Raw genomic sequence first — 40,491 nt, 5'->3', positions numbered from 1 at the left:
ACTGACCGCGCGTCGCAACGACACGCTCACCGGCCAACCAGACCACGAAGCAAGGGGCGCCGCCCGGGAATGCCGGACGGCGCCTCGCCATGCCCTCTTGACAAGAAGGCACTACATATCAGTTGAGGATGAAGGGGGTGTCCTCGGCGGACTCGATGTCGCCGAGGGTGACGCTCAGGCGGTAGGTCGCCCCACCGGCGATGACCTCGGGTCGGGCGGCGGCGCAGGTGTCGGCGGCGGACCGGGTGCGATCCCAGGCGAACGGAGTCGTCGTGAGCGGCTCGTTCGGCTCGAGCTCCATTTCGAGCGACGTCGCGTTCTGCTGGCAGTCGCGGGAGTTCCAGATCGGGTCCGATCCACTCACGATGAAGTACGCCTGCTCGGCGGTGCCGACATCCAGCGTGCAGGCGACCGAGCCGGTGTTGGTGATCGACATCGAGATCTGCGGCTGCACCCCCGAGGCGTAGGTCGCGGCATCCGTGACCGGTTCGAGCTGGATGACGGCCGGGTTGCACGGGTCGCCCTCTTCGCCGGCGGCCGGGGTGCTCGACGCCGAGTTCGAGGGAGCCGGCGTCTCGCGCCCGGTGTTCTCGGCACCGGGCCGCGCGATGATCAGCACGATGATGACGACGACCGCGATCAGCCCGAGCAGCACCAGCAGGCGACGCCGCCAGTAGACCGACGGCGGCTGCGGCCCGACGGGGTTACGCACGGTCGACATGCCGCCAGAGTAAGCCCGGGTCTCACGGCAGACGGGTCGGCACGCCCCGGACCCGGGGAACCTGAGTCAGGCGGCGGCTACAGCGTGCTCTGCGAAACGCAGGTAGTCGCTCGCCGTCTCGTCGGCCACGATTGCGCGCAACACGACCTCGTCGACGGCCGCACGATAGGCCGCGACCCGCTGAAGGTCGCCGTCGACGACGGTGTCGAGCGGGTCGATCCGCTCGCGGGCGAAATGTGCTGCGTAGGCCGGGTACTGAGCGTACCGGGCCGCCTCCGCCGTGAGCTTCGGCCGCGCGTCGTCGTCGAAGGCGGCGCGCACATAGAGCACGGTCGAGGTCTCGAGTTCCCCCGCGATAGCCGCCGACCGGTCGGGGGTGAGCCAGCTCAGCAGCGGACCGTCGGCCGCCTGCGCGGCGAGGCGCCGCATCCCGGGTCCGAGGGCTCCGAGCATGACCCGCGCCGACGTGTCCGCCCGCAGCTCGGCGAGTTCGGCACGGACGGCGGCGAGCACACCGTGGCCACGCCGTGACCCCGAGCCGACCCCGAGCACCAGCCTCTCCTCGGGGAGCTCGAGCGCGGCGACGTCAGCGAGGATCTCGGCGGGTGGTCGGCGATCCATCGGGATGACTCCCACCGCGAGACGCAGCCGCTCGGTGCGTGCCGCGGCGACCGCGAGCGCGGAAAGGGCGTCGGCACCGGCAGTGTCGTTGACCCAGAGCGCGAAGAATCCGAGCTGCTCGAGCCGGGGGGCGAGGTCGGCGACGATCGCATGATCGAGGGTCGCGGCCACGCCGACCGAGAGCCGACCGGTCACAGCTGCTTCAGCATCCTCGTGTTGCCGAGGGTGTTGGGCTTCACGCGTGAGAGGTCGAGGAACTCCGCAACGCCCTCATCCGGTGAGCGCACCAGCTCGGCGTAGACGTCGGGCGACACGATGCTCTCTTCGATCTCGTCGAACCCGTTGCGGCCGAAGAACCCGGTCTCGAAGGTGAGGCAGAACAGCCGCGAGAGGCCGAGGTCGCGGGCCTCCGCCTCGAGGCTCTCGAGGATCGCATTGCCGACGCCGCGCCCGCGCCAGTGGTCGGCGACGGCGAGAGTGCGCACCTCACCGAGGTCTTCCCACATCACGTGCAAGGCACCGCACCCGATCAGGCGACCCTCGGCATCCTCGGCGACCCGGAACTCCTGCACCGCCTCGTAGAAGACGACCCGGTCCTTGCCGAGCAGCACGCGGCTCTCGACGAGCGGAGCGATGAGCGTCTCGATCTCGGGGATATCGCCGGTGCGGGCCGGGCGCACGCTGAATTCGCTCACGACGCCCGACTCTACCCGCCCGTCGTTCGACGCCGGATGTCGCGACGGACCCCCTAACGACGTAAGGGACCCCCGCGTGCGGGGATCCCTTACGTCATAGAACCCTCTATGGCGACAGCAGAGGTCAGGCTCCGAGGACGGCGGCCTTCGTGGGCTTCGGGTCGCGGCCGGCCTGGCGCCCGGTCTCGAACACGAACTCGCCGTCGACGAAGTCGACCTTCACGTGGTCGCCGGCGTCGAGTTCGGCGTGCAGGATCTTCTCGCTCAGGCGATCTTCGATCTCGTGCTGCACCGCACGCCGCAGCGGGCGGGCACCGAGCGTCGGGTCCCAGCCGAGTTCGATGAGTCGGGCCTTCGCGTCGTCCGACACCTCGATCGTCATGTCGCGGTCGAGCAGACGCTCCTTGAGGCGGTTGATGAACAGTCCGACGATCTGCAGCAGCTCGTCCTTGCTGAGCTGCGGGAACACGATCGTCTCGTCGACGCGGTTGAGGAACTCGGGCTTGAAGTGCTTCTTCAGCTCTTCGACGACCTTGCCGCGCATCGCCGAGTAGTCGGCCGCGACGTTGCCCTCGAGCGTGAAGCCGACCGGGCCGCCGGTGATGTCCTTCGTGCCGAGGTTGGTCGTCATGATGATGACCGTGTTCTTGAAGTCGACGACGCGACCCTGACCGTCGGTGAGCCGACCCTCTTCGAGGATCTGCAACAGCGAGTTGAAGATGTCGGGGTGCGCCTTCTCGATCTCGTCGAACAGCACCACGCTGAACGGCTTGCGCCGCACCTTCTCGGTGAGCTGGCCGCCCTCTTCGAAGCCGACGAACCCGGGAGGGGCACCGAACAGCCGCGAGACGGTGTGCTTCTCGCCATACTCGCTCATGTCGAGCGCGATCAGCGCGTTCTCGTCGTCGAAGAGGAACTCGGCGAGCGCCTTGGCGAGCTCGGTCTTTCCGACACCGGTCGGGCCGGCGAAGATAAACGAGCCCGACGGACGCTTCGGGTCTTTCAGCCCGGCACGCGTGCGGCGGATGGTCTTGGCGAGAACCGAGATGGCCTCCTCCTGACCGATGACCCGCTCGTGCAGCGCCTTCTCCATGAAGATGAGCCGGCTCGACTCCTCTTCGGTGAGCTTGAACACCGGGATGCCGGTCGCGTTCGCGAGCACCTCGGCGATGACGCCCTCATCCACGGTTCCGGATGCCGAGACGTCGCCCGCCCGCCACTGCTTCTCGAGGCGGAGGCGCTCACCGAGCAGCTTCTTCTCCTCGTCACGCAGGCTCGCGGCCTTCTCGAAGTCCTGCTCCTCGATGGCGGCTTCCTTCGAGCCGCGCACGGTGGCGATCTTCTCGTCGAACTCGCGCAGCTCGGGCGGGGCCGAGAGGATGCTGAGCCGCAGCCGGGCGCCCGCCTCGTCGATCAGGTCGATCGCCTTGTCGGGCAGGAAGCGGTCTTGCACGTAGCGGTCGGCGAGGTTCGCGGCCGACACGATTGCGCCATCCGTGATCGACACCTTGTGGAACGCCTCGTACTTGTCGCGGAGACCCTTGAGGATGTTGATGGTGTGCGGGATCGTCGGCTCGTGCACCTGCACCGGCTGGAAGCGCCGCTCGAGGGCGGCATCCTTCTCGAAGTGCTTGCGGTACTCGTCGAGCGTCGTCGCGCCGATCGTCTGCAGCTCGCCGCGGGCCAGCAGGGGCTTGAGAATCGACGCCGCGTCGATCGCGCCCTCGGCGGCACCCGCGCCGACGAGCGTGTGGATCTCGTCAATGAAGGTGATGATGTCGCCGCGGGTGCGGATCTCTTTGGTGACCTTCTTGAGGCGCTCTTCGAAGTCACCGCGGTAGCGGGATCCGGCGATGAGCGAGCCGAGGTCGAGCGTGTAGAGCTGCTTGTCTTTCAGCGTCTCGGGCACGTCGCCGCGCACAATCGCCTGGGCGAGGCCCTCGACGACGGCGGTCTTGCCGACGCCGGGCTCGCCGATCAGCACGGGGTTGTTCTTGGAGCGGCGGGAGAGGATCTGCATGACCCGCTCCATCTCCTTCTCGCGGCCGATGACCGGGTCGAGCTTGCCCTCGCGCGCGGCCTGAGTGAGGTTGCGACCGAACTGGTCGAGGATCTGCGAGCCCTTGTCGGGCGTCGCGTCGTTGCCGCCGACCGCGACCTGCTCCTTGCCCTGGTAGCCCGACAGCAACTGGATGACCTGCTGCCGCACCCGGTTGAGGTCGGCGCCGAGCTTCACGAGCACCTGTGCGGCGACGCCCTCACCCTCGCGGATGAGCCCGAGCAGGATGTGCTCGGTGCCGATGTAGGAGTGTCCGAGCTGCAGCGCTTCGCGCAGGGAGAGTTCGAGCACCTTCTTGGCGCGCGGCGTGAACGGGATGTGCCCGGTCGGCTGCTGCTGCCCCTGCCCGATGATGTCTTGCACCTGCTCGCGCACGGCATCCAAAGAGATGCCGAGCGACTCGAGCGCCTTCGCGGCGACTCCCTCACCCTCGTGGATGAGGCCGAGCAGGATGTGCTCGGTGCCGATGTAGTTGTGGTTGAGCATCTTCGCCTCTTCTTGGGCGAGGACGACCACCCGGCGGGCTCGGTCGGTAAAGCGCTCGAACATCACTAGCTCCTACGCAACGCCAGGGTCGGGAGGCGTCGTTACATCCGAGAGTAACGACGGGCGGCGGCGAAAAGTCCCGTGTTCGCTCACGGCTCAGCGTGGGTTGACAGCATCGGGATGCCGTGGGTTATCGTTGGTCGATAACATCGACTATCGATAAGGAAGCTTCGTGAGTACTGCCACCACCAGCCTCTCCCGATCGGACCGCATCGGGATGTACGCCACCATCGTTCTCGGCGCGATCGGAGCCGCCGTGACCGTGTGGGTGACGATCACCCGCCTCGCCGAAGTGCTGCCCGGCCGCGACATCCCGGTGCTCGTGCCGTTCATCGGCGAGACCGCGACCCTGCCGATCGGGCCCGGCGGCGCCGAGGTGCCCGTCGAGGTCGACCAGGCGATCGTCACGGTCACCGACCCCGCACCGGCCACGCTGTTCGCCCTCATCGCCCAGCCGATCGTCGTCGGTCTCGCGATCCTCGCCGGCATCCTGCTGCTCTGTCTGTTCTGCTTCAACCTCGCCCGCGGTCGCGCGTTCGCCAAGTCGACCGTGCGCATCGTTCTGACGGGAGTCGTCGTGCTCGGTGTCGGCTGGGTTCTCGGCTCGCTGTTTCAGACGATGGCCGTGAACGGCACCCTCTCGGCCGTCAGCGACTACTCCTACGACGGGGTGCTGTTTGAGACCGACTTCACCGCCGTCTTCGGGCTGCTCGCGCTCGGCGCGATCGGCGCTGCCTTCCAGATCGGGCACCGCCTGCAGCGCGAGGCCGAAGGGCTCGTCTGATGGGCACCACCACGAAGCGGATGGCGAACCTCGTCGAGAAGACGATCCTCGGGTTCGTCGCGGGAGCAGCAGGGGCGATCGGCGTGCTCGAAACGGTCTTCCTCGTGCGTCGCGTCGCCGAACTGGCGGCGTCCGACCCGACGACGATCTCGGGCGTCCGGCTTGCCGAGCCGGTTCCGGCCGATGTCGGCGGATCAGCGGCTGTCGTCTCCGCTGAATACGACACGGTCACCCTCGTCATCGAAGGCCTGTCCGACGCCGCTCGGGGCGCGCTCATCGCGGCGATCGTGCTGGGCTCGCTGCTCACGATCGGGATCTGCATGGTGCTCGTCTGGCTGTGTCTCCGGGTATTCGTGGGCAAGCCGTTCGTGCGATCGGCGACCTGGGGCGTGGCGGGTGTCGCGATCCTTGTCCTACTCGCAGGACTCGTCGCCCCCTTCCTCCGCGGCATCGCGAGCACCGAAGCCGTCGCGCAAGTCGGTGCCGACGGCGCCCTGCTCATCGCCGAGCTCAACCTCGCCCCACTCGGCTGGGCCTCCGCGCTCATCGTCATCGCCGGGGCGTTCGAGATCGGCCAACGCCTTCAGCGCGACACCGAGGCGCTCGTCTGATGGCTCCCGCCGACGATGAGGATGCCGGCCGCATCCACTGCCGCCTCGACGAACTGCTCGCCGACCGCGGGATGACGCTGACCCGGTTGTCGGAGCTGGTGGGCGTGAGCCTGGTGAACCTCTCGGTGCTGAAGAACGACCGGGCACGCGCCATCCGCTTCTCGACCCTCACCGCCATCTGCGACGCGCTCGACTGCTCGGTCGGCGACCTGCTCGTCGTGAGGTCGGGCTAGCCCTTCGGGTTCGACGCTTTGCCGTCGAGCCAGAGCTCGTCGGTGGGGTCGCTGTGCGCGGTGCCGCTCTCGACGTGCTTCGACGAGATCTTCGGACCCTTCGTGATGACGTGCACGAGCGCCATTCCGTGGCCACGACCCAGTCCGAAGTCCTCCGCGAGCCACGCGAGGATGGGGCCCGCCTTGGTGTTCGCGTCGAAGCCCTTCTGGGCGGCGAGCGCGAGGAACTGCCGTGGGGCGAGGCCGGTCTTCTCTTCGATGTTGTCGAGGTACGCCTGGAATGACATGCCGGAAGGCACTCCGCCGCCGCTCCTTCCCAGCTTGTGGGATGCGGGATTTTTTCCCCGATCGACGGGCTCCACACCGCCGCCATCGCCGCGACGCGCATGATCGCGTGCATGCAACACTCTCCGTCTCGCATGCAGGCGGGCTACCCTGAAAGCATGGGAACGACGGTGCAAATCAGAAACCTGAGCGATCAAGTCACCCAGAAACTGAAGGCGAAGGCCGCTGCAGCCGGGCTCTCGCTCTCGGAGTACCTCCGGCGCGAGCTCACCGAACTCGCCGATGAGATCGCTCTTGAGGAGCGGTGGGACGCATTCGTGGGAAACGGGATCCAGATGTCGCGCGACGAGATCATCGACGCGATCCACGCCGACCGCAAATGGGAGTAGCCGGCGCGGTCGTGGATGCCTCGATCATCGTCGAGGCAACGGTCGGTCGAGGAGGCGCGCGCTTCACCGCGCGGGCAGCCCTGCGTCAGCCCCTGGCAGCTCCCGAATTGCTCGATCTCGAAGTCGCATCCGCACTACGCCGAGCCGTTCATCAACGACGACTGGAGATCGGCGAGGCGGACGCCGCCATACGAGGCTTGACCGCGCTGCCGCGCTTGGCCCGATTCCCCCACGTCCCGCTGCTGCCGCGCGTCTGGGCCCTCCGCGACAACATCTCGACCTACGACGCGTCGTATGTCGCGCTGGCGGAGGCGCTCGGCATCCCTCTGGTGACCGCCGACCGGCGACTTGCCCGGGCCGCCGAGCCGTACTGCGCTGTCGTGTTCGTCGAGTGAGTCGCCCGCAACACACGGGACCTTTGACCCTCTGACGGCGAAGTCGCCGAGCGTAGCTTCGGGACGAGGATCGCGGCCGATCATTGGCGCGGCCATCCGCACGCGAAAGGTGACGGCAATGAAGGCACTGGTTTACAAGGGTCCCGGCGAGAAGTCGTGGGAGGACGTGCCCGACCCGGTCATCCAGCAACCGACCGACATCATCGTGAAGATCGACGCGACGACGATCTGCGGCACCGACCTGCACATCCTCAAGGGCGACGTGCCGGCGGTGACGCCGGGCCGCATCCTCGGTCACGAGGGTGTCGGCACGATCACCGAGATCGGTGCGGCGGTCACGACGCTCAAGGTCGGCGACCAGGTGATCCTGTCGTGCATCTCGGCCTGCGGCAAGTGCTCGTACTGCAAGAAGGGCGTATTCTCGCACTGCCTCGGCGACGAGGGCGCGTCGGGCATCGGCTGGATCTTCGGGCACCTCATCGACGGCACCCAGGCTGAGTACGTGCGGGTTCCCTACGCCGAGACCTCGGTCTACGTGCTGCCGAAGGAGGTCTCCCCCGAGTTGGGCTGTGTGCTCTCCGACATCCTGCCGACCGGTCACGAGATCGGCGTGCAGTACGGGGCGATCAAGGCCGGGGATGTCGTCGCCGTCGTCGGCGCGGGGCCCGTCGGTCTCGCCGCGATCGCGACCGCCGGCCTCTACGGACCGTCGCGCGTCATCTCCGTCGACCTCGACGCCAACCGCACCGCAGCCGCGAAGAAGTTCGGTGCGACGGATGCCGTCGTCTCGAGCGACGCGGACTGGAAGCAGCAGGTGTTCGCCCTCACCGACGGACTCGGCGTGGATGTCGCGATCGAAGCCGTCGGCATCCCGGCCACCTGGCAGATGTGTCTCGACATCGTGCGCCCCGCCGGACATGTCGCCAACGTCGGCGTGCACGGCAAGCCCGTCGAGCTCGCCCTTCAGGACCTCTGGATCTCGAACATCACCATGACGATGGGGCTCGTGAACACGAACACCCTCGGCACGCTGCTCAAGATGGTGGCGCAGAACAAGATCCCGGCAGCCGAGTTCATCAGCCACCGGTTCGCCCTCGGCGACATCCTCGAGGCCTACGACGTTTTCGGTCGCGCGGCCGAGACGAAGGCGCTCAAGGTCATCCTCACTGCCTGATCGCCACGGACGCCCTCAGAACGCGTCGGGGCGCGCGAACTCGAAAGCGCGGGCGCCGGGCGAGAGCAGGGTCGCCGTGCGGCTGACGGCGACGTCGATGCGCGAGCGCAGATCGGCGGATGTCACCCGGTAATCCTCGAAGTCGCTCTCGTTGGCGAAGATGCCGAGCGGCAGGGTGAGCGCCTGGAAGAACCCGAACAGCGGGCGCATCTGGTGCTCCACGAGCAGGGCGTGCCGGTCGCTGCCGCCCGTCGCGGTGAGCACGATCGGTTTGTCGACGAGGGCGTACTGCCCGACGTGGTCGAAGAACAGCTTGAACAGCCCCGTGTAGGTGGCCCGGTAGGCCGGGGAGCCGACGACGATGACATCCGCCGCCTCCACCGCCTCGAGGGCGCGCACGGCGTCGGATCCGAGGTTGCCGCGGAACGGTCCCGCCCCGAGGTCGCCGAGCAGCGGCCCCAGCTCGATCACCGTCGCGTGACCGCCCAGCCGCGACGCGAACGCCTCGGCCACCTCGGTGACGAGCGCCGTCGTGCGGGAGGGTTTCGTCGGGCTACCGCTGACGCCGACGACCGAGACCGGGCGGGTCGACCCTGCCTCCGACATCAGAAGGACGCCACGTTGCCGGCCGAGAGCCGTAGCGACTCGACCGGGTTGTCGAGGTTGGCGCCGCCGCGGTAGCGGGCCGCCGTGTGCCGCTCGGGCAGCCGGTCGCCCGCGCCGAACAGCCGTTGCCGCAGCGTCGTCGGGGCCCCGCCGGCTTCGGGCAGACGGCCGCGCTTGCGCAGCTCGGGCACGACGAGCTCGGCGAAGTCCCGGGCCGTGTCGAACGAGTGGTACTGCCGCAGGTTGATGCCGTCGAGCCCGTCTTCGTCGAGCCACTTCTCGATCGCGTCGGCCACCGTCTTCGGGGTGCCGACCGCGAGGAAGCGGTCATCCCGCGACCCGCCGATGAAGTCGAGCGCCTGCCCGACCTTCTTGTCCAGCGGCAGGAACGGCACCGCGCTGGGCAGCACCTCGGCGCGCAGCAGCGCCTCGCGCACCGTGATGTCGCGCGGGAACGCGGTGAGGTCGACCGGCAGGCTGTGGTGGGCCAGTATGCCGTCGAGGCTCGTGTGCTGCTGGTACAGACGGTGCTTGTCGGCGGCCTCCTCGTCGGTGCGGCCGACGATGACTCCCGCCATCGCGATGAACTTCACGTCGTCGGCTTCCCGTCCGTGGCGCACGGCGGCGGAGCGCATCCCGTCGGCGGCCTTGCGGAACTCCTCAGAGGTGCGGCCCCCGGTGAAGACCACCTCGGCATGCCGGCCGGCGAACTCGATGCCGGCGGGCGACCCGGTGGCCTGGAAGATCACCGGGGTGCGCTGCGGCGACGGATGCACGATGTGCGGCCCCGAGACCCGGTGGCGCTCGCCGACGTGGTTGATGTAGCGCACCTTCGCCGGATCGGTGAAGATCGCGTTCTCGCGGTCGTCGATGACCGCGCCGTCGTCCCACGAGCCCTCCCACAGCTTGTAGAGCACGTCGAGGTACTCGTCGGCGTACTCGTACCGCAGGTCGTGCGGCACCTCGCCCGCGAGCCCGAAGTTGTGCGCGGCGTTGGGCAGGTACGAGGTGACGACGTTCCAGCCGACCCGGCCCTTGGTGAGGTGGTCGAGCGTCGACATGCGCCGCGCGAACGCGAACGGCGGCTCGTAGGTGGTCGAGAACGTCACGCCGAAGTGCAGGCGCTCGGTCACCGCGGCCATCGCCGGGATGAGCAGCAGCGGGTCGAGGTTGGGGCTCTGCAGCCCTTCCCGCAGCGCGGTCTCGGGCCCGCCGCGGAACACGTCGTAGGCCCCGATAACGTCGGCGAGGAAGATGCCGTCGAAGCCCCCTTGCTCGAGAATCTGCGCGAGCTCGGTCCAGTAGCTGAGTTCGGCGAATCGGTGCCGGTTGTTCTCGGGCAGCGGCCAGAGGCCGTGGGTGATGTGACTCACGCACGCCATCTCGAACAGGTTGAGGAAGAGCTGCTTGGGCTCAGCCATGGTGGTGCCTTTCTGGGCCGTACGGGAAAGCGGGAATGGATGCGATCAGCTCGCGGGTGTAGGGCTGCTGCGGTCGCAGGAAGACCTCGTCCGGCGTGCCCTCTTCGACGACGACACCGTCTTTCATCACGAGGATGCGGTCGCTGAGGTGGCTGATGACGCCCAGATCGTGCGAGATGAACAGGTACGAGACGCCGGCCGATTCGCGCAGGGCGACGAGCAGGTCGAGGATCTGCGCCTGGATGGTCACGTCAAGCGCCGAGACGGCCTCATCGAGCACGATGACCGTAGGGCGGGGCGCGAGGGCGCGGGCGATCGCAACGCGCTGACGCTGGCCCCCCGACATCCGCAGCGGGAAGCGGCGCGCGACGCCGGCCGGGAGGCCGACCTGCTCCAACAGTTCGTGCACCCGCGCGCGGCGAGCGGCCGAGGTCGCGAACTCACCCGCGGGGAGGGCGTCGAGCAGGATGCGCTCGACGTTCCACCGCGGATCGAACGAGCTCAGCGGGTCCTGGTCGACGACCGAGATCAGCCCCCGCCGCAGGCGACGACGCGTCTCCGGCTGCGGCGCCCAGTCCTCGCCGAGCAACTGAACCGTTCCGCCGTCGAGGTCTTCGAGGCCGAGCGCGAGCCGGGCGGTCGTGCTCTTGCCCGAGCCCGACTCCCCGACGATGCCGAGGGTCTCGCCGGCGAACAAGTCGAACGAGACGCCGTCGACCGCAGTGCTGGCGCGCCCGTCGGGGCCGACGTAGCGCTTCACGAGGCCACGGGCGCTGAGCACCGGCATATCCGGGTCGCGCGGCAGACGTGCGGGCGTCGACCCGACATGGGGCACGGGGGCGTTGCTCAGAGTGGTGCCGCGGGTGTCGGCCCCGGGCACCGCGGCGATGAGCGCGCTGGTGTACGGATGCTGGGGAGCTCCGAGCACCTCGGACGCCGGCCCCTGCTCGACGACCTCGCCGGCGCGCATCACCAGGATGTGGTCGGCGAGCTGCGCGACGACGGAGAGGTCGTGACTGATCAGCAGGATCGAGGCGCCCCTCGCCTTCATGCCGGCCAACTGGTCGAGCACCTGCGCCTGCACGGTGACATCGAGCGCCGTCGTCGGCTCGTCGGCGATCACGATGTCGGGCTCGAGCGCGATCGCCGACGCGATGAGAGCGCGTTGCCGCAGGCCACCCGAGAGCTCGTGCGGCCGTTGCCGGGCCCGCAGCGCCGCATTCGGCACCCCGACGCGGGTGAGCAGGTCGAGCACGCGCGCGCGACGGGTGGCACGGTCGCCCCAGCCGTGTACGCGCAACGACTCGGCGATCTCGCGGCCGACGGGACGCAGGGGGTCGAGCGAAACGAGGGCGTCTTGAAGGATGAACCCCACCTCGCGACCGCGCACCCGGCGCCAATCCCTGGCCGTGAAGGCCTGCACGTCGGCTCCGTGCAGTTGCAGCTCGTCGGCTTCGACGATCGAGCCGCGCCCGGCGAGCCCGACCAGGGCCCGCGCGGTGACGCTCTTGCCCGACCCCGACTCGCCGACGATCGCGACGCACTGCCCCGGCTCGAGATCGAACCCGACGCCGGCGACGACATCCCGCCGCACCCCGTCGGGCTGGAACGCGACCCGCAGGTTGCGCACCCGCACCCGCGGCCCGGCGTCTCCTGCCAGCTCCCGCTCGAGATCGTCGAGCTCGACAACATCCAGAATGCTCATGACTTCTCCCCTCGTTCCAGCCCCGCCTGCACATGCCGGCCGATCGTTGTCGCGGTCAACGCGAGCGCGACGATGACGAGACCGGGGATGACGACGAGCCAGCCGGCCTGCACGATGTACGAGCGTCCGGCATCCAGCAGCGCGCCCCACTCCGACGCCGGCGGTGCGACCCCGAGCCCGAGGAACGACAGGCTCGACGCCCAGACGATCGACTGGCCGACCGAGAGCGCGAAGATCGCGACGAGCGGCCGCAGGGCGTTCGGCAGGATGTGGCTGCGCACGATCCGCGAGCGGGAGTGGCCGAGCGCGACCGCCGCGCGCACGTAGCCGGAGTCCTTCGCGGTCAGGATCTGGCCGCGCACCATACGGGCGTACCCGGGAGCCGTTCCGAGGCCGACGGCGAAGATCTGGGTGAGGGCCGACGGGCCGGCGATCGCGACCAGCAACAGGGCGAGCAGCAGTGCCGGGAAGGCGAACAGGATCTCGACGAACCGGTCGACGGTCGCCCGCACCGGGCGCGGGCCGAGGGCCGCGAGCGACCCGAGCAGGATGGCGCCGGCGAGTCCGACCGCCGCCGCGCCGAGCCCGATGAGCACCGACTCCCGGGCGCCCCAGATGACGCGGCTGTACAGGTCGCGGCCCGACTCGTCGGTGCCGAACCAGTGCGCCGCAGAGGGTGCCTGCAGCGAGGCGGGGTAGTCGAGCGCGAACGGGTCGTGCGTCGCGAGTGCCTGCGGGGCGATGACGGCGATCGCGAGGATGCCGAGGAAGAGCAGCGCGGCGACGAGGGTCCACGGCAAACGACGCAGGCGGCGGCCCATCGTCGGGGTCGAGGAGGTCGTGGGGCGCACGGCGGTCATGAGGTCTTCAATCGCGGGTCGAGGATCAGGTAGGCGATGTCGACGAGCAGGTTGACCAGAACGTAGAAGACGGCCACGAGGGTCACGATGCCGACGACGACCGGGAGGTCGTGGGCATCCACGGCTTTGACGAGCACCGAGCCGATGCCCGGGCGCGAGAAGATCGACTCGACGACGACGGCGCCCGACAGGGTGGCGCCAAGCGCCCACCCCGAGAGAGTCACGGCGGGCAGCACGGCGTGGCGCAGCACGTGGGTGAGCCGCACGCGCAGGTCGCTGAGACCGCGCATCCGGGCGGTCACGACGAACGGCTGGTCGAGCGCGCGCTCGAACTCGGTGCGGGTCGCCTGGCTCATGAAGCCGGCGAGCGGGATCGCGAGGGTGAGGGCAGGCAGCACGATTCCGATCGGCTCCGACCCACCGATCACCGGGAACCAGCGCAGCCCGAGAGCGAACACGAGCAGCAGGATGATACCGAGCCAGTAGTGAGGCAGCCCTGCGGCCACGACGTCGACGCCTGTGCCGACCGCCCCGACGCGCGGTCCGCGCCCGGCGGTGAGGGTGATCCAGACCACCATGAGCACCCAGGCGATCGCGATGGCGACGAGCGAGAGGATGACCGTGGCCCCGAGTTGCTCGCCGATGACTTCGGTCACCGGCCGGAACTGCTGGTACGAGGTGCCGAAGTCCCCGACGACGAGCCCGCGCAGGTAGTCGACGTACTGCACCAGCACCGGGCGGTCGAGCCCGAACTCGTCGACGATCGGCGCCAACTCGTCAGCGGTGCGCTGCTGCGGCTGGCCGGCCCGGATGTTGAGGATGACGGTCGCCCGGTCGCCCGGCAGCAGCAGCTGCGCGAAGAACGCCACGGTCGCAGCACCCCACAACACGATGAGCGAGTTGCCGACCTGTTTCAGGATCTGTCGCGCAACACCCCGCGTCCTACTCGGTGAGGTAGGCGTCATAGAACGTCGGACCCCCCTGCGCGTGCTCCTGCCAGACGCCCCGCAGAGACGTGTCGACCGCGAGGGTGCTGAGCCGGTCGTACAGGCCGATCGAGAGGGCGCGTTCGGCGATGTAGTCCTGCGCCTCGATGTAGAGCGCGTTCTGTTCGTCGATGTCGGCGGCCGAGTTGGCATCCCGAATCAGCTGGGCGAGAACCTCGTCGTTGTAGAAGGCCCCGTTGCTGTAGTTCGGCGCCTCCTCGGTGCTCGGGCGCCAGTTGATGTACAGGATGCCCGCCGTCACGGCCGTCCAGTAGCCGACGTTGATGTCGCGCTCCTCGGGCGTCGAGTAGGCGCCCGCGAACAGCTCGCTCAGCGGAACCGGGATCAGCTCCACGTCGAAGCCCACCTGGGAGGCCTGCTCCTTGACGCCCTGCAGGATCGCGGCGCCGTCGGCGTTGATGATCGAGCCGGCGCCGTAGGGCAGCACGACGGTGAGGCGTTCGCCATCCTTGGTGCGGAAGCCCTCATCGTCGATCTCGGTCCAGCCGGCCTCGTCGAGGAGGTCGTTCGCCTTCTCGGGGTCGTAGTCGTACCAGTCGGCCGCCGCCTGGCTGTAGCCGGGGGTGGTCTGGCTCACGCCGCCGTTGCCCTCGTAGGGGATGACGCCCTGGCCGATGGCTTCGACGGCCGCCCGGCGGTCGAGGCTGTAGGCGAACGCCTGGCGCACCAGCACGTCGGTGAACGGCCCGATCTGGGTGTTGAACGCAAGCTGTTGGGGGCGGCCCGGCGTCACGAACTTCTCGAGCTGGTAGCCGGCCGCATCCAAGGTCTCCCACTGCACCGCGGGGACGTCGTAGATGGCATCCACCTCGCCGGCCTGCAGCGCGGCGACGCGGGTGGTGGCATCCGGCACGAAGCGCCAGACGATCTCTTCGACGTACGCCGGGCCGGTGTGCTCGGCGTTCGCCGGCCAGGAGGTGTATTCGTCGTTGCGCACGAGCACGATCTCTTCGCCGCGATCCCAGCGGTCGACGATGAACGCGCCGGAGCCGATCGGGGCGGCGCAGTTCTCCTCGTCGGACCGCGTCTCGAGGGCCTCTTGCGACTGGATTCCGAAGTAGCCCTGGGTGAGGTTGTCGGCGAGCCGCGGGTACGGGGCGCTGAGGTTGATCTGCACGGTCAGGTCGTCGAGCGCCTCGGCCGACGCGAAGTAGTCCTGAAGCCACACGCGCGCGGTGCTGTTGCCGCCCGCGACCCAGTAGTCGAAGTTGTAGGCGACGACCTCGGCCGTGAGTGGCGACCCGTCGGTGAACTTCACACCTTCCTTGAGGGTGAAGGTCCAGGTGAGTCCGTCTTCGGAGGTCGACCACTCGGTCGCCAGCCACGGCACCACCTCGCGGTTCTCGTCGAGCGAGGTGAGATTGTCGAGCACCTGATATGAGAGGTAGGCCTGCTCGATCCAGCCGCCGAACACGCAGAACGGCTCCTGCTGGTGCGCGTACACGATCGTGCCGCCGTCGACGCGTTCGCCGGAGGATGCCGCGGCGCCGGTGCAGGCGGAGAGCCCGAGGAGGGTTACCAGGCCGGCGGCGCCGGCGGCGGGGTGGATGACGCGCATGACAGAACTCCTCGAAGTGCGGGGTGGATGCCGCCACGTTAGGAGCGTTCAGACGACAGCTCCACCGGGCCCGAAACACGAGGCAAAGCCGCGCAACACAACGTAAGAAGGAGCAATCCGGCGACGCCAACTTAGGCTTCCGGGCATGAGCAACCTCGAGAAGGACCCGGTCGAGACGACCGTCGGCCCCTCTGCGTGCGCGGCTCTCGAAGTGCTCGAGCCCCGCGAGGTTCCGCTCGGCGGGCCGCGAGCGCTCACGGTGCGCCGCACGCTGCCGCAGCGCTCCCGAAGTCTCATCGGCCCGTGGTGCTTCGCCGATCACTACGGCCCCGATCCCGTCGACGCACCAGGCGCGATGAACGTGCCGCCGCATCCGCACACCGGTCTGCAGACCGTGAGCTGGCTCTTCGCCGGCGAGATCGAGCATCGCGACTCGACGGGTGCCGTCGCCCTCATCCACCCCGGCCAGGTGAACCTGATGACCGCGGGTCGCGGCATCCAGCACTCGGAAGTGTCGACCGCCGCAACCGACACCCTGCACGGAGTGCAGCTCTGGCTCGCGTTGCCGGATGCGTCGCGGCACGTGGCGCCGTTCTTCGAGCACGACGAGCCCGCGCCGGTCGCGGTCGGCGACGCCGTGCTGCGGGTTTTCGCCGGGTCGCTCGTCGGGTCGACGGCGCGCGTCACCACCTACAGCCCGCTCGTGGGTGCCCAACTCGACCTCTCCGCCGGCAGGAGCGTCGACCTGCCGGTCGACCCGGGCTTCGAGCACGGCCTGCTCATCGACTCCGGCACCCCGCGGCTGCTCGGCACCCCGATCGCTGCCGCGCACCTGGGCGTCACGCCCGTCGGTCTCGACACGCTGCGCATCGAAGCGGGCGACCAGGCGGTGCGCGCGGTGCTGATCGGCGGAGCGCCGTTCCGGGAGTCGATCGTCATGTGGTGGAACTTCGTCGGCCGCAGCCATGACGAGGTCGCGGCTTTCCGGCAGCAGTGGCAGGCGGAGGTGATCGCCGGAATCGACCCCTCAGGGCACTTCGGGAGCGTCGACGGGTACCCCGGCGCCGCCCTTCCCGCCCCCGAGCTGCCGAACGTGCGGCTGCGTCCCCGCGACTGATCTTTTTGCAACCCGTTTCCATCCGGCGTGCGGGTCTGTCACGGTGGGAGACATGAGACGACGCATCCTGCCCCGCATTGTCGCCGTCGGGGTTCTCGTGCTTGCCCTCGCTGGGTGCGTGCGGTTCCAAGCCGACCTGACCCTCAATCCCGAGAACACCGTCGACGGAAGCATCGTCGTGGCCGTCCTGGTCTCGGAAGACACCGACGACGCGCGTGAGCAGGCGCTGGCCGCGTCATCGCAGATCGAGTCGGAACTGCTCGGATCGCTGCGCGACGCGTCGGGTGTCACCACGAGCGAGTATGACCAAGACGATTTCCTCGGGTCGCTCATCACCTTCGACGACGTCGCCCTCGACGCCTTCTCGGGTCAGGGCGAGGATGCCCTCACCATCGTTCGAGACGGCGACGAGTACGTCTTCACCGGAGCGCTCGACTTCAGCGGGGAGTCGGCGCCGTCTGAGGAGTCAGAGGATGACGACAACCTGACGGTCGTCGTGACCTTCCCCGGTGAGGTCGGCGAGCACAACGGCGAGCTGTCGGGCACCACCGTGTCGTGGACGACCTCGATCGACCAGCGCCTCGAGATGTCGGCCCGCGGCGCCGCCACCCCGGCCGGTCCGCCCATCCTGCTGATCGTGGGGATCGGGCTCGTCGTGCTGCTCATCATCGCCGCCGTCGTCGCGGTGCTGCTGCTCGTGCGTTCGCGGGCGAAGAAGGCGGCCGTCGCGGCTCCCGTCGGCGAGACCCCGGTTGCTCCCGTTGCTCCCGCTGCCGTTGCTGAGACCCCCGCCGCCGCATCCACCGCGGCAGCCCCGGAAGCGCCGGTCGCCGAGGCCCCGCCGAAGAAGCCTCGCGCGCCGCGCGCACCGAAGACGCCGCCGGCCCCGGAGGCCTGACCCGCGTTTCGACGACGGGATCGCGTCGGCTCTCAGGAGCCGGCGCGTTCCTTCGCGGCCGCGCGCTTGGCGCGTTCTTCGGCTTCGACCTTCGCGGCGACGTCACGCTCGGCACTGTCGGAGCGGATGATCACGCGGAATACGAACCAGAACAGCACGCCGAACAACAGCGTCGGCACGAGGGAGAAGATGGCGTTGCCCCAGAAGTCATCCGGCATGACTCCAGGTTAGCCGTCGTGTCTCATGTCGCTCTGCGGGGTCGGGTTGACCGTTTGCAGGAAGCTTCGGTGACAAGTGGGGCGGCTGCCCTACGGAACGGCAGATTGCCGGGCATCTTTCCTGCAAACGGGAAGGTGGGTCACCAGAGGTGGTCACCTCGGATGATCGCCGCGAGCACGGCCTGCTCCACTGTGCGCCAGTCGTAGAGCACCTGCCAGTAGTCGAAGCGCAACACATGACGATCGGCGATCACGAGGCGTGCGTCGCGCATGCGATCGACATGTGGGTCGTGGAACTTCGCCCCGTCGAGTTCGACGACCAGCCGGTCCCCGATGACCGCGTCTACTCGGTCGGGGCCGATCTGTACCTGCTGTCGAACCCGTAATCCGAGGCGGCGGATCCTTGAGACGAAGAGCGTTTCGACCCCGCTCCCCGACAACCCTGAAGCCTGCTCGAGGAACGCTTGCTCGACGCGCGACATCCCAGCCAGAAGGGCCGTCCATTCGCTCGCGCTGATGTAACGGAGATTGAGAGCCGACTCGATGGTCGCGAGGAGTTCTTCGCCTCTCAGACACCCGATGACATCCCGTAGCACCGCCGCCGGCGGCTCGAACAGTCGTGATCCCGTCGCGAGCCGCGGGCGCGGGGTGTCGGCCCAGTGCACGATGGCGTCGCACACTGCCGTTTGCCGTTCGCGCAGATTGGACACCGCGCGGAGCCGGCTCGCCGATCGGTGCACCGCCACATGCACCAAGGGGATGTGGTCGGTCAGCCACACCTCGTGATGGTGCAATGCCGTGACACAGGTGGCACGACCGCCGACCCGGACTGCTGCCGCCAATGCTGGCGGTGTCGACGGCAACACGTACCAGGCCTTTCGCGGTCGCAATAGCCTGCGCGTTCGAACCGCCGCCGACAGCTGGGACTTGCTGAATCCAGCCATGCGGAGCTCAACAGTCTTCGCCGCGCCGCCCAATCGTCGGATTTCGTCATCGATGTCAGTCATCCCGTCAGAATCGATGTCTCCGCATCCGTCTGGGTCGGCCAACCCAACCTCTGTGGATGAAGGCGCCGTTTGCAGGAAGGGAAGGACACGACCGCCGGCTGCCCGGGGAAATCAGGGGGCGCGGCCCCGAATTTTCCTGCAAATGGTCACTCGCACCCGCATCCGTCGCCGGATCGCGACAGCCCGGAGGACGACAGCCGGCGACTGCGAAGCCCGGCTACTGCGCGAGAACCCAGGCGCCGACGACGATGCCGACGATGAGGGTCAGTCCGGCCAGCATCGCCAGACGGGAGGTGCGGCGATCCATCAGCCCTTGGCGATGATGCCGACGATGCCGCTGATCAGCAGGAAGAGGCCGATACCGGCGACGGCGATCCACACCGTGATGCGGGCGGGGGAGATCTGCGGCTTCTCGCCGGGGGTGCGGGGCGTCTTGTCGCTCACGTTCGAACCCTAACAGCCGCCGCTCGGAGCACGACGGCGCCGAGCAACAGCAGGGAGAAGGCCGTCGCGATCGCGATGGACAGGATGCCGACGGCGCCGGGGCCGGTGGATGCCGCGGCCGGCGCGGTCGGCGCGGCCGGCGCCTGCTCGACGACGTAGTCGTCCAGGGCGAGCGTCTCGAGCTGTAGCCCGCCGCCGTCGCCCGGCAGATCGACCGTCACCGTCCGCACGCCCGACCACGGGCCGGGCTCCCCCGAGGCGTCACGGGCCCGCACCTGCCAGGAGTAGGTGCCCTCGGGGAGCCCGCTGACCGCGAGCGCCGGGGTCGAGGTCAGCACCGTCGTTGTCGACGGCGCGTCGACGAGTGCGCCCGCGTCGTCGACCCGGCCGTCAAGGCCCGCCCGCAACTCGTAGTCGACAGCAGTGCGGGGGGTAGACCACATGAACTCAAGATCCCCTTCGACGAAGAGCGCCTCATCCACGGGGCTGACCGGAACGGCCACCGGCCCATCCGCGGCCCGCGCTGGAGCCGGGGTCGAGGCGAATCCGACGCCGACGAGAACGGCAAGCGCAATCATCGCGGGGACGCGCCGGGCCGGGTTGATCGGCACGGGAGTTTCCTTAGGCGGGGGCGGAAAGGATGGGGGTTCTCGCAGGCTACCGAGGGCGACCTGCGACTACCACCGCCCGTTCGGGGGTAGCCCTCAGCTTTTGCGCCGCAGCTCTGCGGTGGCTATACGGCGTGACGACCGCTCGCCCGACGCCGCAGCGACATCGCCGTGAACGCCAGCCCGACCGCGAGCAGACTCAGTGCGAGCTGCGTCGCGACACCGATCGCCGCACCCGTGAGTGCCAGGGTCGGCAGCTCAGGATCTTCGGGATCCTCGGGCGGCAGCGGCAACGTGACGAGCACCGTGGTTTCGGCGTCATCCTCGTTGTTCGTCAGGTCGCTCTCCGGCGTGATCGTGGATGTCGTGGCGACGTTGTCGATCCGGAATGACACCGCCTCCTCGTCGATCGGATAGTCCACCGGGATCGAGACGGTGATTGTCACCGTGCGCGTCTCGCCGACGGCCAGGTCGCCGAGCTCGCACGTCACGACGCCCGCCGCGAAGCCGCAGACGGCATCCGTGCCGGTGGCGGAGACGAAGTCCAGGTCCGCAGGAAGCGGATCCTCCAACACAACGTCGTACGCCGTGTCGGGACCGAGGTTCTCGACGAAGACTTCGTAGTCGAATTCGGTCGGCCCGACGGCCGGCTCGAAGTCGACCGAGAACGGCGCGTCCTTGGTGATCTCCAGGTCGGAGATCGGCAGGGCGGCGCACGCGTCATCCGTGTCGGTACCGCTCCAGAAGTCGATCGAGCCCGCGTTGAGGAAGCCGGAACCCTCACCGTCGGCGACCTGGCAGTCAGCGGCGTCGGGATCGAGTTCGGCCTCGACCTCGGCGGTCACCGTGACCGTGTAGGTGTGCGAGCCGAGCGCCGGGATGGTCGCTCCCGTCGCCACGACGATGTCGCCGACGCCGTCCCACCCTGCGTTGACGGTGACGCCGTTGTTCGAGGTGACCCCCGCGGCAGTCGGCAGGATGCCGGCACCGAAGTCGAGTTCGTCCTCGAGGTCGTAGTCCTCGGGGATGTTCGACCCGCTCGTCACCGTGAGGTCGTATTCGATCGTCCAGGTGCCGTCGCCGTTGTTGACCGGCGAACCGGGTGCGACGACCTTGTCGAAGGTGAGCGGCCCGCGCTGCGCGTTGGTGAACGTGCAGGTGACCGTCTCGCCAAGCCCGACGTGAACCGTCGCCGAGGCACCGTAGACCACAGGCTCCGTGTCATCGCCGGCGGTATCGGTGCAGACCAGCCCGGTCAGGACCCAGCCCTTGACCTCTCCGATCTCGCTGACGACGTAGTCGCCGGGGGCGAGCGCGCCGCTGCTGTAGGCATCCGTTGCGTTGGCGAGCGCGAAGTCGGTGTCGCTGTCGGGGTCGCCCGCGGGAGTCCACTCGAACTGGAAGTCCTGCTGGGAGCTGCCCGGCACAGTCACCTTGTCGACGACCAGCACGCCCCACTCGGAGTTGGTGTACGTGCAGGTTATGGTCTCACCGGGCTGAAGTACGAGCGACGCCGTGAGCGTCGGCACCGAGACCGACGAGTCGTTCGTGTCGGTTTCGACGCAGGACAGCCCGACCCCGTCATAGCCGTCGCCGAGCACCTCGGCGAGTGTGTACGAGCCGGCGAGGATGTTGTCGAACGTTTTCGTCTCGGTGCCCGAGTCGGTGGTGATCGTGAAGTCGTCCTCGGGGGTGAGCCAGCTTCCGGTGAACGAGAAGGTGTCATCGGCGCCCGTGACGTTCTTCACGACGGTGATCGTGCCCTTGGCGGTATTCGTGATCGCACAGGCGATCGCATCTCCGGGGTCGACGGTGAAGTCGTCGACATCGATCTCGGCCGACTCGTTCGAGCCCGCAGGAGTCACCTCGCAGGTCAGGTCGCCGGCCGTCCACGACGAGCCGGGGTCGACTTCGGCGATCGCGAACCGCGAGCCGGGGAGGATGTCGGAGAACGTCGCCGTTCCCGTGCCGCCGACGGTCGTCGCCGACTGGCTGAGCGGGTCGGCCTCCGGGTCGTCGAGCGGCGTCAGCTCGAACTCGAACACGCCGTCGCCGCCGACCGCGGTCTTGGTGACGACGATCTGCCCGGGGTCGGCGGTGTTGGTGAGCGCGCACTCGAGCGCGAGACCCGGGGCCGCGACGAACTGGAAGCCGTCGTCGGTGCTCGCGTCGTCGAGTTCGCCCCCGTCGACCTCGCAGGTGATCTCGCCCTCGGTCCAGCCGTCCACCGCGGTCTCGGCCACGGTGTAGGTCTCACCCGGAAGCAGGTCGTCCCACGTGACGTTGTCGGTGCCCGCGCCGGTGCCCGATACGGTCTGCGTCGCCGAGCCGCTCTGCGGGTCGGGGCTGATCGTGACGTCGAACGACCACACGACGCCGTCGTCGACGCCCGTCACGGTCTTCTCGAGCTCGAGGCTCGCCGGGTCGGCGGCGTTCGTGATGACGCACGCGGTGGTCTCGCCGACGAAGACCGGGATGTCCTCGTCCAGGTCCTCGCCGTCATCGACGACAGTCACGACGACAGCCTGGCCCGTGCTCGGGTCGGTCACGGTGCAGACGATCGACTGCAGCTCGAACGGGTCGGCCCCATCGATCGTCTCGGTGAGGTCGTAGTCGCCGGCGAAGATCGGCCCCCAGGTGTGGGTGTCGCCGATGCCGAGCGAGCCGGCGATGCCGTGGTCGGCGGTGCCGGTGTAGGTGTTGGTGAGCTCGGCGTCCTGGTCGTCGAGACCCAGGAGGGTGTCGTCGGAGACGACACCGGTGTCGGACCGCACCAGCTCGTAGCCGAAGTCGGCCTCGGAGGCGAGGTCTTCGGGGTCGGACGCCTTCGTGATCTCGATCACGCCGCAGTTGCTGATCGTGAGCGGGCTGCTGCCCGGGCCGACGGCGTCGATGAGTTCGGCGGTCGAGCTGTTGCCCGTGCGGGTGACGTAGCCGCCGCCCTCGAACGACGTGCAGCCGTCCTCGTCGAAGAGGTTGCCGAAGGTGAGGTCGATCGCGATCTCACCGAACGTCTCGGGCTCGCCGGGAAGGGCCGGGCCCTCCGTGCGCACGCCGACCACCGCGTCGTGCGGGAAGTTCGCCTGAAGCGTCGTCCAGGTGCCGGGGTCGGCCGGATCGCAGCCTGCGGGCGCGGCGACCGTCGGCGTCCATTGCAGGATGTTGACCTGCGTCTGCGCGCCCAGCTTGTTGGTGGGCGAGTTGTAGTTGAACTCGACGAGGATGTCGTCACAGCGCCCGGGGTCGGCGCCTTCCAGCAACTGGTACAGGCTCATGTCGCCATTGCCGGAGAGCCGGGTCCAGTACTGGTAGAAGACGTAGTGGTCGACGCCCTCGTCGTCGGTGATGACCTCGTAGGCGCCGCCCGAGCTACAGCCGTCCGACTTCGCGTTGACGTTCGAGGGGCCCTGCACCCACGGGTTGTCCTTGGGCTTGACGCTGCCCGGGAAGGCCGAGGCCGGGTCGCTGCCGTCGCAGGCCTCGGCGAGGGTGCCGTTGTCCCAATAGAAGCTCGCATCGACGATGCCGGTGGACGAGAAGCCGCCGGCGGTCGTGTACGGGCCAGTCGGCGTAAAGGTGTACGCGCCGTCGGCGGCCGGAACGCTCAGGAAGTTCCCCCAGTCGAACGTCGACTGCACGGGCGTCACGGCCGCGGCGGTCTTATTGCCGTCGATCTGGAATCCGGTCACGAGGCCATCGACGGTCGCCGCGGATGCGGGCGTTGCGAAGGCGAGCGGCGCAAGGAGGGCGGCGATGAGTGCGGGGAGCGCGACAAACGCTCCGCGGCGACGCGCGGGGGCAGCGGACAGTGCCGTCACGGGGTAAGACTCCGGTCTCGTGGGGGCGAGAACGGCACTTGGTTCGGTGGGTGCCCACTCTGATGCAGGGGGGACTGGCGACCCCACTTCGGGGGAGGGGTCAGCGCGACTCTATCCTCAAGCTGTCCTCACCTGCAACAACGGGTCTGTCCGCCGAATGGAGGACCCGGGGACCGCTATTTGACGAGCGGGAACAGAATGGTTTCGCGGATGCCGAGGCCGGTGATCGCCATCAACATTCGGTCGATTCCCATGCCCATTCCACCCATCGGCGGCATCCCGTGCTCCATCGCCCGCAGGAACTCCTCGTCGAGTCGCATCGCCTCGACGTCGCCGCGCGCGCCCTGCTTGGCCTGCTCGACGAAGCGCTCGCGCTGGATGACGGGGTCGACGAGTTCGGAATAGCCGGTCGCGAGCTCGAAGCCGCGCACGTAGAGGTCCCACTTCTCGACGACGCCCGGGATGCGGCGGTGATCGCGCACGAGCGGCGAAGTGTCGACGGGGAAGTCCATGACGAAGGTCGGGGCGACCAGCCCGGGCTTCACGAAGTGCTCCCACAGCTCTTCGACGTACTTGCCGTGGGTGGGGAGGTGCACCTCGACGCCGGCCTTGTCAGCGAGCGCGGCGAGTTCCGACAGCTCGGTCTGCGGCGTGATCTCGACGCCGGCGGCGTCCGACAGCGACGCGTACATCGGCAGCCGCGCCCACTCCCCGCCGAGGTCGAACTCGGTGCCGTCGGCCCAGGTCACGACGTGCGACCCCGACACCGCCATGGCGGCGTTCTGCACGAGCTCCTGCGTGAGGTCGGCGATCGAGGTGTAGTCGCCGTAAGCCTGATACGCCTCGAGCATCGCGAACTCGGGGCTGTGGGTGGAGTCGGCGCCCTCGTTGCGGAAGTTGCGGTTGATCTCGAACACCCGCTCCAACCCGCCCACGACGGCGCGCTTGAGGAAGAGCTCCGGCGCGATGCGCAGGAACAGTTCGGTGTCGAACGCGTTGCTGTGCGTCACGAACGGTCGAGCGGATGCTCCCCCGTGGATCGTCTGAAGCATCGGCGTCTCGACCTCGAGGAAGTCGTGCGCCGCGAACGTCGCGCGCAGGCTCGCGACCGCCGTCGCCCGAGCGCGCACGGTCGTACGGGCCTGCTCCCGGGTGATCAGGTCGAGGTAGCGCTGCCGCATCCGGGTCTCGTCGGAGAGCTCGGTGTGCAGGTTGGGCAGCGGCATGAGCGCCTTGGATGCCATCTTCCAGTCGGCGACGAGGATGCTGAGCTCCCCCCGGCGGCTCGAGATGACCTCCCCTGCGACGAAGACGAAGTCGCCGAGGTCGACGAGATCTTTCCAGCGCTCAAGCTGCCCGTCGCCGACTTCGGCGAGCGACACCATCGCCTGGATGCGCGACCCGTCACCGGCTTGCAGCGCGGCGAAGCAGAGCTTCCCGGTGTTGCGCGAGTGCACGACCCGCCCGGCGACGCCGACGACGACCCCGGTCTGCGCGTCGACTTCGAGGTCGGGGAACTGCTCCCGCACCTCGGCAATCGAGTGGGTGATCGGCAGCGACACCGGGTACGCGCCCTCCCCGGCCGACTCGGCATCCTCGATCAACCGCGCGCGCTTGCCCAGTCGCACCGCCTTCTGCTCGGCGATGTCTTCTTCGGGGCTCAGTTCGTCAGTCACGAGAGTCAATTCAGATAGAGGGAGTCGGTGTCGATGAGGCGGGCGGGCCCGACCTTCGCGGCGATCAGCACCCGCGCCGGCCCCCGGTAGCCGTCGTCGACCGGAAGGAACGTCTTCGGGTCGACGACCTTGAGGTAGTCGAGGGTCACCAGCTTCTCATCCATCAGCACCGACTGCGCGGCGGCGAGCACGGTGTCGATGCCCCGGTCGGATGCCGACTGGGCTGCCTCGATCGCGCGACTGAGCGCTCGGGCCGCCGTGCGCTCGTTGGGCCCGAGGTAGCGGTTGCGGCTCGACAGCGCGAGGCCGTCGGCTTCCCGCACCGTCTCGATGACTTCGACGTTCACGGGGATGTTGAGGTCGCGCACCATCCGCTGCACGAGGAACAGTTGTTGCGCATCCTTCTGTCCGAAGGTCACGTGCTGCGGCTGCACGATCTGCAGCAGCTTCGCCACGACCGTGAGCACGCCGTCGAAGTGCCCGGGGCGGGATCTGCCTTCCAACAACGACGCGACCGGACCGCCGGTGACCTTCACCTGAGTGCCGCCGCCCGGGTACATCTCGGCGGCGGTCGGCACGAAGACGTACTCGACGCCGAACGGCTGAAGCTTCGCGAGGTCGCCGTCGAGGTCGCGCGGGTACTTGTCGAGATCTTCATCCGCCCCGAACTGCAGCGGGTTGACGAAGATCGACACCACCACGACATCCGCCAGCTCGCGCGCCCGCGTCACGTGCGCGAGGTGCCCGTCGTGCAGGGCGCCGAGAGTCGGCACGAGGGCGACGGTCTTGCCGGACGCCCGTAGCGCCTCGAGCTCAGACCGGATGCCGGTGATCGTCTCGACGACGACGGGACTGCTCACTGTTCCGGTGCCTCCGCGTCGATCGTAGCGGCGTCGGCCGCGCCCGCCGCGCCGAGCGCGTTCTCGACCGCCGACCGCACGAGCGGCCCGAGCACGCTGCCCGGGCGTTCGACCCCGATCGCGGTGAGGGTGCCGACGGCTTGGGCGACGATCGCCGTCGAGAACTCGGTGGCGGCCGAAATGGCGTCGGCGTAGGCCGGGCGGTCGGCTTCGGCGATGACCATCGGCTCGGCACCCATCTCGACGACGAGGGCCTGACCGATGGGCAGCACCGGCGTCGGAGCCGTCACGGCGAACCACGACTCGCGCAGTCGCACCAGGTCGAGGCTCGTGCCGGTGAAAGCCATCGCCGGATGCAGGGCGAGCGGGATCACGCCGGCTGCGGTCGCCGGGGCGAGCACTCCGATGCCGTACTCGGCGGCCGTGTGCACGACGAGTTGCCCGGGCTGCCACGCCCCGGTCGCGGCGAGACCGCTCACGAGGGCTTCGAGTTCGGCGGCCGGAACCGCCAGCAGCACGAGCTCGGCACGCTCGATCACCTCGGGCACCGTGAGCACCGGCACGCCCGGCAGCAACACCTCGGCGCGCTCGCGGCCGGCATCCGACACCGTGGCGATGCCGACGATCGCGTGCCCGGCCCCGCCGAGCGCGGCCCCGAGTACCGGCCCGACCCGTCCGGCGCCCACGATGCCGATCCCGAGCCGCCCAGAACGCTGCCTCATGTTCTGACCTCGGTGGTCGAGTAGCGCACCGCGTAGCGGCGCGCGTGTCGAGACCCCGCCGCCGGGTTACTCGCTGGTGGGGTCTCGACACGCGCCCTGCGGGCGCTACTCGACCACCGAGGGGGGAGGGTCTCGACACGCGCCCTGCGGGCGCTACTCGACCACCGAGGGGAGAAGGTCACGCTTCGCCCGACCGCCAGCGGTGACTGGTGTCGGCGCCCGCGGCGGCGACCGCGGCATCCGAAGCATCCCGGAAGAAGCCTTCGGCATCCCGCGCGTCGAGCGCGCCGAGGGCGGGCGAGATCGGCCCCGCGACGGTGTGCACGTGCACATGGGCCAGGCGCATCGCCCGGTACAGCGGCCCCTGCTCGATCGCCACGCTCTGCACGCGCGGGGTGGGCACGATCGCCAGTTCCCGCCAGATCGCGCCACGGCGCAGCAGCACGGCGCCCGGGAAGAGCGCGAACCCGTTGCGGCGCCACGAGAACCAGCGCAGCACGGCCGCACGCCGCGGAGAGGTGGTGAACTCGTCGTCGCCGCCGCGCCCGGCGAGCCCGCGCTCGAGGATGTCGCGCACGGCGCCGGTCTCGGCCGAATCTCCGGCGACCAACCCGGGAAGCAACAGCTCGAGCACCCGGAACACGTCGTCACGCGAGCCGACCGGCAACACCACGGTGCTCTGCTGGGAGCTCTGCCCATCCGACGACGACTGGCGCGAGGCGCGGTTGACGCGGATCGTCCACCAGTCCGCCGGCCGCCAGAAGATGCTCTGACTGACCGCGACCGAATGGATGCGACCGGGCGGCACCGTCTCGTTGCGCGTCGAAAGCAGGCCGTAGCCGATGCGCACGCCGTCGGGGGTCGCCGCGATCGAGTACCTCAGGAACTTGAGCACCCGGTTCACCTGATACGAGGCGAGACCGAAGGCGATGGGGATGAGCGTGAACAGCGTCCAGATCATGGCATGGAGGCCGGTGACCGACAGGACGATGCCGGTGATGGTTGCGGCTACCAGCACGAGAAGCGCGAGCGTGTTGCCGCTCAGCAGCGTCGAGCCGACCAGCCGACCGGGGTGCATGTGCACGACCGACTCTGGTGGCGCGATCGACGGGTCGAGTTCGGGGGCGAGCAGCTCCGAGACGCGCCGGTCGATCAGCGACCCGGCGGGTGCGGCGCTGCCGGCGGCGGCTTGCCCCGCCCGCGCGCCCGACGCGCGACGCAGGATGTCGACGCGCAGCGCGTCGGATGCCGCATTGCCGAGGTACGCGAGCGGCACGTTCGCGTCTTGCCCCGCGACCTCGACCTCCAGCTTTGCCGTGCCGAAGAGGCGTGCGAAGAACGGCCGCACGATCGACACCCCCTGGATGCGGTCGAGCCGCGCCTTGCGGTGGGTGCGGAACAGGATGCCGCTGCGCACCTCGACGACCTCATCGGTGATGCGGAAAGTGTGCATGCGCCATGACACGTAAAAGCCGGCGACGAACACCAGCAGCACGCCCAGCAGAGCGAGCAGGCCGATGATCGCGTAGCCGCTCTCGACGATGTACCCGAACGGGTCGCCCTCCCCGCAGTCCTGCCCCGGCGGGCAGAACCCCGGCAGGAACCATTCGATGAGCCGCTCGCGCAGGTTCGCGATCAGGATGCCGATGATCGCGATGAAGCCCAGACCGCCGCGCAGCAGGGGGGTAAGGGGGTGCAGGCGATGCCACTCGCCATCCGCCAGCCCCGTCGAGTCCAGAGTCGGCTGCTCGGGGGAGGCGCCGTCCTGAGGCTCGGTCACAGTCCCGCCCGGCGGCTCTCCGCCAGTTCGACGAGGCGATCCCGAAGGATCTCGGCGTCGGCTTCGGGCAGCCCCGGGATGGTGACGTGGCTTGAGGCGGCGGCGGTCACCAGCTTCAGCTCCGACAGGCCGAACGCGCGGGCGATCGGGCCGCGGTTGATGTCGACGAGCTGCATGCGCCCGTAGGGCACGGCCACGACGCGCAGGAACATGATGCCTTTGCGGAACACCAGGTCGTCGACGCGCAGCCGATAGCCGAGCGCGCGCACCCGGCGCGGGGTGAAGGCGGCGATGACCGCATGGAGCACGAACATGAAGATCGGAAGCGCGACAAGCCACGCAACGCCCGACACGATCGCCGGAATGCTCGCGCCGACGGTGAAGATGATCGCCGACACCAGAATGCCCAACAGGTCGACGACGACGTACTTGGGCGAGACCCGCTGCCAGTCGCCGGGAACCGGATCGATCGGGCCGGCGGTCTCAGCCTCTGGAGTCGTCACGGCTCCAGGCTACCCGGCAGGGGTGCCACGTCGCGGTCGTCGTCGTCGGGCGGCACCGTGCACAGGTATTCGCCGATCAGGCCGGCCGCGAGCACCGCGATCGCCCCGCCGAGCACCGCGAGCGACCGCAGCAGCGAGTCGGTGTTGAGCCCGCCGCTGCGCGTCACCAGCTCGGCCAACAAACCGACGGCGGCCCCGGTGAGCAGCGCTCCGGCGAGGCTCGACGCCTTCGCGAACAGCACGACCCGCATCGCGTGGAACGGGTCGATGCGGGTGCGCACCTTGCCCTGCGTCGCGCGGCGGATCGGCACCGCGAGCGCGATCGCGATTCCGGCGATGAAGAGCAGGCTGAGGGCGAGGGTGTACTCGGGCTGATACTTCGGCAAGCTCCCCGCGGCGAGCGCGACCTGCACGAGGAACCCGCTGGCGGCGCCGATGGCCAGCAGCACGACGAGGGTCGAGACCCGGGTTCTGGTCACCTGCCCTCCAGCGCGGCGAGGATGTCGACCACTCGGCCGTACCCCGGCAGCTCGGCCTCGGGGTCGACTTCGGCCCACGGGCCCAGCACGAAGGTGCGTTCGTGGGCGCGCGGATGCGGCAGGGTGAGGTCGGCGGTGGCGGAGCGCATCCCGGCGTAGTCGATGAGGTCGAGGTCGAGGGTGCGGTCGCCCCAGCGCTCGTCGCGTACGCGGCCGTTCTCGTTCTCGATGTCGTGCAGCAGGGCCAGCAGGGCGTGCGGCGCGATCGTCGTGCGCACCAGCACGATGGCGTTGAGGTAGGCGGGGGCATCCACGTCGTCGCCGTCGGGCCGCACCGCGACCGACTCGATCGGCGTCGAGATCGCCGTCACCTCGATGCCGTCGGCTTCGGCGAGGGCTCGCACCGTGGCGTTGAACATCTCCGTGCGGTCGCCGAGGTTGCTGCCGACGGCGATGACGGCATCCGCCTCGATGTGGCGCAGATGCACGCTCACGGGCGTCGCCCCGCCTCTCGACGACGGAGAATCGTCACACTCACGTCGTCGAACGGCACCGTGATCGGCGCGTTCGGCTTATGCACCGTCACCACGACCTCGTGAGCGGCGGCGAATCCGAGAGCGACATCGGCGACGCGCTCGGCGACGGTCTCGATCAGGTCCACGGGCTCGCTCTCGGCGGCGGCGACGACGGCTTCGGCGAGTTCGCCGTAGTGCACCGTGCGGTCGAGGTCGTCGGTCGCTGCGGCCGGGCCGAGCGGCAACCGCACAGTGACGTCGATGAGGAACACCTGCCCGTCGCGGCGTTCGTGCTCAAGCACCCCGTGATGCGCCGTCACCCGCAGGCCGGTCAGCCGGATCTCGTCGAGGAGAGGCTCCGCCGGGGCGCTCACTCCGCCCCCTCGGTGACGGCGGCCGCGACCTCGAGCGCGATGCGGGTCGAGAGCACGTCATGCACGCGCACGGCCCACGCCCCCTGCCGGGCGACGAGCGCCGAGATGACGGCGGTCGGGAGGTCACGGTCTTCCATGGGGGCGTCGTCGGGCAGCAGCGCACCGACAAAGCGCTTACGCGAGGCACCGATGAGGATGCCGTGGCCGAGCGACGCGATCTCGTCGAAGTGACCTAGCAGCGCCCAGTTGTGCTCGGGTGCCTTGCCGAAGCCGAGACCCGGGTCGAGCACGATCTTCGCCGGGTCGACGCCGGCGACGACGAGGGCCGCGACTCGCGCCTTCAACTCGGCGCGCACCTCCGCGACGACATCGCCGAAAGCCGGCGTCACGTCGGCCCCGCCACGCCAGTGCATGACCGCATAGTGCACGCCGGTCTCGGCGATGACCCGCGGCATCCCGTCGTCGGCGAGCCCGCCCGACACGTCGTTCACGAACTGCGCTCCCGCGTCGATCGCGGCGAGTGCGGTGGCGGCGTTCATCGTGTCGATGCTCACCGAGACGCCCTCCTGCGAGAGCGCGGCGATGACCGGGATGACCCGGGCCCGTTCCTCGACGGCGTCGATCTTCGCGGCCCCCGGCCGGGTCGACTCGCCGCCGACGTCGACGATCGCGGCGCCGGCATCCCGAAGCTCCAGCCCGCGGGCGATGGCGGCATCCGTCTGGTCGAACCGCCCGCCGTCGCTGAACGAGTCGGGGGTGACATTGAGGATGCCCATGATGATCGTCATGACGCGGCTCCGATCAGGGTCATCGCCTCGGCCCGCGCGGCGGGTTCGGTGAGCGCCCCGCGGCTGGCGACGGTGACGGTGGTCGAGCGGGTCTGGCGGGCATCCCGGGCGGCGACGCAGTCGTGCTGGGCGTCGAGCACGACGATCACGCCGCGCGGGGCGAGACCCTCGTCGAGGGCGTCGGCGATCTGCTCGCCGAGGCGCTCCTGAAGTTGCGGCCGGGCGGCGAGGGTCTCGACGACGGTGCCGAGGCGGCCGAGTCCGACGACCTTGCCGCCGGGCAGGTAGCCGACGTGCGCGACCCCGCGGAACGGCAGCAGGTGGTGCTCGCACATCGACCGGAACTCGAGGCCGCGCAGCAGCACGAGGTCTCCGCGCTCCCCGTCGCCCGCGGCATCCACCCCGTCGCGCAGGATCGCGACCGGGTCGACGTCGAGGCCGGCGAAGTACTCCGCGTACGCCTCGGCCACGCGCTTCGGGGTGCGCTGCAGGCCGGGGCGCGTGGCATCCTCACCGATCGCTGCCAGCAGCTCGGCCACGGCAGCCTCGATGCGGCCCTGATCGACGGTCATCGCCGACTCAGGCGGTGGCGATGCCGGGCGACTTGCGCGGACGGGGAGTGCGCGCCGGGCGGGTCGGCTCGGAGTCGACACCCCCGTCGACGGCGCCCGGATCGACCGGGGCCTTGCTCGGCACCTTGATCGGCGGGCGGTTGCTCAGCGGCCGACTCTTGCTCGAGAGCCACTGCGGGCGCTCGGGCAGCCTCTTCACCTGGGCGAAGAGTTCGGCGAGCTGCACGTGGTCGAGCGTCTCCTTTTCGAGCAGCTCGCTCGCGAGCTTGTCGAGGATGTCGCGGTTGTCGTTCAGGACTTTCCACGCCTCGTCGTGCGCCTGGTCGATGAGCTTCCGCACCTCGAGGTCGACCTTCTCGGCGATCTCTTCGGAGTAGTCGCGCTGGTGACCCATGTCGCGACCGAGGAAGACCTCGCCGCCGGCCGACCCGAGCTTGACCGCGCCGATCTCGGCCGACATCCCGTACTCGATCACCATCTTGCGGGCGATCGCGGTCGCCTTCTCGATGTCATTCGAGGCACCGGTGGTGGGGTCGTGGAAGACGATCTCTTCGGCGACGCGGCCGCCCATCGCGTAGGCGAGCTGGTCGAGCAGCTCGTTGCGGGTGACCGAGTACTTGTCTTCCAGCGGCAGCACCATCGTGTAGCCGAGGGCCCGGCCGCGGGGAAGGATCGTGACCTTCGTCACCGGGTCGGTGTTGCGCATCGCGGCGGCCGCGAGCGCGTGCCCGCCCTCGTGGTACGCGGTGATGAGCTTCTCTTTGTCGTTCATCAGGCGCGAGCGGCGCTGCGGACCGGCCATGACGCGGTCGACGGCCTCATCCAGGGCGCGGTTGTCGATCAGCTGGGCGTTGCTGCGGGCGGTGAGCAGAGCCGCCTCGTTGAGCACGTTCGCCAGGTCGGCGCCGGTGAAGCCCGGCGTCTTGCGGGCGAGCACGGCGAGGTCGACGCCGTTCGCCATCGGCTTGCCCTTGGCGTGCACGGTGAGGATCTGCTCGCGGCCCTTCTGGTCGGGAGCATCCACCCCGATCTGGCGGTCGAAGCGGCCCGGGCGCAGCAGCGCGGGGTCGAGGATGTCGGGGCGGTTCGTCGCCGCGATCAGGATGACGTTGGTCTTGACGTCGAAGCCGTCCATCTCGACCAGCAACTGGTTGAGGGTCTGCTCGCGCTCGTCGTGCCCGCCGCCCATGCCTGCACCACGGTGCCGACCGACGGCGTCGATCTCGTCGACGAAGATGATGGCCGGCGAGTTCTGCTTCGCCTGCTCGAACAGGTCGCGCACGCGGCTCGCGCCGACGCCGACGAACATCTCGACGAAGTCGGATCCCGAGATCGAGTAGAAGGGAACGCCCGCCTCACCGGCGACGGCGCGGGCGAGCAGCGTCTTACCCGTTCCGGGAGGGCCGTACAGCAGCACGCCCTTGGGGATGCGAGCGCCGACCGCCTGGAAGCGCGCCGGGTCTTTCAGGAAGTCCTTGATCTCGTGCAGCTCTTCGACGGCCTCTTCGGCGCCGGCGACATCCGCGAAGGTGACCTGCGGGGTCTCCTTGCTGACCAGCTTCGCCTTCGACTTGCCGAACTGCATCACGCGGTTGCCGCCGCTTTGCATGCTCGAGAACAGAAACCAGATGATCAGACCGATCAGCAGGAACGGCACGAGGATGCTGAGCAGGCTCACGAACCACGGCGACTGCGGCACCTCGTCGTCGAACGTCGCGTCGCTCGCCGTGATCGCCTCGATCACTTCGGTGCCACGCGGTTGCACGTAATAGAACTGCACGAGCGTGCCCAGGTCGTCGTACGACTCTGTGAGCGTCAGGTCGACCCGCTGTTCGCCGTCGACGATCTTCACCTCTTCGACGGTGCTGCCCTCGAGCAACTCGAGCCCCTGTTGCGTCGTGATCTCGCGGAACCCGGACTGCCCGATGAATTGGAACGCGATGAAGAGGGCGATCAGTCCGGCGAGGACCCAGATCACCGGCCCGCGGGCGATGCGCTTGAGGACGTTCATGAGACAGCCAGGGTATCGCCCCATTACTGGACGCCGCCCCGGTGTTCGCTGGGCGCGGACTTCGCTATGGGCGGGGGCGCTTTCGCGCCGCCGCCGCGGTCCCAGCGCCGACGCCCGTCTCGGGCGTCGGGTCGGCTCTAGGAGGACCCCCTACGAGTACACGTGCGGGGCGAGGATGCCGATCGACCTCAGGTTGCGGTACCGCTCCGCGTAGTCGAGGCCGTAGCCGACGACGAAAGCATTCGGGATGTCGAAGCCCACGTAGCGCGCTTCGATGTCGACCTTGGCGGCCTCGGGTTTGCGCAGCAGGGCGCACACCTCGAGGGATGCCGGATTGCGGCTCTCGAGGTTGGTGCGCAGCCAGGAGAGGGTGAGGCCGGAGTCGACGATGTCTTCGATGATGAGCACGTGCCGGTCGGCGATGTCGGTGTCGAGGTCTTTGATGATGCGCACGACGCCGCTCGACTCGGTACTCGTGCCGTACGAGGAGGTCGCCATCCAGTCCATCTCGACGTCGCGCTTGAGTTCCCGCGCGAGGTCGGCCATCACCATGACGGCGCCCTTGAGCACCCCGACGATGAGCAGGTCGCGGCCCTCGTAGTCGGCTTCGATCTCGCGGCACAGCTCGGCGATGCGGGCGTGGATCTGGCCTTCCGTGAAGAGCACTTCGGTGAGGTCGCCCTCGATGTCAGTCGTGTCCATCCGCGTGCTCCTCAGCGACTCGTGCTCGAAACTCGATTCTGCCACCGGCCCGCGCGATCGAGATTCCCGGAACGTCGAGCGGCCCCTGCCCGTGCCAGTCGGTGACGAGCCGCGCGATCTCGAGAGTGTGGGCGCGGCTGAGTGACACCCCGAACTCGCTCTGCACCACGAAGCGGATGATGCGCTGCCGCAGCGCCGCCGGATTCGCGGCGAGCACGGCCACGGGCACGGCGATCCCGGAGTCGATGTGTTCCGCGAGTTCTTCGGCGACCTCATCGATCATCGTGGCGAAGGCATCCTCGTCTTCCCGCAATTGCTCCGCGGTGCGGGCGAGCGCCTCGGCGACCCCCGGCCCGAGTTCGGCTTCGAGCACGGGCAGCACGGTGTTGCGCACCCGCACCCGCGTGTAGGCGGGGGCGGCGTTGTGCGGGTCGGCCCACGCCTCCAGCCCCCCATCGGCGCAGGCCTGCACGGTGGTCGAGCGCCGGATGCCGAGCAGCGGCCGGCGGTACAGCCCCGCCACCGGCGCCATGCCCTGCAGACTCCCCCCGCCCGAGCCGCGTGCGAGCCCGAGCAACACAGTCTCGGCCTGGTCGTCGAGGGTGTGGCCGAGCAGCACCGCCCCGGCGCCCATCTCGGCAGCGACTGCGGCGAGGGCGTCGTACCGAGCGTCGCGCGCGGCCGCCTCCCGAGAACCCCCGGCCGCGACGTCCGCAGCCACGACGCGTACCGGATCGAGTCCCAGCGCCCGCGCCTGCTCCGCCGCGCGCTCGGCCACGGCATCCGACCCGTTCTGCAACTGATGGTCGACGATCACCGCCCCCGCCCGCACCCCGACCCGCGACGCCTCGAAAGCGACGGCCGCCGCGAGCGCCAGTGAATCCGGCCCGCCCGACAGCGCGACGAGCACGAGGGGCTTTCCGTTTTCAGGAAGGTGAGGGGAGGAAGTGGAAGATGTCGACTCGGAACCCAGGTCTGAGGTGACTTCCGCCACTTCTGTCCCACCGTTTCCTGAAAACGGAAAGAGACCCGCACGAACGGCGCGGCGCACATCGGCGACCGCGGGAGTCAGCCGAGGTCGAGCGGAATCAGGCATCGACTAACGTTAGACCCGCCTTTCCGAAGAACCAGGAGCGTCATGTCCAGCAGCTACGCCGTCGTCATCGAGTGCCCCAAGGGCAGCCGCAACAAGTATGAGATCGACCACGAGACCGGGCGAGTCATGCTCGACCGGGTGCTGTACACCCCGATGGCGTACCCGACCGACTACGGCTTCTTCGAGAACACCCTCGCCGACGACGGCGACCCGCTCGACGTTCTCGTCATCGGCGAGTACCCGCTGTTCCCCGGCATCGGCATGAACGTGCGCGTCGTCGGCGTCTTCAAGATGACGGATGACGGGGGCGGCGACGCGAAGATCGTCGCGGTCGCCGCGGGAGACCCGCGCTGGGACCACATCCAGGATCTCGCCGACGTACCGGAGTACAAGCGCAAAGAGATCGAGCACTTCTTCGAGCACTACAAGGATCTTGAGCCCGGCAAATGGGTCAAGACCGAAGGCTGGGGGGACAAGGCCGAAGCCGAGGAGATCGTCGCGGCCTCCTACGCCGCCTACGTTCCGACGCACTAGGGTCTCGACACGCCCGCTACGCGGGCTACTCGACCACCGAGGGAGCGCCCCGCCAGAGGCGGTTCGGCTTAGACGGTGCCGTCGTTGCCGATCACGCAGCCGTCGCCCCACTGGGCCGGGAGGGTCCAGCCGAACTCGGTCGACAGCCGTTGGGCGGCGCTCGAGAGCTGGATGACGCAGTCGACCCAACGCACCTCGACTGCTGATCCGGCGTCGGATTCGAACCCGAAGATGCCATCGGCGACCTGAGCCTCGAGGTCGAGCCGGTCGGTGACCGCCGGATCGCCGAGCAGCAGGCTGGTGAACTCCGCAGGACCCATCCCGGTGACGATCGGCACGGTGCAGCCGAACGCTCCCGGGTCGTCCTGGGTGTCGGCGACGCTGCGGCCCTCGCCGAACGACGCGATCACTCCCCCGGCGGCGACGGCGACGGTCATGCCCTCGGGCCAATCGCCGACCATGGAGAGGTCCGACGTGATGACGCCGGTCGGCTCGAGTCCGGGGAAGAGTTCGAGCTGCGACGTGATCGCGTTGGGGCACGCCTCCTGCACCGCCTCGAAGGCGTCGACTGCGATCACGCCGGTCTGCGCCCGGTTGAAGGTGAGCTCGAGGCGCACCTCTTCGCCGGCGGCCGCGGCGGTGACCGACACCCGCATCAGGGCGCTGCCGGGGAGCGAAGCTACCGTCGTCGGCGTGTCGGTCGGAGCCGCCTCGACGGGAACCGTCGCCGTCGGAGAGGCCGACGCGGTCGGCGTCGGGCTCGGCGACGGGGCGCCGAGGGCGCATCCGGTGAGCCCCGCGAGGGCGACGGCGACCAGTCCGGCGAGAGGGGTGAGCATCTTACGGCGCATCCCTCGATTGTGTCAGCCCGTGGGCCTGCCCACGTAGGGAACCAGGTCTCCGTAGCGCACATTCACGATCCGCACGGGGACCGTGGGGTTGGGCGCCTCGATCATCTTGCCGTTTCCGAGGTAGATCGCCACGTGGTACTTGCGGGTATTCGACGCCGATCCGCCGTTGGAGTAGAACAGCAGATCGCCGCGCTGCCACTGGTCGCGCGGCACGAGCCGACCCTGCGCCGCCATGTAGTTGTACTGGTCGGTCGAGGAGTGGGTGCCGATATACACCCCGACGGATGCGTAGCTCGCCTTGGTGAGACCCGAGCAGTCCCACGCGTTCGGGCCCATGCCGCCGAGCAGGTAGGGCTCCCCGAGTTGGGCCGTCGCGTAGGCGATCGCGTTCTCGACGGAGTTCGAGACGGGCGCGGGCGGAGCAGGGTCGACGCCCGGTGGCGGCGTGACCGGCGGAGGTGCGGGTGGCGGCGCGCCCGGCGGGTTTGCCGCCAGCCCCTCCTGGTATTCGCGCTCGACCGCCTCCGTGGTGCCCTTGAGGACGCTGAGCTGCGCATACATCCGATCGATGTCGGCACGCTGCGCGTCGGCCTTTGCCTGAGCGTCGCTTGCGGCGGCTTGGGCGAGGTCGAACTTCCCCTGCGCGTCGTCGGCGAGTCGCTTCCGCTCGCGTTCGGCGGCGCGCGCATCCGTCGCGAGGGCCTGCGCCGTCTTCTTGTCGTAGATGGCGCGTTCGAGCAGCGCGGCCGACGAGGCCGTGAGCCGCTCGCCAGTGCCCAGCCGGGCGAGCAACGTGTCGGCGTCGTCGGCCGACCCGAGCAGAAGCCCGAGAGTCACGTCGCCCCCGCCGTTGCGGGCGAGCTGAGCCACGATCACGGCGACGTGCCGCTCGGATTGCTCGGCGCGCTCCTGCGCCGCATCCGCCTGGGTCTTCAGACGGTCGAGTTTTGCGGTCGCGGCCTCGAGCGCGATCACGGCGAGTTCGTACTCCTCACCCAGCTCGAGCGCGGTGCGGTTGAGTTCGGTGGCTTCGGCTTCGAGGCGGATGAGGATGCCCTCGATCTGTTCGACCGTCGCCTGGGCCGCCGCCTCATCGTGGCGGGCCTGCTCGACGTCGTCCCAGCTCGGGTAGTCCGGTTGGCGCAACGCCATCGCGGGCATCGGGTTGGCGAACGCGAGCAGCAGCGTCGCGGGAACTCCCGCCGCCACCGCGCGTCGCCTGCGCTTGCCGTCCGCCATCGCGATGCTCCTAGCCGAGGGTGATGCCCTGGTTGCGCATGAACTGCACCGGTTCGGTGGTGTCGCGGTTGCCGTTCACGCGCACGATGTAGTGCAGGTGGCAGCCGGTGGATTGTCCCGTCGTGCCGACCCGTGCGATCGGCTGCCCGGGAGAGACCTTCTGTCCGACCTGCACACCGATGCCGCCGGCCTCGATGTGCGCGTAGCCGGTGCCGGTGCCGTCCTGGTTGTCGATCGCGACGTAGTAGCCCCACGAGCCGAACCAGCCGGCGTAGGTGACCACGCCGGCGTGCGCCGCACGGATGGTCGCGCCGCACCCGGTGCCCGCGAGATCGACGCCGGTGTGGAACTGGCGCGCACCGCTGACCGGGTTGGTGCGCCAGCCGTACTGGCTCGTGATGTAGCCACCGACCGGGCGAGCCCAGCCCGTCTGGCTGATCTCGCCGGCGGCGTTCTCGCCCCACAGGGCTCTGAGCCCGGCGTTGTATTCGGCCGTCGTCGCTTCGCGAACCCCGGCGAGGTACTCGATGCGGGATCGCACCTCGACGATGTCACGCTCGGTCTGTGCGAGCTTCTCGGCAGCGGCGACCGCCGCCGCCTGCGCCTCCTGGAACGCCTTCTCGGCCGCGATCCGCAGCTCTTCGAGGATGCCCTGGGCGACTTCGGCCTGGTCCCCGAGCGCGTCGGCGCGGTTGCGCAGCTCGATCGCGTTCGCGTAGAGATCGGCGTAGCGGTCGCCGATCACGCGGCCGAGCTCCAGCCGGTCGAGCAGCGCATCCGGTGAGCCGGGCGTGGTGAACAGTCGCGGCGAGAGGTCGCCCGAGCCGCCCGACTTGCTCATCTCGGCGATGACCTGCGCGGCGACCGCGTAGGCCTCGTCGGCCTCGGCCTGGGCCGCGGCGGTCTGCTCGAGCAGTGCGTCGGTCACGACCTTCTGCTCGTCGTACGCCTGCTGCGCCTGGTAATAGATCTCGCCCTTCTCGTCGGCGATCTCCTGCGTGCGCTGCGCCTCGTCCTGGAGCCCTTGCAGCTGCGCCTCGAGACTGGCGCGCAACGCCTTCGCCTGAGCTTCGTTGCGTTGGGCCGCGACGACCTCTTCCCAGCTCGGGTACTCGGCGATCACCGACGCGCTCGTCGGCGCGATGCCGCCGAGCGCGGGAATCAGTGTGAGAGCGAGGGTGGCAGCGAGCACACGGAAGCGGCGCGCAACACCTGACGGTGCCTGCGCGCCGTTCGCCCCCCGACTAGACGTGCGTCCCATGGTTTCCCCGCATCTTCCCGTCACCGTGCGCCTTGCGCCGTCACAGGAACAACACCGGCAACACTAACAACAACCTTCAACGGCGACTTGAACCTAGTTCAGGGGGCACGAACAGTCCGGCACATCTGCGGGGTGTCCGACATCTGGGGCGATTGGCGTTTCCGACCCGCCGACCGTATGCTTGACCCTCGGTTGCTGTGCGGTTCGCACCTGCGTGTCGCACTTCACGGCCCCATCGTTTAGTGGCCTAGGACACCGCCCTTTCACGGCGGCAGCACGGGTTCGAATCCCGTTGGGGTCACGCAATCGATGCTTCACCACAACTCAATAGCAAGGCCCTGTAGCGCAGTTGGTTAGCGTGCCGCCCTGTCACGGCGGAGGTCGCGGGTTCAAGTCCCGTCAGGGTCGCGGAGTGAAGCCTTTCCGCGAGGAAAGGCTTTCTCACCATCGGGAGGCTTGCCTCCCGAGGCTCTGTAGCTCAGTTGGTAGAGCGTCCGACTGAAAATCGGAAGGTCACCGGATCGACGCCGGTCGGAGCCACCATCCGAAGCCCCCGCGCAGTGGTCTTCAGGACGCCGCGGGGGTTTCGTTCATTCCGCGGCGACCAGCTTGTCGACGGCCGCCAGCAGGTCGGGCCCGAGGAAGGGCTTCACGAGGAAGTCGTCGACACCGACGGCGAGCGCCCGGTCGATGTCGGATTGCTGGTTGCGCGCGGTGAGCATGAGGATGCGCGGGCGCTCGCCCCCGT

Annotated in this window: 42 protein-coding genes and 3 tRNA genes (1 of these 45 only partly in view); 12 read left to right on the top strand and 33 right to left on the bottom strand. The window is 69.1% G+C overall.

Annotated elements, in window-relative coordinates:
- Positions 1 to 118: 118 nt before the first annotated feature.
- The 4 genes from WBL06_RS00855 to WBL06_RS00840 all read right to left on the bottom strand — a co-directional run bounded on the left by WBL06_RS00855 (position 119) and on the right by WBL06_RS00840 (position 4,645).
- The gene (locus WBL06_RS00855; RefSeq protein ID WP_424454078.1) at positions 119 to 721 is read right to left on the bottom strand and encodes a hypothetical protein; all 603 of its coding nucleotides are present in this window, start codon (positions 719 to 721) and stop codon (positions 119 to 121) included.
- 66 nt (positions 722 to 787) lie between these two features.
- Positions 788 to 1,537, bottom strand: coding sequence for an LLM class flavin-dependent oxidoreductase (locus WBL06_RS00850; RefSeq protein WP_424454077.1), 750 nt, complete (start codon positions 1,535 to 1,537; stop codon positions 788 to 790).
- A complete protein-coding gene (locus WBL06_RS00845; RefSeq protein ID WP_191284160.1) occupies positions 1,534 to 2,037 on the bottom strand; it encodes an amino-acid N-acetyltransferase in 504 nt (167 codons plus the stop codon). The genes WBL06_RS00850 and WBL06_RS00845 overlap by 4 nt, the downstream gene beginning before the upstream one ends.
- Before the next feature lie 124 nt (positions 2,038 to 2,161).
- On the bottom strand, positions 2,162 to 4,645 hold the full coding sequence (locus tag WBL06_RS00840; protein ID WP_424454076.1) for an ATP-dependent Clp protease ATP-binding subunit: 2,484 nt from the start codon (positions 4,643 to 4,645) through the stop codon (positions 2,162 to 2,164).
- Positions 4,646 to 4,814: 169 nt separating this feature from the next.
- On the opposite strand from WBL06_RS00840, the gene WBL06_RS00835 reads away from it, so the two are divergent.
- The 3 genes from WBL06_RS00835 to WBL06_RS00825 are packed head-to-tail and all read left to right on the top strand — an operon-like array spanning position 4,815 to position 6,270.
- Entirely contained in the window at positions 4,815 to 5,426 is a 612-nt protein-coding gene (locus tag WBL06_RS00835; protein ID WP_424454075.1) for a hypothetical protein, read from the top strand.
- Positions 5,426 to 6,037: a hypothetical protein gene (locus tag WBL06_RS00830; RefSeq protein ID WP_424454074.1), complete on the top strand. Its 612-nt coding sequence runs from the start codon at positions 5,426 to 5,428 to the stop codon at positions 6,035 to 6,037. Before WBL06_RS00835 ends, WBL06_RS00830 begins: the two co-directional genes overlap by 1 nt.
- Positions 6,037 to 6,270, top strand: coding sequence for a helix-turn-helix domain-containing protein (locus tag WBL06_RS00825; protein WP_424454073.1), 234 nt, complete (start codon positions 6,037 to 6,039; stop codon positions 6,268 to 6,270). Before WBL06_RS00830 ends, WBL06_RS00825 begins: the two co-directional genes overlap by 1 nt.
- On the opposite strand, the gene WBL06_RS00820 is transcribed toward WBL06_RS00825, so the two are convergent.
- Positions 6,267 to 6,557 carry a DUF4287 domain-containing protein gene (locus WBL06_RS00820; protein ID WP_424454072.1) on the bottom strand — a complete coding sequence of 97 codons (291 nt, stop codon included), beginning with the start codon at positions 6,555 to 6,557 and terminating at the stop codon, positions 6,267 to 6,269. The genes WBL06_RS00825 and WBL06_RS00820 overlap by 4 nt on opposite strands.
- 156 nt (positions 6,558 to 6,713) lie before the next feature.
- Here WBL06_RS00820 and WBL06_RS00815 point away from each other — a divergent pair, with 156 nt between their 5' ends.
- From WBL06_RS00815 to WBL06_RS00805, 3 genes are all read left to right on the top strand, one after another.
- Entirely contained in the window at positions 6,714 to 6,944 is a 231-nt protein-coding gene (locus WBL06_RS00815; RefSeq protein WP_424454071.1) for a FitA-like ribbon-helix-helix domain-containing protein, read from the top strand.
- A complete protein-coding gene (locus WBL06_RS00810; RefSeq protein ID WP_424454070.1) occupies positions 6,935 to 7,339 on the top strand; it encodes a type II toxin-antitoxin system VapC family toxin in 405 nt (134 codons plus the stop codon). The genes WBL06_RS00815 and WBL06_RS00810 overlap by 10 nt, the downstream gene beginning before the upstream one ends.
- A gap of 118 nt (positions 7,340 to 7,457) precedes the next feature.
- A complete protein-coding gene (locus tag WBL06_RS00805; protein ID WP_424454069.1) occupies positions 7,458 to 8,513 on the top strand; it encodes a zinc-dependent alcohol dehydrogenase family protein in 1,056 nt (351 codons plus the stop codon).
- 15 nt (positions 8,514 to 8,528) lie between these two features.
- On the opposite strand, the gene msuE is transcribed toward WBL06_RS00805, so the two are convergent.
- Genes msuE through WBL06_RS00775 form a run of 6 tightly spaced genes read right to left on the bottom strand, consistent with a single transcriptional unit; the run spans position 8,529 to position 15,670 of the window.
- The gene (gene msuE / locus WBL06_RS00800) at positions 8,529 to 9,119 is read right to left on the bottom strand and encodes an FMN reductase (protein ID WP_424454068.1); all 591 of its coding nucleotides are present in this window, start codon (positions 9,117 to 9,119) and stop codon (positions 8,529 to 8,531) included.
- Positions 9,119 to 10,540: an NtaA/DmoA family FMN-dependent monooxygenase gene (locus WBL06_RS00795; RefSeq protein WP_424454067.1), complete on the bottom strand. Its 1,422-nt coding sequence runs from the start codon at positions 10,538 to 10,540 to the stop codon at positions 9,119 to 9,121. The genes msuE and WBL06_RS00795 overlap by 1 nt, the downstream gene beginning before the upstream one ends.
- The gene (locus WBL06_RS00790; RefSeq protein ID WP_424454066.1) at positions 10,533 to 12,245 is read right to left on the bottom strand and encodes a dipeptide ABC transporter ATP-binding protein; all 1,713 of its coding nucleotides are present in this window, start codon (positions 12,243 to 12,245) and stop codon (positions 10,533 to 10,535) included. The genes WBL06_RS00795 and WBL06_RS00790 overlap by 8 nt, the downstream gene beginning before the upstream one ends.
- Entirely contained in the window at positions 12,242 to 13,105 is an 864-nt protein-coding gene (locus WBL06_RS00785; RefSeq protein ID WP_424454065.1) for an ABC transporter permease, read from the bottom strand. Before WBL06_RS00785 ends, WBL06_RS00790 begins: the two co-directional genes overlap by 4 nt.
- Positions 13,102 to 14,070 (bottom strand): ABC transporter permease, encoded by a 969-nt coding sequence (locus tag WBL06_RS00780; RefSeq protein WP_424454064.1) that lies wholly within the window; start codon positions 14,068 to 14,070, stop codon positions 13,102 to 13,104. Before WBL06_RS00780 ends, WBL06_RS00785 begins: the two co-directional genes overlap by 4 nt.
- Complete coding sequence (locus WBL06_RS00775) at positions 14,048 to 15,670, bottom strand: ABC transporter substrate-binding protein (protein ID WP_424454063.1); 1,623 nt, start codon at positions 15,668 to 15,670, stop codon at positions 14,048 to 14,050. The genes WBL06_RS00780 and WBL06_RS00775 overlap by 23 nt, the downstream gene beginning before the upstream one ends.
- 145 nt (positions 15,671 to 15,815) lie before the next feature.
- Here WBL06_RS00775 and WBL06_RS00770 point away from each other — a divergent pair, with 145 nt between their 5' ends.
- Together WBL06_RS00770 and WBL06_RS00765 are read left to right on the top strand one after the other, a co-directional pair.
- On the top strand, positions 15,816 to 16,787 hold the full coding sequence (locus WBL06_RS00770) for a pirin family protein (protein ID WP_424454062.1): 972 nt from the start codon (positions 15,816 to 15,818) through the stop codon (positions 16,785 to 16,787).
- 52 nt (positions 16,788 to 16,839) lie between these two features.
- A complete protein-coding gene (locus tag WBL06_RS00765) occupies positions 16,840 to 17,685 on the top strand; it encodes an LppM family (lipo)protein (RefSeq protein ID WP_424454061.1) in 846 nt (281 codons plus the stop codon).
- Between the two features lie 32 nt (positions 17,686 to 17,717).
- On the opposite strand, the gene WBL06_RS00760 is transcribed toward WBL06_RS00765, so the two are convergent.
- The 18 genes from WBL06_RS00760 to tilS all read right to left on the bottom strand — a co-directional run bounded on the left by WBL06_RS00760 (position 17,718) and on the right by tilS (position 35,858).
- On the bottom strand, positions 17,718 to 17,903 hold the full coding sequence (locus WBL06_RS00760; RefSeq protein WP_424454060.1) for a hypothetical protein: 186 nt from the start codon (positions 17,901 to 17,903) through the stop codon (positions 17,718 to 17,720).
- Between the two features lie 140 nt (positions 17,904 to 18,043).
- Positions 18,044 to 18,910, bottom strand: coding sequence for a DUF559 domain-containing protein (locus WBL06_RS00755; RefSeq protein ID WP_424454059.1), 867 nt, complete (start codon positions 18,908 to 18,910; stop codon positions 18,044 to 18,046).
- Between the two features lie 306 nt (positions 18,911 to 19,216).
- On the bottom strand, positions 19,217 to 19,354 hold the full coding sequence (locus WBL06_RS00750) for a hypothetical protein (RefSeq protein ID WP_424454058.1): 138 nt from the start codon (positions 19,352 to 19,354) through the stop codon (positions 19,217 to 19,219).
- Complete coding sequence (locus tag WBL06_RS00745) at positions 19,351 to 19,965, bottom strand: hypothetical protein (protein ID WP_424454057.1); 615 nt, start codon at positions 19,963 to 19,965, stop codon at positions 19,351 to 19,353. Before WBL06_RS00745 ends, WBL06_RS00750 begins: the two co-directional genes overlap by 4 nt.
- 122 nt (positions 19,966 to 20,087) lie before the next feature.
- Positions 20,088 to 23,780, bottom strand: coding sequence for a DUF11 domain-containing protein (locus WBL06_RS00740; protein ID WP_424454056.1), 3,693 nt, complete (start codon positions 23,778 to 23,780; stop codon positions 20,088 to 20,090).
- A 176-nt stretch (positions 23,781 to 23,956) separates the two neighbouring features.
- On the bottom strand, positions 23,957 to 25,456 hold the full coding sequence (gene lysS, locus WBL06_RS00735; protein ID WP_424454055.1) for a lysine--tRNA ligase: 1,500 nt from the start codon (positions 25,454 to 25,456) through the stop codon (positions 23,957 to 23,959).
- A gap of 5 nt (positions 25,457 to 25,461) precedes the next feature.
- Positions 25,462 to 26,316, bottom strand: a complete 855-nt coding sequence (panC, locus tag WBL06_RS00730; protein WP_424454054.1) for a pantoate--beta-alanine ligase — start codon at positions 26,314 to 26,316, stop codon at positions 25,462 to 25,464.
- On the bottom strand, positions 26,313 to 27,038 hold the full coding sequence (locus WBL06_RS00725; protein WP_424454053.1) for a Rossmann-like and DUF2520 domain-containing protein: 726 nt from the start codon (positions 27,036 to 27,038) through the stop codon (positions 26,313 to 26,315). Before WBL06_RS00725 ends, panC begins: the two co-directional genes overlap by 4 nt.
- 178 nt (positions 27,039 to 27,216) lie before the next feature.
- A complete protein-coding gene (locus WBL06_RS00720) occupies positions 27,217 to 28,818 on the bottom strand; it encodes a PH domain-containing protein (RefSeq protein WP_424454052.1) in 1,602 nt (533 codons plus the stop codon).
- Positions 28,815 to 29,321, bottom strand: a complete 507-nt coding sequence (locus WBL06_RS00715) for a PH domain-containing protein (protein ID WP_424454051.1) — start codon at positions 29,319 to 29,321, stop codon at positions 28,815 to 28,817. The genes WBL06_RS00720 and WBL06_RS00715 overlap by 4 nt, the downstream gene beginning before the upstream one ends.
- The gene (locus WBL06_RS00710; RefSeq protein ID WP_424454050.1) at positions 29,318 to 29,800 is read right to left on the bottom strand and encodes a DUF3180 domain-containing protein; all 483 of its coding nucleotides are present in this window, start codon (positions 29,798 to 29,800) and stop codon (positions 29,318 to 29,320) included. Before WBL06_RS00710 ends, WBL06_RS00715 begins: the two co-directional genes overlap by 4 nt.
- Positions 29,797 to 30,294, bottom strand: a complete 498-nt coding sequence (folK, locus tag WBL06_RS00705) for a 2-amino-4-hydroxy-6-hydroxymethyldihydropteridine diphosphokinase (protein ID WP_424454049.1) — start codon at positions 30,292 to 30,294, stop codon at positions 29,797 to 29,799. The genes WBL06_RS00710 and folK overlap by 4 nt, the downstream gene beginning before the upstream one ends.
- A complete protein-coding gene (folB, locus tag WBL06_RS00700) occupies positions 30,291 to 30,689 on the bottom strand; it encodes a dihydroneopterin aldolase (RefSeq protein WP_424454048.1) in 399 nt (132 codons plus the stop codon). The genes folK and folB overlap by 4 nt, the downstream gene beginning before the upstream one ends.
- A complete protein-coding gene (gene folP / locus WBL06_RS00695) occupies positions 30,686 to 31,477 on the bottom strand; it encodes a dihydropteroate synthase (RefSeq protein ID WP_424454047.1) in 792 nt (263 codons plus the stop codon). Before folP ends, folB begins: the two co-directional genes overlap by 4 nt.
- Positions 31,474 to 32,049, bottom strand: a complete 576-nt coding sequence (folE, locus tag WBL06_RS00690) for a GTP cyclohydrolase I (RefSeq protein ID WP_424454046.1) — start codon at positions 32,047 to 32,049, stop codon at positions 31,474 to 31,476. The genes folP and folE overlap by 4 nt, the downstream gene beginning before the upstream one ends.
- A 7-nt stretch (positions 32,050 to 32,056) precedes the next feature.
- Complete coding sequence (gene ftsH / locus WBL06_RS00685) at positions 32,057 to 34,060, bottom strand: ATP-dependent zinc metalloprotease FtsH (RefSeq protein ID WP_424454045.1); 2,004 nt, start codon at positions 34,058 to 34,060, stop codon at positions 32,057 to 32,059.
- A gap of 150 nt (positions 34,061 to 34,210) precedes the next feature.
- Positions 34,211 to 34,762 carry a hypoxanthine phosphoribosyltransferase gene (gene hpt / locus WBL06_RS00680; protein WP_424454044.1) on the bottom strand — a complete coding sequence of 184 codons (552 nt, stop codon included), beginning with the start codon at positions 34,760 to 34,762 and terminating at the stop codon, positions 34,211 to 34,213.
- Positions 34,749 to 35,858 (bottom strand): tRNA lysidine(34) synthetase TilS, encoded by a 1,110-nt coding sequence (gene tilS / locus WBL06_RS00675; protein ID WP_424454043.1) that lies wholly within the window; start codon positions 35,856 to 35,858, stop codon positions 34,749 to 34,751. The genes hpt and tilS overlap by 14 nt, the downstream gene beginning before the upstream one ends.
- Before the next feature lie 42 nt (positions 35,859 to 35,900).
- Between tilS and WBL06_RS00670 the strand changes: the two genes are divergently transcribed.
- Positions 35,901 to 36,392 carry an inorganic diphosphatase gene (locus WBL06_RS00670; protein WP_424454042.1) on the top strand — a complete coding sequence of 164 codons (492 nt, stop codon included), beginning with the start codon at positions 35,901 to 35,903 and terminating at the stop codon, positions 36,390 to 36,392.
- 68 nt (positions 36,393 to 36,460) lie between these two features.
- Here the strand turns inward: WBL06_RS00670 and WBL06_RS00665 are convergent, their stop codons facing one another.
- Genes WBL06_RS00665 through WBL06_RS00655 form a run of 3 tightly spaced genes read right to left on the bottom strand, consistent with a single transcriptional unit; the run spans position 36,461 to position 39,743 of the window.
- On the bottom strand, positions 36,461 to 37,243 hold the full coding sequence (locus tag WBL06_RS00665) for a hypothetical protein (protein WP_424454041.1): 783 nt from the start codon (positions 37,241 to 37,243) through the stop codon (positions 36,461 to 36,463).
- Between the two features lie 12 nt (positions 37,244 to 37,255).
- On the bottom strand, positions 37,256 to 38,482 hold the full coding sequence (locus WBL06_RS00660) for an NlpC/P60 family protein (RefSeq protein ID WP_424454040.1): 1,227 nt from the start codon (positions 38,480 to 38,482) through the stop codon (positions 37,256 to 37,258).
- A 10-nt stretch (positions 38,483 to 38,492) separates the two neighbouring features.
- The gene (locus WBL06_RS00655; protein ID WP_424454039.1) at positions 38,493 to 39,743 is read right to left on the bottom strand and encodes a M23 family metallopeptidase; all 1,251 of its coding nucleotides are present in this window, start codon (positions 39,741 to 39,743) and stop codon (positions 38,493 to 38,495) included.
- Positions 39,744 to 39,971: 228 nt separating this feature from the next.
- Between WBL06_RS00655 and WBL06_RS00650 the strand changes: the two genes are divergently transcribed.
- From WBL06_RS00650 to WBL06_RS00640, 3 genes are all read left to right on the top strand, one after another.
- A tRNA-Glu gene (locus tag WBL06_RS00650) sits at positions 39,972 to 40,044 on the top strand.
- A gap of 33 nt (positions 40,045 to 40,077) precedes the next feature.
- A tRNA-Asp gene (locus WBL06_RS00645) sits at positions 40,078 to 40,151 on the top strand.
- A gap of 59 nt (positions 40,152 to 40,210) precedes the next feature.
- Positions 40,211 to 40,286: transfer RNA gene (locus WBL06_RS00640), tRNA-Phe, on the top strand.
- A gap of 47 nt (positions 40,287 to 40,333) precedes the next feature.
- Here WBL06_RS00640 and WBL06_RS00635 read toward each other — a convergent pair.
- Positions 40,334 to 40,491, bottom strand: the final stretch of a protein-coding gene (locus tag WBL06_RS00635) for a response regulator transcription factor (protein ID WP_424454038.1). Its footprint extends 208 nt past the window's final position; 158 of the gene's 366 nt are visible here — the last part of the coding sequence; its start codon lies beyond the right edge, outside the window; its stop codon occupies positions 40,334 to 40,336.

Origin of the sequence: Pseudolysinimonas sp. (assembly GCF_049651805.1) — a bacterium.
In the GTDB taxonomy this organism is placed as follows: domain Bacteria; phylum Actinomycetota; class Actinomycetes; order Actinomycetales; family Microbacteriaceae; genus Pseudolysinimonas_A.
The sequence above is the reverse complement of the archived record's forward strand: the minus strand, read 5'-3'. Positions and strand labels throughout refer to the sequence as shown.

Coding starts and splice junctions, on each gene's coding strand:
- WBL06_RS00810 (WP_424454070.1), top strand. CDS start 6,935: ATGGGAGTAGCCGGCGCGGTCGTGGATGCCTCGATCATCGTCGAGGCA.
- msuE (WP_424454068.1), bottom strand. CDS start 9,119: ATGTCGGAGGCAGGGTCGACCCGCCCGGTCTCGGTCGTCGGCGTCAGC.
- folP (WP_424454047.1), bottom strand. CDS start 31,477: ATGACGATCATCATGGGCATCCTCAATGTCACCCCCGACTCGTTCAGC.
- tilS (WP_424454043.1), bottom strand. CDS start 35,858: ATGCCTGATTCCGCTCGACCTCGGCTGACTCCCGCGGTCGCCGATGTG.
- WBL06_RS00670 (WP_424454042.1), top strand. CDS start 35,901: ATGTCCAGCAGCTACGCCGTCGTCATCGAGTGCCCCAAGGGCAGCCGC.
- WBL06_RS00825 (WP_424454073.1), top strand. CDS start 6,037: ATGGCTCCCGCCGACGATGAGGATGCCGGCCGCATCCACTGCCGCCTC.
- WBL06_RS00805 (WP_424454069.1), top strand. CDS start 7,458: ATGAAGGCACTGGTTTACAAGGGTCCCGGCGAGAAGTCGTGGGAGGAC.
- ftsH (WP_424454045.1), bottom strand. CDS start 34,060: ATGAACGTCCTCAAGCGCATCGCCCGCGGGCCGGTGATCTGGGTCCTC.
- WBL06_RS00785 (WP_424454065.1), bottom strand. CDS start 13,105: ATGACCGCCGTGCGCCCCACGACCTCCTCGACCCCGACGATGGGCCGC.
- WBL06_RS00655 (WP_424454039.1), bottom strand. CDS start 39,743: ATGGGACGCACGTCTAGTCGGGGGGCGAACGGCGCGCAGGCACCGTCA.
- WBL06_RS00830 (WP_424454074.1), top strand. CDS start 5,426: ATGGGCACCACCACGAAGCGGATGGCGAACCTCGTCGAGAAGACGATC.
- WBL06_RS00770 (WP_424454062.1), top strand. CDS start 15,816: ATGAGCAACCTCGAGAAGGACCCGGTCGAGACGACCGTCGGCCCCTCT.
- WBL06_RS00840 (WP_424454076.1), bottom strand. CDS start 4,645: ATGTTCGAGCGCTTTACCGACCGAGCCCGCCGGGTGGTCGTCCTCGCC.
- WBL06_RS00765 (WP_424454061.1), top strand. CDS start 16,840: ATGAGACGACGCATCCTGCCCCGCATTGTCGCCGTCGGGGTTCTCGTG.
- WBL06_RS00795 (WP_424454067.1), bottom strand. CDS start 10,540: ATGGCTGAGCCCAAGCAGCTCTTCCTCAACCTGTTCGAGATGGCGTGC.
- WBL06_RS00855 (WP_424454078.1), bottom strand. CDS start 721: ATGTCGACCGTGCGTAACCCCGTCGGGCCGCAGCCGCCGTCGGTCTAC.
- WBL06_RS00790 (WP_424454066.1), bottom strand. CDS start 12,245: ATGAGCATTCTGGATGTTGTCGAGCTCGACGATCTCGAGCGGGAGCTG.
- WBL06_RS00725 (WP_424454053.1), bottom strand. CDS start 27,038: ATGAGGCAGCGTTCTGGGCGGCTCGGGATCGGCATCGTGGGCGCCGGA.
- WBL06_RS00665 (WP_424454041.1), bottom strand. CDS start 37,243: ATGCGCCGTAAGATGCTCACCCCTCTCGCCGGACTGGTCGCCGTCGCC.
- WBL06_RS00660 (WP_424454040.1), bottom strand. CDS start 38,482: ATGGCGGACGGCAAGCGCAGGCGACGCGCGGTGGCGGCGGGAGTTCCC.
- hpt (WP_424454044.1), bottom strand. CDS start 34,762: ATGGACACGACTGACATCGAGGGCGACCTCACCGAAGTGCTCTTCACG.
- WBL06_RS00755 (WP_424454059.1), bottom strand. CDS start 18,910: ATGACTGACATCGATGACGAAATCCGACGATTGGGCGGCGCGGCGAAG.
- folE (WP_424454046.1), bottom strand. CDS start 32,049: ATGACCGTCGATCAGGGCCGCATCGAGGCTGCCGTGGCCGAGCTGCTG.
- WBL06_RS00820 (WP_424454072.1), bottom strand. CDS start 6,557: ATGTCATTCCAGGCGTACCTCGACAACATCGAAGAGAAGACCGGCCTC.
- WBL06_RS00780 (WP_424454064.1), bottom strand. CDS start 14,070: ATGACGCCTACCTCACCGAGTAGGACGCGGGGTGTTGCGCGACAGATC.
- WBL06_RS00775 (WP_424454063.1), bottom strand. CDS start 15,670: ATGCGCGTCATCCACCCCGCCGCCGGCGCCGCCGGCCTGGTAACCCTC.
- WBL06_RS00760 (WP_424454060.1), bottom strand. CDS start 17,903: ATGCCGGATGACTTCTGGGGCAACGCCATCTTCTCCCTCGTGCCGACG.
- WBL06_RS00815 (WP_424454071.1), top strand. CDS start 6,714: ATGGGAACGACGGTGCAAATCAGAAACCTGAGCGATCAAGTCACCCAG.